Genomic DNA, 44,747 nt, shown 5'->3' on the forward strand with positions numbered 1-44,747 from the left:
GCCGGCAATTGAAGCAAGCTTCAATCCCGCTGCCCCTCGACTTGCATGTGTTAAGCCTGTAGCTAGCGTTCATCCTGAGCCAGGATCAAACTCTTCATTGTAAAATATCTTTTTACTCTTGCGAGTACTTTTTAATCTCTGTTCAGGAAACCGATTATTTCTTTACTTGATTAAAGTATTGACGGTTTTTGTTTTTCTGAAAAAATTCAGAACTTGTACTACATCTTGTTGTTTATTTAAAATCTTTCAAAGAACTTGTCTATTTTCATCCGAGAGGTTTATTTCTCGAAAGCGGGTGCAAAATTATGCCATTCACTGATAACTTCCAAATAATGCGATGAAAAAATTCAATAAAAAATTCAGATAAAATCATAGATTACTAATAAACAACGATTTACCACAGAAAATAAATTTTAGTCGTCCCAAACAGGTCATTTCCGTACACATTATTATAATATATTCTCAGATCATATCATTTTCACAACGACAGATAAAACAAAGAAACTTCTTACAAGCCACCCACGGTTTGTAAGAAGTTTGCCTCTCTCTACCTTTAAAACTATTCTTTCATCGACAAAACTATAAGAAACAGAAAAAGCAGTCAAGTTCACATAAGTTCATTTTACCCATTCGGCAATTATCCTTTCGACCGCCCCATTTCCCCATTATTCCACACCAGTTACCAATCTCCCCACCCAAAGACAATCCCGTAGTTCTCACCCTGCTGCCTACCTGTCAACATTCAGTTTCCTCAGCTTCATCTTCCCTTTTATCCGCATATTTCGAAGGAGAAACACCAAACATACCTGTAAAATGTTTCCGGAACGTAGGCAAATCATTAAAACCAACTCTCTCCGCCACCTCCGTCACAGACAAATCCGTTTCCATCAAAAGCAAAGCAGCCTGTGTCATACGCACATTACGGATCAGTTCCACTGCAGACAAGTCCGTATACTGCTTCAGTTTCCGATACAACGTAGCCTGACTCATGTTCAACAACCCGGCAAGCCCCTTCACATTGAAATCCGGATTGCCCGCATTTCCTTCGATACACTCCAGCACCTTTTGCATAAACTCACTCTGCCGCTGTTCTTTTCCATCCTTTTCCTGACCGGTTACATTCAGCATAGTTTTCGTGTAAATCTGCTTCAGCCTCCTCCGCATATCAAGCAACTGTGCCACTTTAGCCAACAACACCTCCGGATTAAAAGGCTTTCTGATATACTCATCCGCCCCCAGATAAGCAGCCTCCACACTATCCTTATCCTCCGCCTTTGCAGTCAGAATCAGAATAGGAATATGAGCCGTCTCTTTCCTTTTCCTCAACTCCGCACAACAGGCGAAACCGTCCATTACCGGCATCATCACATCCGAAATAATCAGATCGGGGGTATGCATGACTGCCATACGTATGCCCTCCTCTCCATTCTCAGCTTCGATAACCCGATAATCTTCCCGCATCAGTTCCCGCAGATATCCCCTCATATCCCGGTTGTCCTCAATTACCAGCACAAGTTGCCTTTCCTTTGTGCCCTCCTTTTTATCCTTAATTTCATCCGCCCCCTTAACCTCTGTATTTTCAGGCGTCAGATTCTCCTTTTTCCCTAATAAGCCAGGTCCCCAATCCACAGTTCTCCGGACTTCCGGTTCATTCTCCCACAAACAGTTATCCTCCTCAAAATGCTCCTTTCCCTCAGGAAGAAAAATACTGAACAAACTTCCCTTGCCCACTTTACTTTCCACCGTAATCCTTCCATGATGCATCTCTACCGTATGCTTCACAATCTTCAGTCCCAGTCCCATGCTCGAAGAATAAGCAGGCTTTTCCATCCCCTCCATAAACGGCTCAAACAAATGTTTCCGCAAATTCTCCTCAATTCCCTTTCCGGTATCCGCCACCGACAGACAGCAGAACATCCTGCCATCCACCTCTTTCCTTGATACAGCCAAGGAGATACATCCTCCCGCAGAAGTATACTTAAATGCATTGGATATCAGATTCTGCAAAGCCGAAGCCAACTTCTCCCGGTCGGCCCACACATACCACTCCATTTCCCGGGAAGGAAGCACATAGTCAATCCGACGTTCCTCTGCCAACGCCACAAAACCAGAAGCCACGTCATTCAGCAAATCCACTACATTGACATAAGAAAGGCGAAGCCGTACCATCCCGGCCTCCACCTTTTGCATATACAGCAAGCGGTCGGTAAGCGCATGCAGTTCCTCCGCATATTTATACATCATCACCAGCTTTCCGTGAGATGAATCCGAAACAGCAGACCGCGAAATCAACTCCTTCAAAGGTGCAAGAATCAACGTCAGAGGAGTCCTCAATTCATGAGCTGCCATTGCAAAAAACGTTTCCCTCTCCTTTCTCAGCTCCACCTCCTTGTTATGCTCCATCTGCATCGTAAACAATTCATGCTCCAGCCGCAGTTCATGCTGAATGCGTTTTCCTTTCAATTTCAGACGATGCACATATATCCCCACACTGCCCACCAGCACAGCCAGGACAATCAGCCGGAACCAAAGAGTCTCACTCCAGTGAGGATCCACCGTCACATACAGACTCGTAACCTCACCCTCACTCTGATCCTGGAAAATCGTCTTCACCTGGAATTCATACTCTCCAGGAGGCAAACGGTCATACAGAATCTTCTCTCCCTCATCCGCCATCATCCAGTCCGTCTGATAAGGATACAACCGGTACAGATATTTCTGTAAGTCAGAAAGATACAATAAATTAGTAAAAGAAAGCGCCAGATTGCGGTTTGCATTGTTCAACCGCACCCGGCCAGTATACGACAAAGCCTCCTGCAAAATGACCTGCCCATTGACTTCCTCCCCGATATTCACAGGCGAATGGTTCACCTCCAGTTCCGTGAGCACCACCCTTCCCCGCTCCTTCGGATAATTGAAGCGCAAAGCCGACGGAGCAAAATAAGTCAGCATACTATGATTCCCCCACCAAAGAAAATCTGCCGCAAACAACGAAGACCGGTTACTGCCCGACACATAAAAATTGTAGAACGACTGAAGGTGCCTGCTCAAACGGGAAATTCCCGAATTGGAGCCTACCCATACCGATCCCTCCCCATCCTGAGTAATCGTAGTCACGAAATTGCTGCACAATCCTTGTTCGGTAGTATATCGCTTCACAATACCTTTCTCCATCGGAGACCATACGGCCAGTCCACTTCCGCCATATCCTATCCACAGTTTCCGGTCATCGCCCCACAAAAGCGCACGTATTCCTCTTTCTTCCTTCAGCAGACCGATATGCTCCTCATATCCTGCCTCGGCCGAAAGAATATCGGTGCCGTTGACAGCAAGCACCACCAACCCCGCTTCCGTACCCAGGAACAAATAACGTCCCGTACGGTCAGCAGTCACCGCCCTTATCGAAACATTGTCAGGAACTTCACAACCGTTCCAGTGCATTCTGAGACATTTTCCAGTCCGCAAACTTCCCCAAAAAAGTCCTTTTTCGGTTCCCATCCAACATCCCTCTCCCGGAACCCCGCAAATACTCCACACCGGGAACTCCCTTTTCTGCATGTTCAAACGGAAAGACCTCCATTCCTTCTCTTTCGAACGATGAAGCACCTGTCCGTCCAAGCCTCCGCACCAGAATCCCCCTTGTCCATCAGGAGAAATGCACAACGCAGCATTCATCTCCCCCTTTTCCACAGCCGCCTGCCCGAAAGACAGAGGACACCCCGGATCAAAAGATGCTGCACTTTGCATCAGTCCCTTATGGTAAGTCGCCAGCCAGACAACCCGCTCATCATCCATGAATATGCCTCCAATCTCATTGGAGTTCTTCTGCACATAACGATAATAAAACGACTCCCTCAGATCGGCATACAACAGTCCGCCCCCTTCCGTACCGATCCACAGCCGACCTTCCGGATCGTAAAAACCCGCTATCATCCTCGTTTCGATATAACGGCTTCCTTTTCCACGGAATACGTGAAACGCCTGCAAGTCTACCGACCTGTCCTTGTTCAGGGAAATCAGCGTACATCCGTCCCAGGTGGTTGCCAGATAATGAGAATCCCCCACCGCAAATACATGGAAGACATCGTTGTGCGACAACTGATTCTCACCTTTCCCGTCCTCATACTTCCAGTGAAACATCTTCCGGTTTACCAGATCATACGCATACAGTCCCTCCTTGATGGTAGTAATCCACAGATACCCCTTGTCATTCAGCACCGACCTCACCTTTGCCGGCCGGTCGAATCCTCCGGTCACTACCGGCGTCACGGCCCCGCTCTTCCCATCGGCGTGCCAGATGTCTCCATCCTCACTCACCACATAAGCCCCTTCACCGTTCTCGCTCAAGCACGTCATTGCCAGGATGCTCCCCGGAAAATGCTTCTTCATCGATACAGCCACAAAGACCGTATCACCTTTTACGTCCGCATCCGAAAGATCAATCCTGTACAGTCCGTCTTCCCGAATTCCCCATCCTTGAGCAGGGGAAGCAAACGCCCAGTCTGTCAAATGCAGAGACCGTTTTTCGTTTTTTGCGCACACCACCACGAAACGTTCGTTCCGCTTATCAAACAACTTCAATCCCTCAGCCGACTGAAGAAGCAGGAAATCTTTATCTAAAGGATGTATTTTCTGTATGTGCTGGCGGGACGGCTCCGAACACCTGAACGATTTGAACATATGCCCGTCATAACGGTTGAGTCCATCACTGGTTCCGAACCACATGAAACCCGTCTCATCTTTTGAAATAAAATGAATGTTGTTGTCCGAAAGCCCGTCGTTCATGTTCAAGACCGACAGTTCACTTTCCCATGGATATTGTGCCCCCACAGCCCACAAAGCCCAGCACATGCATAGTATCACCAGCGTGTATTTTTTCATCGTGCAGATTTAAGGATATTCACTAAATATGCTGCAAAATAATAAAATTCTGAATTAAAACCGAAATGAGCCCTGCGAAAAACACCTGCAATTTCACAAAAACCGGGGGAATAAGAAGAATACCCACCATTTATGAATGATTCACCACCAGTGCGAACCGATTTATTTTCAGATATTTGCAGCACACGCTATTAAAAACACTTAATTATTCAACTTTAATTAACCTTTAAAAACTAGACCCAATGAAAACACAATTCATTTCCTTGCTCGTTGCGGTACTGCTAGGCTTTCTGCCGGTACACGCGCAACAAATGAGCATTACCGGAACGGTAAAGGACAAAAAACTGAATGATCCGGTCATCGGTGCTTCCATCGTCATCAAGGGAACCACCAACGGCAGCATTACGGATCTGGGCGGAAACTTCCAGCTCGACAATGTGAGTCCCGGAAGTACACTTGTCATTTCATACATCGGTTTCCAGACCGAAGAGATCCTGGTACAGGAAGGAAAGACCAACTATCAGGTCGGCCTCTCGGAAGACAACCGCACGCTGGATGAAGTAGTCGTTGTCGGTTTCGGAACCCAGAAGAAAGTCAACCTGACCGGAGCCGTTGCCACGGTCGATACCAAAGCACTGGAGTCGCGGCCGGTATCACAGGTGGGACAGGCATTGCAGGGAACCGTACCGGGACTGAACCTTTCGGCTTCCGACCTGGGAGGACAGCTCGGACAGTCCATGAAGGTCAACATCCGCGGAACAGGTACCATCGGTACCGGATCAAAAGGTGAGCCCCTTATCCTCATCGACGGAATGGAAGGAAACATGAACAACCTGAATCCGGATGACATCGAGAGTATCTCCGTACTGAAAGATGCGGCCTCTTCTTCCATTTACGGTTCACGGGCTGCCTTCGGAGTAATCCTGATTACTACCAAAAAAGGAAAAGCCGGAAAGATGACGGTCAACTACAACAACAGTTTCCGTTACTCAGGTCCGACGAATCTTCCCAGACAGCTGGACTCGTACCGCTTTGCCAATTATTTCAATGAAGCAGCGGTCAACCAGGGCGACAAAATCATTTTCAGCGACGAGACCTTGCAGCGTATCCAGGACTATATGGCCGGTACGCTGACCACGACTACCGTACCCAACGGCAACAACTGGCATTTTCACGAAAAGGCCAATGACAACGTAAACTGGTACAAGACGCATTTCGCATGGGCGTGGAGCAACGAACACAACCTCAGCATGAGTGGAGGTACTGAAAAACTGCAATATTATGTGTCGGGAAGCTACCTCAACCAGAACGGAAACCTGCGCTACGGAAACGATAACCTGAAGCGCTATAACCTGAGTGCGAAGATCAATACCAAAATCAACCGCATCGTAGAGTTTAACCTGAGTACCAAATTCATCCGCTCCGACCTCGACAACCCGGTCTATCTGGAAGAAGGAGGTTTGTTGTATCACGACATTGCCCGCATGTGGCCGATGATGCCTTTCCAGGACCCCAACGGACATTATATGCGCAACGGAAAACTGGCACAGCTCACCGACGGCGGCCGTGCGAAGACACATAACGATGACATCTACCTGCAGGGACAGCTTGTCCTTCATCCACTGAAAAACTGGAATATTTATGCAGAAGCCGGCATGCGTGTCATCAACCAGAACAAGCAGACCAATCTGAACAAGGTATACGAATACGACATCAACAACCGTCCCGTAGAACTGGCTTTCAGTGCCAACTATGCTCCAGGAGCCACGTTTGCCCGGATGAATTACCTGAACAGTAATTTCTATACTTCATCGGTATATACAGACTATACGATGGAGAAAGAAAACCACTACCTGAAAGTCATGCTGGGTATGAATACGGAAGAATACATTGTCCGCTCCCTCTCGGCACAGCGCAGCGACGTCATTACCAGCAGCATTCCGGAAATCAGTGCTTCGGTAGGAGCTGACAAGATCAACAATGACGGCAACAACCCCACACAGTACAAGAACTGGGCAACCGCAGGTTTCTTCGGCCGTATCAACTATACGTTCAAAGACCGTTACCTGCTGGAGGCCAACCTCCGTTACGACGGTTCTTCACGCTTTCTGCGCGACCAGCGCTGGAACCTGTTCCCTTCCTTCTCCTTGGGATGGAACATGGCATACGAAGAATTCTTCGCTCCGCTCAGTTCTGTGGTGAATACTTTCAAGCCCCGCCTTTCATGGGGTATGCTCGGCAACCAGAATACCGATGCGTTCTATCCGTTCTACCTCACACAGACCGTAATTGCCAATGGAGGAAGCTGGCTGATGGGCAATATCCGTCCTACAACGGCTGCCGTACCGGGACTGGTAAGCAGCAGTCTGACCTGGGAGAAGATTTATAACACCAATGTCGGTTTCGACTTCGGACTGTTCGACAACCGCCTGACCGGTTCGTTTGAATACTTTATCCGCCGCACCAAAGGAATGGTGGGACCTCCTGCAGAAATCGGTGCCGCTCTGGGAACGTCTCTTCCCAACACCAACAATGCGGAGCTCGAAAATAAAGGATGGGACCTGAATATTTCATGGAGAGACCGGATCGGGGAAGTCAATTACGACCTGGCATTCAACCTCTCTGACAACCACGTAAGGGTGAAAAAATATCCGAATGCCTCTAAAGCCATCTTCCAGTCCGACGGAACGACCTATGCTTATTACGACGGTAAGATACTTGGAGAAATCTGGGGATACGAGACCGAAGGCATCGCACAGAGCGAGCAGCAGATGCAAGGCTGGCTGGCAGCCAATGACCAGAGCAAGCTCGGTTCACAGTGGGGAGCCGGTGACATCATGTACCGCGACCTGAATCACGACGGAGTGGTAGACGACGGTGCCAAGACCGTAGACGATCACGGAGACCTGAAAGTAATCGGTAACAGTGAGCCCCGTTTCAATTTCGGCTTGCACCTGGGTGCAGATTGGAAGGGCATCGATGTTCAGATGTTTTTCCAGGGAGTATTGAAGCGCGACCTCTGGCTGAGCGGTCCGATGTTCTGGGGAGCCGACGGAGGCGAATGGCAGTCGGTCGGTTTTGAAGAGCACCTGGATTACTGGAGACCGGAGAACACCACCTCCATCTTCGGGGCAAATCCGAATGCATATTATCCCAAGGCTTACCTGGGCGACAAAGGCAACAAGAACAAGCTTGTCCAGACCGGATACCTGCAGAACGGTGCCTATGTCCGGATGAAGAATCTGCAGGTGGGATATACCTTGCCGAAAGCATGGACACAAAAAGCGCATATGGAAAAAATACGTTTGTATTTCAGTGCTGAGAACTTGTTTACCATCAGTGGAATCGCCGACATGTTCGATCCGGAAGCCATTGCATCCAACGGTTTCTCCGACGGAAAGACCTATCCGCTGTCTCAGACTTTCTCCTTTGGTATAAACGTAACACTTTAACTTTAAAACTGAAAAGACATGAAAAAACATATTTTATTCTATCTGGGGCTGGCAGTGCTGGCCAGCTCATGCAACGATTTTCTTGACAGGGAACCGATGGATGAAATCCCCACCAACCTGTACCTGCTCCATGAAAACGACCTGGCCGCATATACCGCAAAACTGTACGAGAGTCTCCCGTCTCACCAGCCGGGCAGCTACGACATCGGTGTCTTCGGCTTCGACAGCAACAGCGACAACCAGGCCGGCTCGAATCCGGAGAAAATCTTTGTCAAGGGTGAAAGCCGTGTCCCTCAATCGGGAGGCAGCTGGAACTTCAATGAAATACGTTCCACCAACTATTTCATCAACCGTGTCCGCGGCTTGCTTGAAAGCGGGGAACTGGGAGGCAGTGAGGCCAACAACAAGCATTATCTGGGAGAGGCTTATTTCTTCCGGGCCTATTTCTATGCCAACAAGCTGGATTCTTTGGGTGATTTTCCCATCATCAAACAGATCATTCCCGACAATTATGAGGCGGTAAAGCTCAACAGCAAGCGCCGTCCGCGCAACGAGGTTGCCCGGTTTATCATACAAGACCTTGATTCGGCCTATTATTTCATGTCGCCCACTCCACCGGTCAGCAACCGCCTGACCCGGGACTGTGCCGCCCTGCTCAAAAGTCGCGTAGCCCTGTTCGAAGGAACGTGGGAGAAATACCATAAAGGAACGGCCCGTGTGCCGGGCGGACCGGGATGGCCGGGAGCACAAAAAGATTACCTGAAGAATTTCAGCATCAATATCGACAATGAAATCCGTTATTTCCTGGAAGAGGCCAAGAAGGCTGCGCAACTGGTAGCCGACAATTACACGTTGCATAATGACTACCCGGCACTGTTCAACAGCAACTCCCTCGACGGAATCCCCGAGGTTCTTCTCTGGAGAGCCTATAATGCCGGCATCACTCCTGCAGTGAACCACTTCGTAGTGGGTTACCTGCAGCGCAACGGAGGCGGAAACAGCGGATACACCCGCAGCATGATAGACACGTACCTGATGAAGAACGGACTTCCTATCTATGCCTCCGGTTCGGAATACAAAGGCGACCGTACCTATCAGGATGTGGCAGACGGCAGAGACCCTCGCCTGGCATTCAATACCATGCTGCCGGGAGATATGCTGACCAAGCAGGCTGCAATGACGGAAGCCATCATTGACGGAGCCGGTTTCTATTACCGTGCGCCGATTACGGAAATGGCCGAGAATCGTTGTACTACTGGATATTCCATCAAGAAAGGACTGACTACCGACCCGTCGCAGGGCCCTACGCTTCCGTCGGTTACCGGATGTGTCATCTTCCGTGCCGCCGAGGCTTACCTCAACTACATGGAGGCCGACTATGAGCTGACGCATGCGCTGGATGCCAACAGCCAGAAATACTGGAAGGCACTGCGTGAACGTGCCGGAATGGATACTGATTATCAGAAAACCATCACGCACACGAATCTGGAGAAGGAGGTTGACTTTGCACGCTATTCGGGAAGTACGCTGGTAGACGCTACTCTCTACAATATCCGCCGTGAACGCCGCATCGAACTGGCAGCAGAAGGTTTCCGCATGCGCGACCTGAGACGCTGGTGCGCCCTCGACAAGATGCAGGATTATCAGGTAGAAGGCTTTAACCTGTGGGCAGAGAACTATAAGCGGTATACCACACCGGCTGCCGGACTCGACAAGAATTTTGACAAGCCTCTGGGAGTAATCGACTTGAAGGAGGCGGGTACAGAAGGAGCGAATGTATCGGCCCGTTCCGACGGGGAATACCTGAAGCCGTATCGCGTGATTGCTTCCAACATTGCATACAACGGATACAACTGGAATCCGAACCGATATCTGTATCCTATTGCTTTTGATCATTTCCGTCTTACTACGGAAACGGAAGGCTCAAGCGACTACAGTTCGTCTCCGATCTATCAGAATCCGGGATGGAAAATAGAGACCAACAGTCTCCCGGAAGGCGACTGATTTTCTTGAGTTTCCACTGACTGAGATAGAAGATTTTAAGATTATTTCAATTTCTTAATAATCTTAAAATCTTCTGCTTTTATTTAATTCTTTACCTTTACATCATTGTATATCTTTTTGAATAAAAATATCATAAATGAAATTTATACATCTATCTCTGTTTGCTTCCCTGCCCTGCCTGGCGGTTCCGGCGGTAACTTGTGCACAGTCGCCTCAACCGTCATCTGCCTGCCGGCCCAATCTGGTCTTTATCATGGCCGACCAGTTCCGGGGAGATGCCCTGGGGTGTATGCAGAAGGAACCTGTCCAAACCCCTCACCTGGACCGCCTGGCTTCGGAAGGAATCCTCTTTACCAATGCTGTCAGCAACTATCCGGTTTCTTCTCCGGCCCGGGCCATGTGGATGACGGGGATGTATCCCGCTTCCAACCGGGTTACGGGCAACTGCAATTCGGAGAACAGTCCTTACGGAGTGGAATTGCCTTCCGATGCTGTCTGCTGGAGTGACGTGTTGCAACAGGCAGGATATGCTACCGGATACATCGGGAAATGGCACCTGGATGCCCCTTATCCTCCTTATGTAAATACCTGCAACAATCAGGGAAAGGTAGCCTGGAACGAGTGGTGTCCCCCTGAACGGCGGCACGGTTTCGAGACCTGGATTGCCTACGGCACCTACGACAACCACCTGCATCCCATGTACTGGAACACGGCTGCCCCGAGGGACAGCTTTTATTATGTAGATCAGTGGGGACCGGAGTATGAGGCCGGACAGGCCATCGAGTTCATCCGCACGCACAGCCGCACACCGGATACCCCTTTTGCCCTGGTCGTGTCGATGAATCCCCCACATACGGGATATGAGCTGGTTCCCGATAACTACAAGCAGTTATATGCTCCGCTCGACGTAGAGAAGGTTGCCGCCTCCATGCCCTACATTCCTTCCGGCGGAACGGACAACGGAGATTATTTCCGCCGTCACATTGCCGACTACTACGCATGCATCACGGGAGTAGACGAGCAAGTGGGAAGGATCGTTCAGGCTCTGAAAGACTGCGGCCTGTATGAAAACACGATTGTCGTTTTCACCTCCGACCATGGAGTGTGCATGGGAGGCCACGAGATAGAAGGCAAGAACACCTTCTACGAAGAAGCCATGCACATTCCGATGATTGTCAGTTGGAAAGGCCAGCTCTCTCCCCGGAAAAGCCAGTTGCCCGTCGCCCTCGGCGACCTTTATCCCACCCTGCTTTCCATGATGGGAATGGGCAGCCGGATTCCCGGAAGCGTACAGACGTACAACTGGAGCGGGTATCTTTCGGAAGACCGTGTTCCCGAGAAGGAAGTTCCACAGCCTTATTACTACTGTGTTCCCTCCGACCCCAGTTCCGGGAAAAGAGGAGTACGCACCTCCCGCTACACGTATGTCGTAGAAGTCGAAAAGGGAACAAGGAAACAGGAATGGCTTTTCGACAGACTGGCAGACCCGGCTCAGATGCACAACCTCGCAAAGAAAGAGCCAGTCCGCTGCGACTCCCTGCAGACAGTGCTTAAGGACCTGCTGACTCAGACAAATGATTCATTTATCAAATATTTAATACCATGAAGAAAATAGCTATTGCATGCTTATTGATGTTACAATTGTTCCAAGGCGACCTGTACGCAAAGACCGGTGAGATACAAGGTCCGGTTCCGGCTCCGCACCAGATGAAATGGCACCAGGCGGAAATGGGAGTGGTTTTCCATTACGACCTCCACGTGTTCGACGGTGAGGTATACGGACAGGGGAACAACCGGATCAATCCGATAGAGGATTACAACATATTCAACCCGGAGCACCTCGATACCGACCAGTGGGTCCAGGCAGCCAAGGCGGCAGGCGCCAAGTTTGCCATTCTCACGGCTACCCATGAGACCGGATTCGGACTCTGGCAGAGTGATGTCAATCCGTACTGCCTGAAGGCAGTGAAATGGAGGGACGGAAAAGGCGACATCGTGCGTGACTTCGTCAACTCCTGCCGCAAATACGGCATACAGCCGGGTATCTACATCGGTATCCGCTGGAACTCCCTGCTGGGTATCCACAATTTCAAGGCCGAAGGAGAGGGAGAGTTTGCCCGCAACCGCCAGGCATGGTACAAACGCCTGTGCGAGAAAATGGTCACGGAACTCTGTACCCGTTATGGCGAGTTGTTCATGATCTGGTTCGACGGCGGAGCCGATGACCCCAAGGGAATGGGTCCCGATGTAGAACCGATTGTCAACAAATACCAGCCCAACTGTCTGTTTTACCACAATGTCAACCGTGCCGACCTGCGCTGGGGAGGTTCGGAAAGCGGTACCGTAGGCTATCCCTGCTGGTCCAGTTTCCCTTATCCGTACAGCCACAGCAACGCTACGGACGGAGTGACCGACCACAACCGGCTGCTGGCACACGGCGACCCCAACGGCAAATTCTGGGTACCTGCCATGGCGGATGCCCCGCTGAGAGGATACAACGGACGGCACGAATGGTTCTGGGAACCGGGAGACGACGACAAGGCGGTCTATCCTCTGAAGGAACTGGTAGACATGTACGAGAAATCGGTGGGAAGAAATGCGACCCTGATGCTCGGACTGACCCCTAATCCGGAGGGACTGATTCCGCAGGGAGATGTCAGCCGGCTGCAGGAACTGGGCAAGGAGATTGAGCGCCGTTTCGGTACGCCCCTGTTGCAGACCTCGGGAGAGGGAAAGAAGAAACTGACCCTGCCGGCTGGGAAAGAGGTGACGGCCAACTATTACCTCATCCAGGAAGACATTGCACACGGAGAAAGAATCCGTGCTTACCGCATCGAGGCACTGAGCGGAGGAAAGTGGAAAACCGTAGCCAGGGGAACGGCTGTGGGACACAAGCGCATTGAAAGTTTTCCGGCTACCGAGGCCAAGGCCTTCCGTCTGGTCATCGAACAGCAGACGGCGGATCCGATAATCACGAACTTCAGTATTTACCATATAAAACCTTAACCATGAACAAACTTCTATTCACTACATTGGGAGTGCTTCCTTTTGCCGGCATCACCGGACAGACCGTGGCGGACAACAGCACGCCTCAACGGCCGAACATTATTTTCTTCCTGGTCGATGACATGGGATGGCAGGACACTTCTGTTCCGTTCTGGACACAAAAAACAATGTACAACGAACGTTACGAGACTCCCAACATGGAGCGGCTTACACGTCAGGGAATGCTCTTTACGCAGGCCTATGCCTCCAGCATCAGTTCCCCTACCCGCTGCAGTCTGATGACGGGAGCCAATGCGGCGCGCCACCGGGTAACCAACTGGACGCTGCAGAAGGGCAAGACCACGGACATGCCGAGCGAGGTGCTGCAACTGCCCGACTGGAATTACAACGGTATCTCGCAGGTGCCCGGAACCGATCATACTTACGTGGCGACTTCCTTCGTACAGTTGCTGAAAAACAGCGGATACCATACCATCCACTGCGGCAAGGCGCATTGGGGTGCCATCGACACTCCGGGAGAAAATCCTTGTCATTTCGGATTCGAGACAAATATCTCGGGACACGCGGCCGGGGGACTGGCCACTTACCTGAGTGAACTGAATTACGGACACGACGAGAAGGGGAATCCGACATCCCTCATGTCGGTACCGGGACTTGAAAAATACTGGCAGACGGGCACTTTCATTACGGAAGCCTTGACACAGGAAGCCCTGCATGCCCTCGACAAGGCCAAGGCCTACAATCAGCCGTTCTATCTCTACATGTCGCATTATGCCATCCATATTCCGATAGACAAGGACGTACGTTTCTTTGAAAAATACAAACAAAAAGGAATGTCGGACAAGGAAGCAGCCTACGCTTCGCTGATTGAAGGAATGGACAAAAGTCTGGGTGACATCATGGACTGGCTGGAAAGAAACGGAGAGGCCGACAACACCATCATCCTGTTCTGCGGCGACAACGGAGGATATGCCACCGGTGCGGGATGGAGAGATGAACCGCTCTATACGCAAAACGCACCGCTGAATTGCGGAAAAGGATCGGCGTACGAAGGCGGCATCCGCGAACCGATGATTGTAAGCTGGCCCGGCGTCACGGCCCCCAACAGCCGCTGCGACAGCTATGTCATCATTGAAGATTATTTTCCCAGCATCCTGGAAATGGCAGGAATCACCGACTGGCAAGTGCCGCAAACCGTCGACGGGGTCAGCTTTGTTCCACTGCTGAAACAGACCGGAGATCCTTCGGAAGGCAGAAGTCTGTACTGGAACTGCCCCAACCTGTGGGGAGAGCAGGGTCCGGGTATCGGAGCTACCTGTACGGTCCGCCAGGGCAAATGGAAGCTCATCTATTTTTATGAGACCGGGAAAAAGGAACTCTACGACATTCCTTCCGATATCGGAGAGACACGCAACCTGGCAGGCAAATACCCGAAGGTGGTGAAACAGTTGTCGGAAAACCTCGGACAGTTCCTGCGGAGCTCGGGTGCACAACGGCCTTCTTTCAAGTCGACAGGAAAGCCTTGTCCCTGGCCCGATGAAATCTAGACAGCCCACTGCGAAAGACCTGCACAGTTATTCCGGCACATGTCGCTCATGACCCTATGAACGACAGAACACCCGCCGGACCTTGTACCGCAAATACCGCAACCTCCGTCAGGAGATCCATGCGGTACCCCCAAAAAGATGGCATATGAAATGACGATTGTCCGTCAGTCTCATATGCCATCTTTTTTGTCATCAACCTTATACCTTATATTAATCCTCACATGATTAATAATGTTCTGCTTTTCTTTTCCAGGGAATTTTCAACCCCCATACGGAGGTCATAAAACGTTCCTGCGGAGGTTACAGGACCTTCGTATCAGGGTCGTGCAACCTCCGCAGGAAAACCGGAGAAAAGAACAAGTTCGCACAGCGTTCTCTTCTTTACAGAAACAAAAACGCATCCTTATCCGGCCGACTTCTTCTTCAGCCAGTCGGTAGCCGCATGCGTGACTCCTCTCCACAAATAAAACGTCCAGTATGCCCACACCTCCTTCGGGAACAGCCGACTCATCTGTCTCAGGTGATGGACCGTTACCTTCAGCGAATGCAGTTTACCGGAAAGATACCCCTCCGGCCGCCCCTCACGCACGGGATTGAAGAAGCCGAAGTTGCCGTTGCGAAGCACCAGTTCCAACATTACTCCCGCACTCTCACGGACATCCTTGTCGTCCGCATAAAAAGGAAATTCCTCTTTCGGCATTTCCAGGTAATTCACCACCAGGTAACCCATGATCTGCCATCCCCGCATCAGTCCCATCTCATTCAGGTCCTTCTCCAGCAGGGAGCGGTCGACCTCACCGGCATAGGCATGCAGGAACATCATACAGTCGCAGAACTGCCTCAGTCCCACTCCCCCCGTAAGCAAGTGACGGTGCAGATGATAAAAAATAAACAGGGCATCAAAACGCACCGGAGGCAGGTACACCGTCTTTCCGCCGACCTCCATTGTCCGGCAGTCGGGTCCCTGCAGCAGCGCATCGCTCCACGCCCGAAAAGCCCGGTTTATCCGCCAGTGATACATCACCCCCGTAATGCGGTGAATCTCCAGCGTCACCGAACGGTACGTCAGATGCAGGTGCTGCATCGTTTCCGAAGCCTCCTCCGTCAGCATCCCCCAATCGGCCAGCAACCGGCAAACCCGGGGATAGTTCTCACTCCCCACATACAGGTCAATGTCACCGCACGCACGGCGAAGCGGCTCCGGATAATTGGCAGCCAGCCCCTGTCCCTTCAGCAGGACACAGTGAATCTGCTCACCCTCCAGGCGTCCGGCAATCTCCTTCCACACCTCATTCAGCAAATGATGACGCTGCACCGTCTGTACACACCACGAATGCAGTTTCAATATCAGCGCCCGCTCCGGCCGGTACTCCTGCGGAAGCTGCATGATACCCTCGTACAGCAGTCCCAGAACAGTCTGCCGGAAAGCCAGTGCCGATACGGCCTTCCAGTCGACCGCCCCCTTGAACAGCGACACATCCACCTCTTCCTTCCACAAGGCAGCGCGCAGCAAGGCAAAAAGTTGCAAGGCAGTAACCTCCATTCCTATTCCTCCGTCACTCCAATTTCCGTCCAGTCCTTCAGCAACTGACGCACGTCGGCCAGAGCCGTTTCCCGGTCGATATCGTATCTGTCGGTCAGCAGGTCCGTCAGTCGGTCTTCATCAAACTCACTGCCGTAAACCTCCTCCCACAAGTAAGCCGCAGTAGGATTCAGCGTAATCAACTTATTGAAATCCATCTGTTCCAGTCCTTCGGCAGACACTATTTTCTCTCCTGCTACATCGCGCAGTACAAATCCTTTCTTTAACTTCATGTCTCTTATTTCTCTCAGTTAACATCCAATTTCATTCAAACCTGTCAGGGCCTGCAGCCTCATCCTCCTTCCGTCCGCAGCACGGCCTTCCCTCACCGGATGCGGCGGTACACTCCCAGCAGGATCCGTCGGAACGGCAGCAGTTTCCGCCACCACCAGGCCCTGCAGCGCTCGCCATGTCCTTCGGGGTTCACTTCCTTCCCGTTGCGAACAATCACCTTCACCTTACCGCAGACCTCCGACAGCCGGCACACCTCCGTGCCCTTCACGTTCCCATCCCCCATCAGACGCACCTTGTCGTCCTTCAGGGCAATGATGCGGTGCAGGTAATACCGTCCCTCGCCCACCCGGGCCAGGACAATGTCACCCACCTTCAGGTCGCGGGGATTCTGCAGCACCACACTGTCGCGGTCGCCCACAATGAAAGGAAGCATGCTGCTCCCCTTTGTACGCAGCGTCACCGTCAGTCCTTCGGACAGCATCCGCTCCACCTCAGGCAACAGCACCTCGTTGGGCACCCTCCGTCTGACAATCATTCCGCGTTCCTCCCCACCGTATCATGACAAAGCAACGCCGCCTCCTTGTCCGGAAGGCACTGCAGATGATAGACCCCGCAGCGTCCTATCAGGTCGACCAGCGTGCGGTGCAGACCGTCGGCATACTCCCGCCTCCACTTCATGGCCGAGGCCGAAGGAGACACTGCCGCATAAGCCGCCACCCCCTTCAGCCGCTCGATTCGGTTGAACGGAGCCTGACTGAGCCGCACAATCGCCCCCAAAGCAGCCTTGCGGTTGCGGTAGCAAGGTGTCTTCCCGCTCCACGGGGTACCATAGACATACACCCCTTCCGGCAAGGTGCGGATGACCGGGTTGTCATCGTTCAGCAGTTCCGTTCCCTCGATGGCAGACAGCCACAGACGGCTGTGCGTACTCTTTCCGGTCCCGCTGCGTCCCAGGAACACATATCCCTTCCCTTCGCACACGGTTACAGAAGCATGCATCAGTAAAGTATTTTTACGTGCCGTACAAACCGCATACAGCAGCATCAGTGCATTATTCACTGCGAAAACAGCTTCCCGCCTTCCTACTGCCGGATGCAGGAACAGCACCGCTTCCCCGGTGGTCAGGTTCAATTCAAGTCCGCTCTGACGGTCACGGTTCACGCGGGCATCCGACATCCCAAACCGCAGTTCCTCCGCTCCCGACTCATACAGACAGATGTATGAGCCGTCGTCGTCGAACTCAGCTACCTGTTTCTGGGCACTGGGCCAGTTTTCGTCCGGCATGCAGACAATCTGCAGACGGAAGACCGTCTGCAGCCTCTCTGCCTCATCCTCCCCCTTCAGAGCAAGTTCAAAAGGCTCATAATTGGTCAGGTGCTGCCACAACTGCCAGTTCTCCTCCATCTCTACCGAGAAAAGATGTCCGGCCACATCAAATATTCTGGTTCTGATCATATCGTCTAACTTTTGTTTCATCCTATTCCGTCCGGAAAGACAACCGTCTGGTCCGGACCTCAATTTACAAACAAAGATAATTCTTTTTCAGCAACCGATAAAAGATTTTTTTAAACATTACTGCGTTTTCTCTTGCAAATTCGCTGCCAAATACCTATTTTTGTCGCATGAGGCATCCTGCCATGCAGGTGCTGCATTTTCAAAAAATATAAACAACAAATTCAATTCAAAGATGCTTAACGGATCGTTATTCATGTAAGTTAATTTTTCAAGCATTTCATTACATGTGTCGGTGTTGCCGCAGCAAAAAGGAGGCAGCAAGGGTTCGTTGTGTTCTTTGACATAGTAGTTCACTCCTCTCCTTCAACGGGGAAGAAGAGGATCTCTCTGACTGGCTGTATACTCACAGCCGCCACTTTATTCAAATGTTACTACCAACCTTTAAAAATTTGTTGTTTATGATGAAAGCTTATGTATTACGTGCTAAATGTGAAATCGACTCATCGGTACAGACACCCGAATATGCAGATAATCTGCTGCTCGTTGAGTTTACCTGTCATACCCCACTGATAGGAGTTTCGGAACTCACTGTCTGTGCCTATTCTTCCGACCTGCAACTGATTGCTTCCGACACCGTTTCTGTCGCTAACCGGAAAAGCATCCGGAAAGTATGCTTCCGCCTCTGTGACTCAAAGGAATGGAACGACAGACAAGGTTACCTTTACATTTTCAGCAACGGACATCCCCAGTGGTTCGTTCCGTTTGAAGCCCCGGTAGCTTATGCCACCTGGAAAAAATATCCGGTGGAAATGCTCTGCGACCATCCCAAGGAACTGTTTTTCATCACCGAACTCTGTCATCGGGAATGGTGGAACAGACTCCATATCTGCAAATTCAGTTCTTCGGTCATCCATCAGTTGCTGGACACCCTCTATCTCCAGCACCAGTCGGCTGCCCATACGCATCCGGCTCCCCATTTCCACATGCTGGTAAAAGGCGACCGCTTCTACACCCGGGTCTTCTCCTCACTGATTCTCTCCGCTCATTTCACGGAGGAAAACACCGAGACCCGCTATGCCTTTCCGGTAAAGGAATTCTTCAGCGGGGAACTGGGCTGGGAAGAACTCTCCCCCCAGCTGAAACAGAGCAAGGCGGTTACCGTCAACCTCCAGTCGTTTCCGGACAGTCCTGCGGCGGAATCACAGCTGAATATCCTGTACAACCTGATCGTACAGAATACCTTTCCGAATGCCACCTTCATTCTCCACGGCACAGAGGAAGACATTGAGCGTACGCATTCGCGATGTCCCCGACTGGTGCAGTTTTTCGGTCCGGAAAATACCTTTACCGTACACAAGCCCGCAGACGAGTCTTCCCATCCGGAAACGGAATTTCCGTACGAAGTCACACCGATGCACCTATCAGATGGTGAAGATACGGTTCATACCCAACCGTCCCCCTCCGAGGAAGAAAGCGCTTCCGCCGAGGAACAGCTGGACGAACTGGTGGGACTGCAACGGCTGAAGAAGGACATCCGTGAGGCGCGCCTGCTCACCTTATTCATTAAGGAACGCAAGATGATGCAACTGGAGACCTCGGACGACAACCGCCACCACATGCTGTTTCTCGGCAATCCCGGAACCGGAAAAACGACCGTGGCCAGAATCATCGGACAGATGTATCACGAAATGGGTATCCTTTCCAACGGAAACCTCATCGAGACCAACCGCACCAGCCTGGTAGGAGAATACATCGGACACACCGAGAAGAACATGAGGGAGACCATTGCCAACGCACGGGGCGGGGTATTGTTCGTAGACGAAGCCTACACCCTGATTACGCAGGAAGAAGACTCGAAAGATTTCGGGAAAGAGGTCATCAACGCCCTGTTGCCCGTATTGTCAGAACCCAATCCGGACATGATTGTCATCCTGGCAGGCTACAAGGACAAAATGCAGACCCTGCTGAACAGCAATCCGGGACTGAAAGACCGTTTTCCGCTCCATTTTCACTTCGAGGACTATACTCCGGAAGAACTGGCTGAAATGGCAAGGCGCATTCTGACCAAACGCAATTTCACCCTCACTCCCGAGGCGGAAGAGCGGCTGCGAAAGACCATTGAAAAAGCGGTCTCGGCACACGCCCCTCATTTCGGAAACGGAAGATGGGTCCACAACCTGATTGAGCAAGGCATCATTAAGAGTATGGCCAAACGGGTGATGTCGCAGTCCGGAAAGAGCAAAGGCTCCCGCCAGTTGTTCAGCCGGATAGAAGAAGAAGACATCATCGAGGCAGAGAAGAATTTCCTGGGTTGCAGGCAACTGAAAATCAGTGTTTCCCGTCCGATCGGATTCATAGCCTGACGGATGTACCGGAACTTACCGGACAGGGGTTGGGAAATCGTAAAAACCGAAAGACCCATACGCGGGGATACGGAAATAAACTGAAATACGTATTCCCGCATTTTTTAATGCAAAGGCTTACTTCTATTGACAAGGCATGATAAAATTATGTATGAACAAGCGTAATTTCAAACAAGAATCGTTATCTTTACCCGAAGAAAAATGCTTTTTCACATAAACCTTATATTATAATCATTCTTTTACAATGAAAAAACTGAATCTATTACTCACGTGTACGTGTGCCTTTCTTTCCTTATCGTTACAGGCACAAAAGAAATTTCTGCTGTCTTCGCCCGACGGCAAACTGACCTCCCGGATTGAGGTCGGAGACAGACTGACGTATGACATCTCTCACAGCGGGGAACAGGTATTGTCTCCTTCTCCTATCTCCATCAAGACCGACCAGGGAAAGACATGGGGAGAAAAGGCCCGGCTGTCGAAAGTGTCCCGCCGGAGCAACGACACTCAGGTAAACAGTCCGTTCTACCGTTCGTCGCAGGTCAGAGACTATTACAACGAAATTACCCTGCGTTTCAAAGGAGATTACAGCGTAGTATTCCGTGCCTACAATGACGGCATTGCCTATCGCTTCGAGAACCATTCTCCCAAGACATTCTGTATCCTCCACGAAGAGGCCAGCTATCAGTTTCCGACGGATGCGACTGCGACCGTACCTTACGTGTTCCGGGGTAAAGACGGCGATTTTAACGACCAGTTCTTCAGTTCCTTTGAAAACATCTATGCCACAGCTCCCATCTCACAGCTGAACAAGCAGCGGCTGATGTTCCTGCCGCTGGTGGTACAGGCAACTCCCAAGGTGAAGGTCTGCATCACCGAATCGGACCTGAACAATTATCCGGGTATGTATCTGAGCAATGCCGAGGGTAAGAACATGCTTTCGGCGGTCATGGCCCCTTATCCGAAGACACTGAAACAGGGCGGACACAACGAGCTGCAGATGCTGGTGGAAGACCGGGAAGACTTTATTGCGAAGGTGGACGGAAAAAGAACCTTCCCCTGGCGCATTGCCATCGTTACCGACAAGGATACCCAACTGGCTGCGTCCAACCTGAGTTACCTGCTGGGAGAACCCTCGAAGCTGACTGACACTTCATGGATCAAGCCGGGCAAGGTGGCATGGGAATGGTGGAACGACTGGAACCTGGACGGTGTGGACTTCAAGACCGGTGTCAACAATGCGACTTACAAGGCGTATATCGACTTTGCCGCCCAGCACGGTATTGAATATGTGATTCTGGACGAAGGATGGGCCGTCAACTTAAAGGCCGACCTGATGCAGGTGGTAAAAGACATCGACCTGAAGGAACTGACCGACTATGCGAAGGCGCGGAACGTGGGAATCATCCTCTGGGCCGGATATTATGCCTTTGAACGCGACATGGAGAATGTATGCCGCTACTTCTCGGAACTGGGAGTGAAAGGTTTCAAGGTGGACTTCATGGACAGGGACGACCAGATGATGACTGACTTCAACCACCGTGCGGCTGCAATGTGTGCGAAATACAAACTGGTTCTCGACCTGCACGGTACGCACAAGCCGGCGGGACTGAACCGTACTTATCCGAACGTACTGAACTTTGAAGGGGTACACGGCATGGAACAGATGAAGTGGAGACCGGCCGGTTTCGACCAGGTTACTTACGAGACCATGCTTCCGTTTATCCGACAGACATCGGGCCCGATGGACTATACACAGGGAGCCATGCGCAATGCTAACCGAAGCACTTATTACCCTTGCAACAGCGAGCCGATGAGTCAGGGAACCCGCAGCCGGCAGCTGGCACTGTATGTTATTCTGGAATCGCCGCTCAACATGATGTGCGACACACCGAGCAATTACCAGCGGGAACCGGAATGTACGGAAGCAATTTCGCAGATTCCTACCGTCTGGGACGAGACGATTGTGCTCGACGGAAAGATGGGAGAATATGTGGTAATGACAAGACGCAAAGGAGATTGCTGGTACGTCGGAGGAATTACCAACTGGGAAGCACGGACGGTGAATGTGGACCTGCCTTTCCTTCCGGAAGGCAGCCGGCAGGCAATGCTGTTCAAGGACGGAGTGAATGCAGACCGGATTGCCCGGGATTACAAACGGGAGAGTCTGACGGTCGGCAAACAACAGCCGCTGCAGATTCACCTGGCACCCGGAGGAGGTTTCCTGCTGAAGATTCAGTAACCCTGCGATATCACGGAGGATCTCACGGCACCGTCCTCCCATCAGAATACTAAAATTCCCCACAAGCTGTCTTCCGGAAGACAGTGTGGGGAATTACTATTTACGCCTACGTATGAGAAATACCCCTTGACCTCCTCAAATACAAATCATAAAAATCAAGTCAAAAAAAAACAGACAGATTGCCTGATAGATTTAAATCTGAGGAGCAAAAGTCAGAGATCTAATCCAGCACAACCTGTCTGTGGATTCAAAAAACTAATAAACATATTTATTTCATTTTCCAGGATACATATCCCAGGTATACGATGCAGACGAACAGAGGAAGCAGTCCCGCTACCTGTCCGAACGCATCGGAGCATGCCCCCATTACCGGCATCACCAGTGCGCCGCCCGAAACACCCATGATCATCAAGGCCGAAATTTCATTGGCCTGCCTGGGAGAATGCTGCAAAGCGTAGGAGAACAAAATCGAAAAGACATTCGAACAGGCCAGGCTGACCACCACTATCAGGACGGAAAGCAACCAGAGCTGTGTTACGGAGAGCAGTGCCACAAAGGCCACTGCCGCTACTGTCATACAGACCTTCATAAAAGTTTTGCCCGAGATTTTCACCAGCAGGAATGCCCCGATGAACGCACCTATCGTACGGGCAGCGAAATACAGACTGGTTCCCAGTCCGGCCTCGGCCAGGGATATGCCAGTCTGCTCCATCAGCAGCTTGGGAATGGCTGTATTCAAGCCCACATCAATGCCGACCACCGCCAGGATACCCACGAAGAGCATCCATATCGTACGGTCGGAAAACAGATGAAATGCAGAGCGGAAAGTCGTGACTTCCTCTTCCGAGCGGTCTGCCGGAACAGTCAGCAAGAGCCACGCCATCGACAGCAGCGTCACCACCATGAAAACGATGAAAATCATTTTCCACGACCCCAGATAAGCAGCTGCCGCACCGGCGATGATCGGTCCGAGGAAGGAGGATACCGCCTTGATAAACTGCCCCATCGTCAGCACACTGGCCAGACGATCGCCCCGCACAATGCCTGCCACCATCGGGTTCAACGAAACCTGCAGCAGGGTATTTCCGATTCCCAGCAAGGCAAAGGCAATCAGCAGGGGAACAAACTCATAGCCGCACATGGGTATCAGCATGGCTACTGCCGTGATACCCATGGAAACCAGCACCGTATTTCGTCGTCCGATGCGTCCCATCAGCATGCCGGCCGGTATGGCGCAGACCGCAAACCACAAAAACACCATCATGGGCAGCAGGTTGGCCAAGGTATCCGACAAGGCGAAATCCTTCTTTACGTAGTTGGTGGCAATGCCCACAACGTCTACGAAGCCCATGACAAAAAATCCGAACAGCACCGGCAGAATGACTGCCGACTTTCCGCCGGTGGCTGTTTGACTGTTGTTCAGTTCTTTATTTTTCATAGCAATTCTCCGGATTAATATTGATCTTTCGGCTGTTTACCCATCTGAATGTCCAGACTGCCGCCCTTCACAATATCGGCGAACGGGATACGCGTCGCATGCAACGGTTGTCCGTTCAGCAGATACTGCTGTACATACGTATCCGATCCGGTATTGTCAGAAACCGTAATGACGAATTCCTTGCCCGGATAATACTCTTCATTCAGTTTGATGGTAATTTTATCAAACAAAGGAACACCCAGTCCGAACGAAGGCTGCGGATCGGTCAGTCCCTTTACGTCAAACAGACCCAGGGAAGAAATCACGTACCAGGCGCCCAACTGTCCCTGGTCTTCGTCCTGTCCGTAACCATATCCGTGGATGCCGTCGGTGCCGTAGAATTCATTCAGGATGGCACGCACCCACTTCTGAGTCAACGACGGACGTCCCGCCTCGTTAAACAACCATGAAGTATGCAGACAAGGCTGGTTTCCCTGATTGTACAATGTCTGCAATCCGGCAAAGGCTCCCACTTCCGTACCTCCGCTGAAAATCTTCTTCTGCGAGATAGAGAAGATACTGTCCAGACGGGCATTGAATTCGTCGGCACCCATCTTTTCCACCAGTCCCTTTACATCGTGAGGCACATAGAAGGTATACTGCCAGGCATTTCCTTCCTGGAATCCTCTCCATACCTGCATCGGATCGAAGTCGGCTATAAAACTGCCGTCTGCTTTCTTCGGACGGATGAAATTGCACGACGTGTCGTACAGTCTCTCCCAGCCCTTCGACAGGTCCATCAGCTGATTGTAGTGCGCCGTATCACCCAACTGTTCGGCCCACTGAGCCACCACCCATGCACTGTAAGAATATTCCAACGTATGCGAAGCCGAGAACATGAAGGTCTCATGATATCCCTCTCCTTCATCCTGATGCGGCACATAACCGTATTTTACAAATTCCGCCGTATTCACCTTGCCGGCCCCGAAAGGTCTGTCCTTTCCGTCCAGTTCGTTTTTCAGGCAGGCCTCATAAGCCGTCTTCGTATCAAAATCGCGGATACCGCATTCATAGGCTCCGGCAATGATGGTACTCAGCAGGTTCGTACCGACACCCGACACATACCGGTTGTTGGCCAGTCCGTCGGCCAGCCAGCCCGCATCCTTATACGCCTGCAGGTGACTGCTGATGTATTCGGACATGTATTCCGGATAAGCCAGTGTCCACAGCTGCGACAGGTTCCACTGCGCTCCCCAGGCAGCATCCGTATTGTACACATTGTATACAGGGGCACCGTCCTTCATCGGCAACTGTCCCACTGTACCGTCATTTTTCGGATACGCTCCGTTGGCATCACTCGCCAGTCCGCGGCCCAGCAGCGCATGATACAGTCCGGTATAGAATTTCACCTTATCTTCCTTGCGGTCAGTTTCCACGCGGATACGTCCCAGGTAATCCTCCCAGGTAGCCTGTGCCTCTTCCCTGGCCTCATCAAATTCCAGGTCGGCAGCCTCCTGATACAGGTTCAGCCGGGCATTCTCCACTGAGGTATACGACAGACCGATCTTCGCCGTCACCACCTCCTGGTTTTCAGGAGCAAACGAGAAATACATTCCGGCTCCTACTCCCTTCGACTCACGTACACCCGCCTGCTGTCGGTCGCCGTGATAGGCCCCATAACCCACGGGTTCCTTGTCCAGTACGGCCGAGAAATACAGCGGCACCACTGCCCCGGGCTGATATTTCTTTACATATTCCGGTTCGGTAATGACCCATCCCTCGATCCGGCCATCAGAAGTGTACGTCACATAGGCATCCTTCACGGCACCACTCTCTCCCTGGCGGTTGCCGATATTGAACAGGATATGCTTTTCCTGTCCCTTCGGGAAAGAATAACGCTGGAAAGCCACACGCGGAGTCGCCGTCAGTTCGGCCTGTATCTGATAATCTTCGAGCAGCACGGAGTAATATCCCGGCTTCACCACTTCCTTCTCGTGACTGTAGGCCGAGCGGTAACCCGTCTTCACGCTGTCGGTAGGCAGTCCGGGCACCGTCACCAGCGGACCGCAGGTAGGCATCAGTGCAATACCTCCCACCTGAAACTCGTGCAGGCAGGGGAAGCCCTCTATCGTCAGCTCACGGTAATCGTATCCCGTAGCCTCCCATCCCGACTTGTTGCCCAGGCTACCGTTGGTAGAAGGGGCCGGCTTGGCCATACCGAAGGGCATGGCTCCCGGAGCAAAATGGAACCAGCGGCAGTGTGCCGTACCGATACGAGGTTCCACATACTGTGACAGGTTTTCCAAGGCAACCACCTCCTTGCCTTCCTGACAGGCAGACAAAGACGCTGCCAGCAGTCCCGTCCATAAAATATTTCTAAAAACTACATTCATGTGTCATTCATTTTATTAAATCCAACTGACTGATTGCAAACCAATAGGCCCCCAATGCGATGGAGCGGTTGGCTCCCAGGCGCGACAAGGCAATGCCTATCTTGCGGTCCGTCTCATAAATCGTACTCCGGTCAGAGAAAGGTACCGTCACCCGTACGGCCTTGTCTTTCAGGAAAGCCTCCCTCTCCTTCGGATCCTCCAGGTAATACGGTGTCATCTGCAGACGGGGGAATACCGTACCGTCCCATTTGCCCGTCGTAGCCCGCAACTCCTTCATCAATGCCGGCATGATGTATTTCGATGCACCGGCCAGTCCCCCGCCGATGACCACCAGTCCGTCTATCAGCGTAACGGCCGTCGAAATGGCATGTCCGGCCACCTCTCCCAGTTCGGCAAATGCCTGACGCGCTGCCTGCGCATCACCGGGCAGATTACCTTCGGCAATGTCGAAAATCGCTTTGGGAGTCCGCTCTTCCCTATCTCCCGACAAGTCGGCATACACCCGCTTCACGGCACGTACCCCCACGTTCTCCTCTGCAATCAGGTCAGGATACCGCTTGTTCGGCAGGCACCACAGATATCCTCCCGTCTGGTTGTCACCCAGCAGCACCTTGCCGTCGATTACTACACCACCGCCAAATCCGGTTCCGAAAGTCACCCCAAGCAGGTTACGGTAACGCTTCGGATTGCCGCAAGCCTCCAGCATGCCGTTTATCTCCGGCAAAGCCCCTGCCAGGGCCTCGCCATAGGCAAACAGGTTGCCGTCGTTATTGATGAAGACCGGAAGATGAAAATGCCCTTTCAGGAAATCTCCCAAAGCTACCCCACCCCGGAAAGCCGGAAAGTTGGGCAGGTCTCCGATCACCCCGTGTACATAGTCGGCCGGTCCTGGAAACGCAAAACTGATGGCCGAAGGTGCAGCCGGCAACCGGCGCATGACTTCCTCAAAGCCGCTGACCAGTACCCGGAGACAGCGGTCCAGATCGTTCACCTCCGAAGGCAGGGTAACAGGAGTCACCACCTCCCTGCCGTCCTGAATGGCAGAAAACACCAGGTTCGTACCTCCCGCATCCAGGGTCATCACAATCCGGTTATCCGATTTCATGTTCATAGATAGTATCTTTTAAGTTTAACATTCCGAAAACACCTCACCGTCCGGCATCAGAAGCGGACATACGCTTTCACTGTCACACATTCCTTGCCTTCGGAAAGTCCATAAGGACGGATGGTATAGTCGCCCACACAGGCCGGAATGATGAAAGTCTCTGCATAATGTACTACAAACGGTTCGAAAGCATGAGTCGGACTTTCCACGATGGCTTCGTCTCCTTCCAGCAGGTTGAACACGTTCACGCTGTTGTTCGTATGGTGCAATACCGGTACTGAGAAGCGGTGACGGCGGGTCTCAATGAATTCATTGTCGTGCAAGCCCGTGCGTTCCTCTGTCCAGCCTTCTCCTTCTCCCATCAGAGTAACGTGGTTACGCAACTTCTCGTATACATAATCCGTATTCCGTCCCCAGTCGATGACACATTTTCCACGTTCCACATTGATCGGGCGCGGTTTTCCGTCCAGACCCAGACGCTGCCAGTCCCACAACTTGAAAGTAAACAGATTCGGAGTCGAACTGATTTCAAGTACCATGCTGTTCGAACTCGAACAGTGAACGGTTCCTCCCGGAATCAGGAAATGATCGTGCTTCTTCGCCGGAATCTTGTTGACATATTTTTCCGCATCAAACACAATCTCCCCTTTCTGTGCCCTGCGCAGGCCCTCGATCATTGCCTCACGGTCCACTCCGTTCTTCACACCCAGATAAACCACTGCATCCTCTTCGGCATCCAGCAGGTAATAACTTTCATCCTGAGTGTAGTACATGCCAAACTGTTCGCGGATGAACTGAGTGGTAGGATGTACCTGCAGACTCAAGTTGCCGCCACCGATCGTATCCAGGAAGTCGAAGCGGATCGGGAAATCCTTACCGAAACGGGCTTCCACCGGTTCACCCAGCAACTGACGGCTCTTCAGCAGCACCAGGTCGACTGAAGGCAGTTCAAAACGTACGCCGTTTACCTCGAAATAAAGACTGTTCTCTTCGGGCACACAGTCGAAGCACCATCCGTAATTCTGCTTCTCGCGGTCCAGGTCGCATACCTGCTTCATCCACTGTCCTCCCCAGGGAGCCGGGTCGAAGAAAGGAACCACACGGAAAGGCTTGGAAGCCGTTTTCTCAATTCCCTTAAAGAAGGTCTTACGGTCAATCATCTTCGGCTGTCCGGCAATGTGCGTATCCAGCCAGAAATCCACCTTCTCAAACAAGGTATCCTTGTAACGGTCGCATACCCGCCAGTCATTGAAGTATCCCCGCTTGTACTGGACAGACACCGCATCCTCACGGTTGTCGATACCCAGGGCACGTACCTCATGACGACGGAAACGCTGCTGGATTTCCCAGCGGGCCATGTCTACATAAACCAATGCAGCCTCAGGAGCCACCTTTTGCGCACCCGTACCCAGTACAATCACCGGATCCGTACTTTCACTGATCTCGCGACGCATTGCCGCCAGTTTCTCTTCCTCAAAATAATCATCCAGCGTAAGGTTGGTCACATAACCGAAGAGCACATCATCCGTCATGAAACGCTCTGTCATCTGACGTACACATTCCTCACTCTTGTAACAAGCATTTACGGACAATACCCGTGCGCCCAGGGCAGACAGCTCGCGGAGCAGTTCCTCTTCGTATACCCCGGTATAGCAGTCGACTGCCAGTACCCGATTGTGCAACAATACTTCTTTCAATGCCTGACGCACTTCGTCCCAACCCAAAAACAAAGTTCCTGAAATAGCCGTAGCCGGAAACTTATCGTAATTTGATTTTCTCATATAACTAAAAGATATTTGTTTATACATATTATCTTCTTGTGCAAATATATGAATAATATTTTATCTTACACAAATCTTTGTCTCAAAAAAAATTCTATTATATTTGCAAAAGAATGACTAATACGCAAAAGATATGGAATTAGACCACAATAGCAGCAAACCCTTGCACGTTCAGGCCGAAGAATTGCTCCGAAACCTGATTGACTCAGAAGAATATAAATCCGGAAAATACCTGCCCAATGAGGTGGAACTCTCACAAAGGTTGAACATTTCACGCAATACCCTCCGCCAGGCCATCAACAAACTGGTGTTCGAAGGACTGCTCATCCGTAAGAAAGGAGTAGGTACAAAGGTGGTACAGAAAGGCATTGTCAGCGGTGTCAAGAACTGGCTGAGTTTTTCTCAGGAAATGAAAATGCTGGGTATCGAAATCCGCAACTTCGAACTCCACATCAGCTGGAAGAGACCCAATGACGAAATCTGCAATTTCTTCAACCTCGACAAGGAGAACCCTACCAAGTGCATCGTACTGGAAAGGGTGCGCGGAAAGAAAGAGTATCCGTTCGTATACTTTATTTCTTATTTTAATCCGAACATCCCGCTCACCGGCGAGGAGGACTTTACCCGACCGCTGTATGAGCTGCTGGAAAACGACTATCAGATTACCGTCAAGACCAGTAAAGAGAAGATTTCCGCACGACTGGCGGGTGAACTGATTGCCGAGAAACTGGACATCAAGGCCGGCGACCCGATTCTGATCCGCGAACGCTTTGTGTACGACACCCAGCAGGTCCCCATTGAATACAACATCGGCTATTACCGTGCCGACAGTTTTACCTATACCATCGAAGCCGAACGATAAGCGGAATATCACGTGCGTAAAGGAAAGAAAATCCCGCGCCGAAGGAGAAAAGGAAATCTCCCTTTATCGGTGTGAAAAAACATAAAGAAAGAGGAAGAAAAACCTCGCGGTCTTTTGCAGAAAAGGTCGCCATCTTTTCGGGAAAGATGGCGACCTTTTTGTATACACACTTCGTTGCGTTTTCCTGCACATAATGATGCAGGCGCAACACTTACTTCATGTTCACCAGCAGCTGCATCAAGGAGTCGCGCACCACCACGTACTCAGCCATGTGCTGCTCACTGATCGGCTTCTTGGGCTGCGACTTGATAGTCAGCGGATTGATCGGCCTGCCGTTCTCATAAACCCGGAAATCCAGGTGCGGACCGGTAGAGAGTCCCGTAGAGCCTACGTAACCGACCACCTCTTTCTGCTTGACCGAACTGCCAACCTGAATGCCCTTGGCAAAGCGGGAAAGATGCATATAGGAAGTCACGTACGAACCGCTATGTTTGATCTTCAGGTAATTGCCGCCGCCGCCTGCCTGATAGCCCTTCGCGATGACCTTTCCATCTCCGATGGCATAAACCGGAGTACCCGTAGGAGCCGCATAGTCCACTCCGTGATGGGCACGATAACGCTTCAGCACCGGATGGAAACGGCTGTTGGTAAAGCGGGAAGAAATCCGGTAAAAATCCAGCGGCGCCTTCAGGAAGGCTCCTTCCAGACTGTTGCCCTTCTCATTATAATAGAGCTCCTCTCCATCCTGCACAAAGGGGATGGCATAATACAGGCTGTCGGACGCACGGAAGGAAGCAGCCAGCACATGGAAGTTGGCCAGTGCCTCACCCTCCACATATTCCTGGTCGTAAATGACCCGGAACTCATCCTGCTCCTGCAGGCCGAAAAAGTCGATTGTCCAGCCGAAAATCTGGGAAAGTACCATGGCCAGCAACGGCGAGGTATCCTGTTCTTCCATGGCCACCCACAAGGAAGAAGCCACCTGTCCCTTCACCTGCTTTCTTTTCCATTCGGCAGGCTTCTCGCCGCGGTACACCCGGTAAGGAGGCCGCAGGTCGAACACGATGTAATTCTTCGCATCCTCCTCGTAAACGAAATAATGCGGTGTCTGCAGCGTATCGCCGGTAGCATACACCGCATACTTCTGCCCGCTTCTCACCTTACGGACGTCGAAGACCCCTTCCGTCTTCAGGTTCAGTTCATGAATCTCATTCGGCTGAAGTCCCTGTTCCGAAAGAATCAAAGAGAGATTCTCTCCGGACTTCACCTCCCCGTACGAAATCCGGTACGCCTCGTCGGGGATATTGTACTTGTAGACCTTCGGGGCCGCCTTTACGGTATCCGCCGCAACGGCCTGCTGCAGCTCCGCCTCCTGTTGCTGCTGCTTCCGGAGGCAGTAGGTGCCTCCTCCCACAGCCAGCAGGCAGATTCCGGCCACGATTCCGGTGATTATTTTCTTTTTCTTATCCATAACTGTCACAATTCATAAGGGTTCCTAAAACAGTTTTCCCGGATTCTTCTCTGCCTGCCATTGTTCGATGGACATGCTGTACAACCAGGAAGTCTTTTCTTCCTTACGCTCTACAAAGTACACGTAAGAGATATCGTTCTCCACAATGTGGATGTTGTCGTTCGGAGTCACCACCAGCAACTGCAGGTGCAACTGTTTGCAAAGGTCGATCAGGTAACGCGCCTTGTCCTCGTCCTGCGCCTTGAAGGCCTCGTCGATGGCAATGAAACGGAAAGAATTCTCCTGCATGCCGCTCTTGGTCAGCCCGAACTGGTAGGCAATGGCCGAGCCCAGGATGGTGTATGTCAACTGGGCCTTCTCTCCACCCGACAGGTGTCCCATGTTCTCATACGTCGTTTCCTTCGCCTCTGTCTCACGGTTGAATTCCTCGGCCTTGTAAGAGAACCAGGCACGCACATCGGTCACCCGCTTTCTCCATTCCTCGTCTTCCAGGCGCCGCATGAAAGGTTCGATATGGTCACGGAAGTGGATCTTTCTGCCGTCTACCGAAGCATTGACCACCTGCACGTTCGGCATGGCCTCATCCATGAGGCGGCGGAATTCCTTCACCTCTTCGTTGGCACGCGGCTGGGCAACCAGCTGAATGTAGGTCACCGGACGACGGCGGTAATCGATACCGTACAGCGACTCGTTCAGCATCTTCACGTTCTCGTGGATGGCATCCTTCCAGTGCATGAAGAACATACGGAACTCACCCACCTTGTCGGTCAGGGTCTTCTGCAGGTAATTGTCGAACTGCTTTTCGTACTTAGGCAGATTTTCCTTCTCCAGGCGGGCCAGCAGGTGCGTATATTCTCCGATGAGTTCGATATGGTCCGAATCGGGCAGGGCATCCACGTCCGAGCGCCAGTCCTTGAACTTCTCGGTGATGTATTCCGAAGGACGCTTGAACTCACTGATCAGTTTCTTGGCCTTGTCTTCCAGCGTACGGCGCTTGTTCAGGATCTTGCCGCACTCGCTGTTGTTGCGGTCCTTGAACGAACTGTACTTCTTCTTCAGGTCTTCGTAGGTACAATCCTTCAGGTCCTCATACGCCTGCTCAAAATCCGTCAGCAGCACGGAACGCAGGGAAGTAATCTTATGCTGGCATTCCTCCATCTCCGCCTGTGTCTCACCGATTTTGTGCTCTACCGCATAAATCTCCTTCAGTTTTCCGGCAATGGATTCCTTTGAAATCTTCTGCAGTTCATGACGCACCTTCTCCAACTGCTTCTGCAGGGTCTGGATCGTATTGCTGTTCTGCTCCAGCTCGGCCTTGTTGGCCTGCTTCTCCTGCAGACGCAACGCATACTCCTTCCAGTCGAGCACCTCATAATCGGTAAAGGTATCGACCAGGGCCTTGCTCAGGTCGCGGCGGTGCTGAATCTTCTGACGCTGCGCCCCCATCTCGTTCAGGCGTCCCATCAGGTCCAGGTCTTTCTGCTGCAGGGTCTTGATTTCCCGCTGCAGGTAACTGATTTTCTCCTGGTTGTCCCAGCCCAGAATGTAATTCTCTTTTCTGACAATGTGCGGACGGTCGTCCTTCTCATGCCGCTCGTTCGAGAACTTCACCAGTCCCTCACAGGTTACGGCCTTTTCCTGGTAGCGTTCGAATTCTTCGAGCGAATCCACACAGGCATAATTATAGCGTTCGAAGATGGTATCTCTAATCCATTCCTCATACACTGAATCCGGACGAATCTCAATCTTGTCGAGAATACGGTTCTCCGTATCGGTAAACTGCTCCAGTCCCGCCAGGGAATTGTACTTCCGGTAGCGGTAGTAGGTAATTCGTCCCTTCAGGTCGGTACCGTTGATGAACTGATTCACCTCGTGATAATACTCGTCGGGAACCAGCAGGTGCAAGGCAAAGTTATGGAGGATTTTCTCTACGGCACCCTCCCACTCCTGCTCGGCCGGATTCACGCGGATCAGCTCACCCACGAAAGGAATCTCTTCCTTGGTGGCTCCGGTATGCTCCAGAATCATGTCCCTGATTTCCGACTCCCGCACAGGCATGTTGTTCTTGTTCTTCTTCAACGAGTCGATGGTCGACAGATACTCCTGGATGGTTCCGGCAATTTCCTTCTGTTCGTTCTCCGTGGCCACGGTCTCACGGATGCGCTGTTCAATCTCGGCATTCAACTGCTCCAGCGAGGCTTTCACCGTTTCCCGCTGCTTGAGGAAGGTATCCCGCTCGGGATCGACGGTGAGCGACAACTGCGAAGCGACTTCATTATATTCGTTCATTCTGGCCAGGCGCTCGTCACGCTGTTCCGCCAGCCGCTTCATTTCCTGTTCGATTTCCCGGATCTTCCGTCCCGCCTCGTCGTTTTCGATGGCCAGTGCGATGGAACGTTCGTCCTCCTTCATCTTCTCCTCATCCTCGCGCAACTTGTCCTCTTCGCGGCGCAGACGCTTCAGTTCCTGTTCCGCATTGTCCACCCGCTCCTTACCCAGTTCGATGGTCTTGCGGGCAAACCAGTATTCAATCGTCTCACTGTCGACCTTCAACTGCTTCAGGCGGTCGGCCGATTCCTCGATCTGACGGGCAAGATCGGCTATCGGAGTCAGCATCCGGATCTGCTCGCCGGCCTTCTCGATGTTCACCTTCGCATCCATCAGTGTCTTGAAACTGTCTTTCAGCATAATGAACTGCGACTCGGCATCCTGCTCCTCGAGCATGTTCGTACGGATAAAGTCGTCGAGGTCATCGAGCACCTTCACTCCCACAATCTGGTTGAAGAGCCCCAGCGCCTTCACCGAGCGCATGCCGAAGAGCTGTGTCATACGGTCGGCATAACCCACCGGTCCCTCGAAAAACTCCACCATGTTGCGCGAACCCTTATACGTACTCTCTAGCCTGCGCCGCCACATTCCCTTGCCGTCGAACGGCTGGAAATCACGCTGAATCTCCAGCGCACAGTGCGCCAGTCCGAAGGTACGCCTCAGTTCCCCGCCCGAGAACCACCGCACCTGAAAAATCGTCACGGTACGCTGGTCGGTATTCGTAAACGTAGCCAGCAGCACCGAATACGCCGACTGGTCGCGCAAGGCCTGGGTTACCGTACCCTTCTCCCCGTCACGCTGGATATTGCCGTAATGTCCCAGCACATAGGTTTCCTCCGTACGGTTACCCTTCTTCTCCACTCCCGACGACTGGTTATAGAACCGGTCCTTCTTGGCAGGCACCATCAGTGTCAGCAGCGCATCGATGATGGTACTCTTTCCCGACGCATTCGCTCCGGTGAGCAACGCATTGTTTCCCTGCGGTTCCATTCTGAAAATCTTTTCATGAAACGTACCCCAGTTGTATATCTCCATATATTGCAAACGGAATCCCGACGTATCGGCTCCCGTACTAAACAGACTCCACATATTCCTGCAGTTTATTCTTAAAATCTTGTAATTGGTCCAATGTCACCTTCTCCTTGATTACCCGATGAATCTGATAGAGGTTGACGTTATCACGCTTCACCACCTTCAGAAAGCCCAGGTTGACGATACGGTTGAGATACGCATCAATCTCGTTCAGCAGCTTCACCCGGTTGAAACGCTCCGGCAGAAACAGCTCGATCCGCTCCTTCAGCTCATCCGCACTCACGAAACGCTCCGTAGCATAAAGTTCGTCGAGGTTGCTGTCGAACTCCTCCAGCATCTGGCGCAGGATGATCAGTATCACCGAAATCTCAAAGCCCAGCTGCTGGCGGGGCACCAGACCGATGGTCTTCCCCTCGTCGTCGACCAGCTGCTTCACGTAGGCAAAGCCCTCATCCCGCTTCACGATCAGTTCCAGACCGATGTGTGACAAATATTTTTGAATATCCGACTGATAATTCAGGATCGCCTCCCAAATCTTGGTATCCGTATGTTCCACAGGCCCCTTCAGCAGTCGGACCACCGCATAGCCATATGGCGCTATTACATTCTCTAAATTCATTTCAGTACAATAATTTCAGGTATGTTGATTGATTTGCGCAACTCGCTGTTGAACTCCACCAGCTGCATGCGCTCCGGATTCACCGTATGACGGAAATTACGGATGACACTGATGTATCCGAACAATTCGGAAAGTCCCTTCTCCAGTCCTCCGTTTTCCTCTATCACCTCGGGCAGAGACACCTGCTTGCGCCTTGTCAGTGCCAGGGAAATCCTCCGCTTCAGTACCTCACGGTCAACCCCATGACTCACAAACAGACGGTCCACCCCGGTCGCGTCAGAGATATCCGCATCAGCCATCTCCAGCACCTGGTCGTAGGTAATGTCGGCACTGCGTTCCAGCGTCAGTTTCCGCTCCAGCGGCATGAAAATCTCCGGCTGTGTCTCCACTTCCAGTGAAATCTCCGGCTTGATATTCTGTCCGGCCAGTTGCAGCAGCAGGGCCTGAATGTCCTGTATCAGCCGCTGCGAAGCCAAGGTCTGCGAAGAACCGTTCTCACAGATAATCCGGCTCAGTTTGTCCGCCATCTTGTCGTTGGCCTGATACACCTTCTTCCCGCTGTTGTACAGGTAACCCTTCATGTTGCGCAGGAACATATCGTCCTGCTTCATCTGCTTGGCATCCAGTGAACTGTACAGATCGCTTACCATCTTGTCCCAGGTATCCTGCATGGACGGCGTCATCAGGAAGTCCCAGAAAGCATAGAAACTCTTTCCCTGCGAACTGGTCTGCAGTTTTTCAAGGGCATCGAAGGTAAATCCCAGAATGTCTCCCTTGGAAATCTCCCCTTCGGCATGCTTCTGGTAAATCGACTTGGTAATCGACTTGAAATTGTCTTCCACTTCCTTGAAGTCGGACAGCAGTTCCTTCGCCGTACGGGTGATGTCACGGAAACGCGGAAGCACCTGGTACTCCTCGTACACCACCGCACTCTCACCTGCCTGCAGGCTCTGGATCTGGTGTTCAATCTCCATCTTCTTCTGTTCCAGCATCCGGATACGCTCCGAAGCATCTTCGTTGGTAAACTCCACCAGTTCCTTGATCTGGCCGAAAAGATTCATGAATTTCGATTCCGTACCCACAAACTCCTCGCGCTTCAGACTAATGAGCCAGTCGATGGCCTTACTGGCATACGAAGACAGTTCGTAGAACACCTCTCCGCTCTCCTCCTGGTAGTTGCGCAGAAACCCCTTGTCGGTCCACCGCTGGATGTATTTATAGGCCTTCTCATCGTACGAATCGAAGCTGGTGATATCGTTTTCCTCATCATTCTCCAGGTGAATCGAACTCAGGTAATCGGTCAGCCTCATGCGCAACGCCTCGTAAGCGACCGGTTCACGGTGACGGTAAAAAGTTTTATATAAAAAAAGAATGATAATCTCCCGGTTACGCAGCCTCAGCAGCTCCACACTCGGAGAATTATTCAGTATATCAGACAACAGATTTTCTTCAGACATCATAACGCTATTCAAAATCGGGCGTGAAGATAATGATTTTTCGCCAAAACTCCCCCATCTCACCCCGGAAGAATCCTGCGGAAAAGGATGAAATCTGAATCCTTTTCCCTGAGGATATTCCGCAGACAGGCATCCGGCCGTACCTGCCTCAGACAAAGTACGGCCGGATGCGATAATTCTGTTTATTTCAAATCCAGTACGAAGGTGCAGGCGTCTCCGGCATCATCAACGACAGGAAACAGCCCACACATCACACTCAATAAATTTAACAAAATTCCATATGACAATCATTCAAAAAACAGAGTAAGGAACTTCTCCCGTCCAGGAAGAAGGAGCGGCAACCTGAAAGAGATAAAGTACGGTAGCGGCAGTGTTGACCGTGTTGTTCGGTTCTTCCAATTTCATGCCGGATTTGATACCCGGACCGGTAATACCCCAGGGTACAATCATTTCATCTTCCGACAGGCCTCCGTGTCCGTATTCAATGCCTCCGTGGTCGGACAGGAACAGGAAATGAGTGTCTTCGTACAGACCGGCCTTTTTCAACCGCCCGATGAAATCCCCGATTTGCCGGTCGGCTTCTTCTATCGAACGGATATACTCGGGAGACATCCACTTATGGTTGTGACCGGCGTGGTCGGTATGTACCGAATACAGGAACACCAGTACCGGCTCTTCCTGATGACGGACAATAAAATCATAAGCCTTCTGATAATTAGGTACATACCCATCGTTCTCCAAGAAGCCGGCTTCATCGAAGTATTTCTGGTTGTACGGATAAATCAGATTGGCCCAGTTGTAGTAAAACGCAGTACGGCATCCAGGCAAGGCTTCTTTCAGCACCTGAAATACGGAAGGATAAGATCCATCGGCATCGACAGCTACCGGAGGCAACTGCCTTTTATTGATCTGCCAGTCATTATCGGCCACTCCGTGCTGTTCCGGACCGCTCCCGGTCAGGTGACTGGTCCAGTTGGGTAAAGTCACCGAAGGCATGACGACCCGTGTTTCCAGCGACAATGCCCCCTGAGACAGCAACTCATCCAGACACGGAGTCCTGGCCGTTTTAAAGCCATTGACAGAAATCCCGTCGAGGGCAATCAATACCACCCTTTTGGCTTTCGGACGACCGGCGGATACCGCATGCGATACCACAGTAAATAAAGACAACAAAATAAGCAAATAAATTCGAAAGTTTTTCATAAGTCAACAAATTTAAGATCATTCCATTTCAATAGCGTGAAGAAGTTCCATTCTTTCCGGCAGCCCCGATCCCTCGGAACCGGACTCTCTGTACCTCCTCATGCTTTCCTCTCTTTTCATCCCTGAAAAAGCCGGGACTATCCGCTTCTCCCGATGAAAGAAACAAGCAGCCCGACGACTGGAAAAAAGATATCTATCGTCACGCATCACACAATATGTACCTTTTAAAGAGAAAATGTAAGTACTAATGTATGAAATAATTTTTAAGAGAGAAATTCAACAGCGGCTAATTTCAAAGAAAGACAGCAAAATCAGGATAGCTGCTAAAACTTCCATGAAAATTACACGATGCGCTTTTTTTACTGTCATTCCGCAGAAACTCTTTCAAATAATGCCGCGGAAACATTTTTTTTCTTACCTTTGCTTCCGGTAAAAGTAAAACAAAGGGGTGCCCTACCCGACGGGCTGAGATCATACCCTATGAACCTGATGCGGTTAGTACCGACGAAGGGATTGTTATTTTGCATCATATGTTATTTTCCCTCCCGCTCTGCCGGAAAACTCTTTGGATTACTTTCAACAGGACAAATTCATTGTATAATGCGCTTGTGCCCTGCACCTGTATGGAACAAGCCCAACAAATAATCGTACGTTATGAAAGTATTGGTAAACAACAAGGAGACGGAACTGAACGGCAGCACCGTGGCCGACTTGGTCAGGGAACTGGCGTTGCCGGAAAAAGGAGTAGCCATCGCACTGCAGAACCGCATTGTGCCCCGCACGCAGTGGGAGCAGCAGCCGCTGCAGGAAGGAGATTCACTGGTAATCATTAAAGCGGCTTGTGGAGGATAAGGCATGGAACTGCAATTCATTACTCATTTCACTGAAAAATATTCTTATTTCGACGCTGCGCATCTGGCACTCGAAGGAGGCTGCCGCTGGATTCAGTTGCGCATGAAAGAGGCACCGGAAGCTGAAGTAGAGGCAGAAGCCATACGTGTACGCGACCTGTGCCGGAAGTACGGAGCGACTTTCATCATCGATGACCATGTGGCACTGGCAAAAAAGGTACAGGCCGACGGAGTGCATCTGGGAAAGAACGACATGCCCATCGAGGAGGCACGACGGATACTGGGAGATGCGTTCATCATCGGGGGTACAGCCAATACGTTCGAGGATGTGAAACGCCACTGGCAGGCAGGGGCAAACTACATCGGTTGCGGTCCCTTCCGCTTTACGACGACCAAGAAAAACCTCAGTCCGATTCTGGGTCTGGAGGGATATCGTCAGATCCTGCAGCAGATGAAGGCAGCAGGCATTACCCTTCCGGTAGTAGCCATCGGCGGAATTACCTATGAGGACATTCCGGACATCCTGCAGACGGGAGTAAGCGGTATCGCACTGAGCGGAAGTATCCTGCGCGCGGAAAATCCGGTGGAGGAAGTCCGCCGGATACTGAGCCTCGGATAAGGCGGAACCACCAGGGGGCTGTGTATCCGCATGCATCCCCATCGAAGGCTTCATGCGGCTGATACTGCGTTGGAACATCGTATGGTGGAAACTCAACCTGACATAGTGAAGATTCCACTGGCAGACTCATCACCTGCAGGGACGTCACGAGTGAAGCCGGATTTTATTGAATCAGTATTGTATTATCAAATTCATTATCACCGAATATGGAAAAATTAGTCATTGCCGGACGGGAATTCAACTCCCGCCTGTTTCTGGGAACCGGAAAATTTAATTCAAATGCCGTAATGGAAGAAGCCATCCTGGCTTCGGGTACGGAAATGGTTACGGTAGCCATGAAGCGTATCGAACTGGAAGACAAGAACGACGACATGCTGCACCACATACAGCATCCGCATATCCAATTGTTGCCGAACACCTCGGGGGTACGTACAGCTGAGGAAGCGGTATTTGCGGCCCAAATGGCACGTGAGGCTTTCGGAACCAACTGGCTGAAACTGGAGATCCACCCGGATCCGCGATACCTGCTGCCGGATTCTACCGAAACCCTGAAGGCTACTGAAGAGTTGGTAAAACTGGGATTCGTTGTGTTGCCTTACTGCCAGGCCGACCCGACGCTTTGCAAGCGGCTGGAAGAGGCTGGTGCGGCTACAGTCATGCCATTGGCTGCCCCCATCGGTACCAACAAGGGATTGCAGACACGCGACTTCCTGCGCATCATCATCGAACAAAGCAATGTACCGGTAGTCGTTGACGCGGGAATCGGAGCCCCCAGCCACGCTGCGGAAGCCATGGAAATGGGAGCTGCTGCCTGTCTGGTCAATACCGCGATTGCCGTAGCCGGAAACCCGGTGGAAATGGCCCGTGCCTTCAGCGAAGCGGTAGTCGCCGGACGCCGTGCCTACGAGGCAGGTCTGGGAATGCAGAGTGTGGACATGACGGCTTCGGCTTCTTCTCCGCTGACTGCTTTCTTGAATGAATAAAAAATTTAATTAACCCATTCACATTACGAATTTATGGACAAGAACCAAGATAAAAAGGCGTATGCACACGCCGAGAAGGCTTATATGCAGGGAACCCTCTTCCCGTTCATCAAAGTAGGTATGCAGAAGGTCAACCTTACTCCGACAGTTACCGTAGTGGACGGTCAGAAAACAATAACCCCGAACGAGCCTGTTTATGTATATGACACCAGCGGTCCGTTCAGTGACCCTTCGGTGACCATCGACCTCAAGAAGGGATTGCCGCGCATGCGTGAAAACTGGATCCTGGAACGTGGCGATGTGGAACAGTTGCCTTCCATCACCTCGGAATACGGAAAGATGCGCCGCGACGACCACTCGCTCGATCACCTGCGCTTTGAGCACATCGCACTGCCCTACCGTGCCAAGGCAGGAAAATGCTGTACGCAGATGTATTATGCCAAGCAGGGCATCGTGACACCGGAAATGGAATATGTAGCCATCCGCGAGAACATGAACTGCAAGGAACTCGGCATCGAGACGTATATCACTCCGGAGTTTGTGCGCGACGAGATTGCTGCCGGACGTGCCGTACTGCCGGCCAACATCAATCACCCGGAATCAGAACCGATGATCATCGGACGTAATTTCCTGGTGAAAATCAATACCAACATCGGTAATTCAGCTACCACTTCCAGCATTGACGAAGAGGTGGACAAGGCCGTATGGAGCTGCAAGTGGGGAGGCGATACGCTGATGGACCTGTCTACGGGCGACAACATCCACGAAACGCGTGAATGGATTGTGCGCAACTGTCCGGTACCGGTGGGTACGGTGCCTATTTATCAGGCCCTGGAAAAGGTCAACGGAAAAGTAGAAGACCTCAGTTGGGAGATTTACAAAGACACCCTGATTGAACAGTGCGAGCAGGGAGTGGATTATTTCACCATCCACGCAGGTATCCGCCTTCACAACGTACACCTGGCCGACAAGCGTCTGTGCGGTATCGTATCACGGGGAGGAAGTATCATGAGCAAATGGTGCATGGTACACAACCGCGAGTCGTTCCTGTACGAGCATTTTGATGAAATCTGCGATATCCTGGCCCAGTATGACGTAGCGGTATCCCTGGGAGACGGTCTCCGTCCGGGCTGTATCGCAGATGCGAACGACGAAGCGCAGTTTGCGGAACTGGATACCCTGGGAGAACTCGTACTGCGTGCATGGGACAAGAACGTGCAGGCTTTCATCGAAGGACCGGGACACGTGCCCTTGCATAAGATTCAGGAGAATATGGAGCGTCAGATCAAGCACTGTCACAACGCACCGTTCTATACGCTGGGCCCGCTGGTAACCGACATTGCTCCGGGATACGACCACATTACTTCGGCTATCGGAGCCGCACAGATCGGATGGCTGGGAACTGCGATGTTGTGTTACGTGACTCCGAAAGAACACCTGGGTCTGCCCAACCGCGAAGACGTACGCACAGGGGTCATCACGTATAAGATTGCCGCACACGCTGCCGACCTGGCCAAGGGACATCCGGGTGCACAGATCCGTGACAACGCACTGAGCAAGGCCCGTTATGAGTTCCGCTGGCGCGACCAGTTCCACCTGTCGCTCGATCCGGACCGGGCACTGGAGTATTTCAACGAGGGACGTCATACCGACGGGGAATATTGTACGATGTGCGGACCTAATTTCTGTGCAATGAAACTGAGCCGCGACTTGAAGGAAATTAAATAATCTATTAAATTGGACAAACGAAATGTTTAGTGAAGAACTTGAGAAAATCAGTTGGGAGGAAACCACCCGAAAGATTTATGCCAAGACCGAAGCCGATGTGCTCCGTGCCCTGAGCAAGAGCCGTTGTGACGTGGAGGATTTCATGGCACTCATCTCACCGGCCGCAGAGAAATTTCTGGAACCGATGGCACGGTTGAGCCGCAAATATACGGAAGAGCGTTTCGGGAAAACCATGTCGATGTTTATCCCGCTGTACATTACCAATTCGTGTACCAACTCGTGTGTATATTGTGGCTTCCACATCAGCAACCCGATGGCCCGTACCATTCTGACACCGGAAGAAATCGAAAATGAATACAAGGCCATCAAGAAGCTGGGCCCGTTCGAGAACCTGCTGATTGTCACCGGTGAGAATCCGGCAAAGGCGGGAGTTCCGTATATCGCTAAGGCACTCGACCTGGCAAAGCCGTATTTCTCCAACCTGAAGATTGAGGTAATGCCCCTGAAGGCGGAAGAATATGCCGAACTGGTACAGCACGGCCTGAACGGGGTCATCTGTTTCCAGGAGACATACAACAAGGCACGGTACAATGTGTATCATCCCCGGGGCATGAAGTCGAAGTTCGAATGGCGTGTCAACGGATTTGACCGTATGGGACAGGCGGGTGTTCACTCCATCGGCATGGGCGTACTGATCGGTCTGGAAGACTGGCGTACGGACGTTACGATGATGGCCTACCACTTGCGTTACCTGCAGAAGAAATACTGGAAGACAAAATACAGTGTGAACTTCCCGCGCATGCGCCCGGCAGAAAACGAAGGTTTCCAGCCGAATGTCATCATGAGCGACAAAGAACTGGCACAGGTGACTTTTGCCATGCGTATTTTCGACCATGATGTGGACATTTCTTACTCTACCCGCGAACCGGCACACATCCGTGACAACATGGCTACACTGGGCGTCACCACTATGAGTGCGGAGAGCAAGACAGAACCGGGAGGATACTATACCTATCCTCAGGCACTGGAACAGTTCCATATCAGCGATGACCGTACGGCCGTAGAAGTAGAAAAAGCCCTGAAGGCCTTGGGTCGCGAACCGGTATGGAAGGACTGGGACGCTTCGTTCGACTGTTGCCATACGGAGAAGGTCGGATGAGCGGAAACGGAGAGTAAGTACCGGAAAAGCGGAAAAGAGTTGAATCAATCAGAAAAACGATTTTAAACAGTTTTATGGAGAGATATAGCAGACAGATGATGCTGCCGGAGATCGGTGAAGCCGGTCAGGAAAAGCTGAGAAACGCAAAGGTATTGATCGTGGGTGTAGGCGGACTGGGTTCGCCCATTGCCCTGTATCTGGCCGGAGCGGGGGTAGGAACCCTTGGAGTGATTGATGAGGATGTGGTGAGTGAGAGCAATCTCCAACGGCAAGTACTTTACACGGAAGCAGAGGTAGGATTGCCCAAGGCGATTCAGGCCAAGCAGCGCCTTGAGGCGTTGAACCGGGATATCTGTGTGCAGGCGTATCCGGTACGGCTGACTTCCGAAAATGCGGCTGACATCCTTTCGGAATATGACATTGTGGTGGACGGATGTGACAACTTCCAGACGCGGTATCTGATCAATGATACTTGCCTGCGGCTGAATAAAGTATATGTTTACGGAGCCATCCGTGCTTTCGACGGACAGGTATCGGTTTTCAATTACAAGAAAGGAAAGAACTACCGCGACCTGTTTCCGGATGAAGCCGGGATGTACGATATGCCGGCTCCTCCGAAAGGAGTACTGGGAGTCACTCCGGGACTGGTAGGCTGTGCCGAAGCCAACGAAGTCATCAAGATAATCTGCGGCTACGGAGAGGTGCTGGACGGACGGTTGCTGCAGATTGACCTGGGCACCATGCAGAGTTTCATACTGGAGTTTTGACGGCGGGCACCTGCACCGGGAGTCAAGAACAAAGGAGGCCGTCTCAGGCAATGATGTCTGAGGCGGCCTTCATCTTTTCATGGGCACTATAAAATATTTTGTGTAAATGGAAAATACGGGATTCAAGTTTGAGTCGCGTATTTTTTATTTTATAGATTTGCAAAATGAAGAAGATTATGAAAGAAAAGAATCAAGTAGTGCCTGATGAG

28 protein-coding genes, 1 rRNA gene and 1 riboswitch are annotated in these 44,747 nt (G+C 51.5%); of the genes, 14 read left to right on the forward strand and 15 right to left on the reverse strand.

Annotation, left to right across the window (positions count from 1 at the left end; translation table 11 throughout):
- Together H3001_RS10640 and H3001_RS10645 are read right to left on the reverse strand one after the other, a co-directional pair.
- Window positions 1–101: ribosomal RNA gene (locus H3001_RS10640) — 16S ribosomal RNA — on the reverse strand; the annotation flags it as partial.
- 634 nt (window positions 102–735) lie between these two features.
- Window positions 736–4,881 carry a hybrid sensor histidine kinase/response regulator transcription factor gene (locus H3001_RS10645; RefSeq protein ID WP_181214901.1) on the reverse strand — a complete coding sequence of 1,382 codons (4,146 nt, stop codon included), beginning with the start codon at window positions 4,879–4,881 and terminating at the stop codon, window positions 736–738.
- 242 nt (window positions 4,882–5,123) lie between these two features.
- Between H3001_RS10645 and H3001_RS10650 the strand changes: the two genes are divergently transcribed.
- From H3001_RS10650 to H3001_RS10670, 5 genes are all read left to right on the forward strand, one after another.
- Window positions 5,124–8,333 carry a SusC/RagA family TonB-linked outer membrane protein gene (locus tag H3001_RS10650; RefSeq protein WP_178244595.1) on the forward strand — a complete coding sequence of 1,070 codons (3,210 nt, stop codon included), beginning with the start codon at window positions 5,124–5,126 and terminating at the stop codon, window positions 8,331–8,333.
- 18 nt (window positions 8,334–8,351) lie between these two features.
- Complete coding sequence (locus H3001_RS10655) at window positions 8,352–10,337, forward strand: RagB/SusD family nutrient uptake outer membrane protein (protein ID WP_178244594.1); 1,986 nt, start codon at window positions 8,352–8,354, stop codon at window positions 10,335–10,337.
- Between the two features lie 136 nt (window positions 10,338–10,473).
- A complete protein-coding gene (locus H3001_RS10660) occupies window positions 10,474–11,943 on the forward strand; it encodes a sulfatase family protein (RefSeq protein WP_181214902.1) in 1,470 nt (489 codons plus the stop codon).
- Between the two features lie 26 nt (window positions 11,944–11,969).
- Window positions 11,970–13,343 carry an alpha-L-fucosidase gene (locus tag H3001_RS10665; protein WP_246368557.1) on the forward strand — a complete coding sequence of 458 codons (1,374 nt, stop codon included), beginning with the start codon at window positions 11,970–11,972 and terminating at the stop codon, window positions 13,341–13,343.
- 2 nt (window positions 13,344–13,345) lie between these two features.
- Window positions 13,346–14,890, forward strand: a complete 1,545-nt coding sequence (locus H3001_RS10670; protein ID WP_181214904.1) for a sulfatase — start codon at window positions 13,346–13,348, stop codon at window positions 14,888–14,890.
- 403 nt (window positions 14,891–15,293) lie between these two features.
- On the opposite strand, the gene H3001_RS10675 is transcribed toward H3001_RS10670, so the two are convergent.
- From H3001_RS10675 to H3001_RS10690, 4 genes are all read right to left on the reverse strand, one after another.
- A complete protein-coding gene (locus H3001_RS10675) occupies window positions 15,294–16,433 on the reverse strand; it encodes a nucleotidyltransferase domain-containing protein (protein WP_181214905.1) in 1,140 nt (379 codons plus the stop codon).
- Between the two features lie 2 nt (window positions 16,434–16,435).
- Window positions 16,436–16,705, reverse strand: coding sequence for a PqqD family protein (locus H3001_RS10680; protein WP_181214906.1), 270 nt, complete (start codon window positions 16,703–16,705; stop codon window positions 16,436–16,438).
- Between the two features lie 92 nt (window positions 16,706–16,797).
- The gene (locus H3001_RS10685) at window positions 16,798–17,241 is read right to left on the reverse strand and encodes a S24/S26 family peptidase (RefSeq protein WP_181214907.1); all 444 of its coding nucleotides are present in this window, start codon (window positions 17,239–17,241) and stop codon (window positions 16,798–16,800) included.
- The gene (locus H3001_RS10690; protein WP_181214908.1) at window positions 17,238–18,161 is read right to left on the reverse strand and encodes a hypothetical protein; all 924 of its coding nucleotides are present in this window, start codon (window positions 18,159–18,161) and stop codon (window positions 17,238–17,240) included. The genes H3001_RS10685 and H3001_RS10690 overlap by 4 nt, the downstream gene beginning before the upstream one ends.
- 458 nt (window positions 18,162–18,619) lie before the next feature.
- Between H3001_RS10690 and H3001_RS10695 the strand changes: the two genes are divergently transcribed.
- Window positions 18,620–20,524, forward strand: coding sequence for an AAA family ATPase (locus H3001_RS10695; RefSeq protein WP_181214909.1), 1,905 nt, complete (start codon window positions 18,620–18,622; stop codon window positions 20,522–20,524).
- 244 nt (window positions 20,525–20,768) lie between these two features.
- Window positions 20,769–22,763, forward strand: coding sequence for a glycoside hydrolase family 97 protein (locus tag H3001_RS10700; protein WP_181214910.1), 1,995 nt, complete (start codon window positions 20,769–20,771; stop codon window positions 22,761–22,763).
- Window positions 22,764–23,031: 268 nt separating this feature from the next.
- Here the strand turns inward: H3001_RS10700 and H3001_RS10705 are convergent, their stop codons facing one another.
- From H3001_RS10705 to H3001_RS10720, 4 genes are read right to left on the reverse strand one after another with little or no spacing between them, the layout of a single operon-like run.
- Window positions 23,032–24,201 carry an MFS transporter gene (locus tag H3001_RS10705; protein WP_219915870.1) on the reverse strand — a complete coding sequence of 390 codons (1,170 nt, stop codon included), beginning with the start codon at window positions 24,199–24,201 and terminating at the stop codon, window positions 23,032–23,034.
- Window positions 24,202–24,215: 14 nt separating this feature from the next.
- On the reverse strand, window positions 24,216–26,573 hold the full coding sequence (locus H3001_RS10710; protein WP_181214911.1) for a GH92 family glycosyl hydrolase: 2,358 nt from the start codon (window positions 26,571–26,573) through the stop codon (window positions 24,216–24,218).
- Window positions 26,574–26,580: 7 nt separating this feature from the next.
- Window positions 26,581–27,684, reverse strand: coding sequence for an ROK family protein (locus H3001_RS10715; RefSeq protein WP_181214912.1), 1,104 nt, complete (start codon window positions 27,682–27,684; stop codon window positions 26,581–26,583).
- Between the two features lie 50 nt (window positions 27,685–27,734).
- Window positions 27,735–29,486 (reverse strand): class I mannose-6-phosphate isomerase, encoded by a 1,752-nt coding sequence (locus H3001_RS10720; protein WP_394367807.1) that lies wholly within the window; start codon window positions 29,484–29,486, stop codon window positions 27,735–27,737.
- Between the two features lie 106 nt (window positions 29,487–29,592).
- Between H3001_RS10720 and H3001_RS10725 the strand changes: the two genes are divergently transcribed.
- On the forward strand, window positions 29,593–30,321 hold the full coding sequence (locus tag H3001_RS10725; protein WP_181214914.1) for a GntR family transcriptional regulator: 729 nt from the start codon (window positions 29,593–29,595) through the stop codon (window positions 30,319–30,321).
- Between the two features lie 211 nt (window positions 30,322–30,532).
- Here H3001_RS10725 and H3001_RS10730 read toward each other — a convergent pair whose 3' ends face one another.
- From H3001_RS10730 to H3001_RS10750, 5 genes are all read right to left on the reverse strand, one after another.
- Entirely contained in the window at window positions 30,533–31,792 is a 1,260-nt protein-coding gene (locus H3001_RS10730) for a M23 family metallopeptidase (RefSeq protein WP_181214915.1), read from the reverse strand.
- Between the two features lie 24 nt (window positions 31,793–31,816).
- Window positions 31,817–35,209 carry an ATP-binding protein gene (locus H3001_RS10735; protein ID WP_178244579.1) on the reverse strand — a complete coding sequence of 1,131 codons (3,393 nt, stop codon included), beginning with the start codon at window positions 35,207–35,209 and terminating at the stop codon, window positions 31,817–31,819.
- Window positions 35,193–35,771, reverse strand: a complete 579-nt coding sequence (locus H3001_RS10740) for a DUF4194 domain-containing protein (protein WP_178244578.1) — start codon at window positions 35,769–35,771, stop codon at window positions 35,193–35,195. Before H3001_RS10740 ends, H3001_RS10735 begins: the two co-directional genes overlap by 17 nt.
- On the reverse strand, window positions 35,768–37,231 hold the full coding sequence (locus H3001_RS10745) for a DUF3375 domain-containing protein (protein ID WP_181214916.1): 1,464 nt from the start codon (window positions 37,229–37,231) through the stop codon (window positions 35,768–35,770). Before H3001_RS10745 ends, H3001_RS10740 begins: the two co-directional genes overlap by 4 nt.
- A gap of 288 nt (window positions 37,232–37,519) precedes the next feature.
- Window positions 37,520–38,431, reverse strand: coding sequence for an alkaline phosphatase family protein (locus H3001_RS10750; protein WP_181214917.1), 912 nt, complete (start codon window positions 38,429–38,431; stop codon window positions 37,520–37,522).
- Between the two features lie 434 nt (window positions 38,432–38,865).
- Window positions 38,866–38,961: riboswitch (TPP riboswitch) on the forward strand.
- Between the two features lie 124 nt (window positions 38,962–39,085).
- Here H3001_RS10750 and thiS point away from each other — a divergent pair.
- The 6 genes from thiS to H3001_RS10780 all read left to right on the forward strand — a co-directional run bounded on the left by thiS (window position 39,086) and on the right by H3001_RS10780 (window position 44,538).
- A complete protein-coding gene (thiS, locus tag H3001_RS10755) occupies window positions 39,086–39,283 on the forward strand; it encodes a sulfur carrier protein ThiS (protein WP_178244575.1) in 198 nt (65 codons plus the stop codon).
- Between the two features lie 3 nt (window positions 39,284–39,286).
- A complete protein-coding gene (locus tag H3001_RS10760; RefSeq protein WP_181214918.1) occupies window positions 39,287–39,901 on the forward strand; it encodes a thiamine phosphate synthase in 615 nt (204 codons plus the stop codon).
- A 206-nt stretch (window positions 39,902–40,107) separates the two neighbouring features.
- The gene (locus H3001_RS10765) at window positions 40,108–40,884 is read left to right on the forward strand and encodes a thiazole synthase (protein WP_178244573.1); all 777 of its coding nucleotides are present in this window, start codon (window positions 40,108–40,110) and stop codon (window positions 40,882–40,884) included.
- 33 nt (window positions 40,885–40,917) lie between these two features.
- A complete protein-coding gene (gene thiC, locus H3001_RS10770) occupies window positions 40,918–42,612 on the forward strand; it encodes a phosphomethylpyrimidine synthase ThiC (RefSeq protein WP_181214919.1) in 1,695 nt (564 codons plus the stop codon).
- 22 nt (window positions 42,613–42,634) lie between these two features.
- Window positions 42,635–43,771, forward strand: a complete 1,137-nt coding sequence (thiH, locus tag H3001_RS10775; RefSeq protein WP_181214920.1) for a 2-iminoacetate synthase ThiH — start codon at window positions 42,635–42,637, stop codon at window positions 43,769–43,771.
- Window positions 43,772–43,845: 74 nt separating this feature from the next.
- Window positions 43,846–44,538: a HesA/MoeB/ThiF family protein gene (locus H3001_RS10780; protein WP_181214921.1), complete on the forward strand. Its 693-nt coding sequence runs from the start codon at window positions 43,846–43,848 to the stop codon at window positions 44,536–44,538.
- Window positions 44,539–44,747 lie beyond the last annotated feature (209 nt).

The organism is Phocaeicola faecicola (assembly GCF_013618865.1).
Lineage (GTDB): Bacteria > Bacteroidota > Bacteroidia > Bacteroidales > Bacteroidaceae > Phocaeicola > Phocaeicola faecicola.

Excerpts from the sequence above, each read along its gene's own strand:
- H3001_RS10645 (WP_181214901.1), bottom strand. The coding sequence starts at position 4,881 with ATGAAAAAATACACGCTGGTGATACTATGCATGTGCTGGGCTTTGTGG.
- H3001_RS10650 (WP_178244595.1), top strand. The coding sequence starts at position 5,124 with ATGAAAACACAATTCATTTCCTTGCTCGTTGCGGTACTGCTAGGCTTT.
- H3001_RS10655 (WP_178244594.1), top strand. The coding sequence starts at position 8,352 with ATGAAAAAACATATTTTATTCTATCTGGGGCTGGCAGTGCTGGCCAGC.
- H3001_RS10660 (WP_181214902.1), top strand. The coding sequence starts at position 10,474 with ATGAAATTTATACATCTATCTCTGTTTGCTTCCCTGCCCTGCCTGGCG.
- H3001_RS10665 (WP_246368557.1), top strand. The coding sequence starts at position 11,970 with ATGTTACAATTGTTCCAAGGCGACCTGTACGCAAAGACCGGTGAGATA.
- H3001_RS10670 (WP_181214904.1), top strand. The coding sequence starts at position 13,346 with ATGAACAAACTTCTATTCACTACATTGGGAGTGCTTCCTTTTGCCGGC.
- H3001_RS10675 (WP_181214905.1), bottom strand. The coding sequence starts at position 16,433 with ATGGAGGTTACTGCCTTGCAACTTTTTGCCTTGCTGCGCGCTGCCTTG.
- H3001_RS10680 (WP_181214906.1), bottom strand. The coding sequence starts at position 16,705 with ATGAAGTTAAAGAAAGGATTTGTACTGCGCGATGTAGCAGGAGAGAAA.
- H3001_RS10685 (WP_181214907.1), bottom strand. The coding sequence starts at position 17,241 with ATGATTGTCAGACGGAGGGTGCCCAACGAGGTGCTGTTGCCTGAGGTG.
- H3001_RS10690 (WP_181214908.1), bottom strand. The coding sequence starts at position 18,161 with ATGATCAGAACCAGAATATTTGATGTGGCCGGACATCTTTTCTCGGTA.
- H3001_RS10695 (WP_181214909.1), top strand. The coding sequence starts at position 18,620 with ATGATGAAAGCTTATGTATTACGTGCTAAATGTGAAATCGACTCATCG.
- H3001_RS10700 (WP_181214910.1), top strand. The coding sequence starts at position 20,769 with ATGAAAAAACTGAATCTATTACTCACGTGTACGTGTGCCTTTCTTTCC.
- H3001_RS10705 (WP_219915870.1), bottom strand. The coding sequence starts at position 24,201 with ATGAAAAATAAAGAACTGAACAACAGTCAAACAGCCACCGGCGGAAAG.
- H3001_RS10710 (WP_181214911.1), bottom strand. The coding sequence starts at position 26,573 with ATGAATGTAGTTTTTAGAAATATTTTATGGACGGGACTGCTGGCAGCG.
- H3001_RS10715 (WP_181214912.1), bottom strand. The coding sequence starts at position 27,684 with ATGAACATGAAATCGGATAACCGGATTGTGATGACCCTGGATGCGGGA.
- H3001_RS10720 (WP_394367807.1), bottom strand. The coding sequence starts at position 29,486 with ATGTATAAACAAATATCTTTTAGTTATATGAGAAAATCAAATTACGAT.
- H3001_RS10725 (WP_181214914.1), top strand. The coding sequence starts at position 29,593 with ATGGAATTAGACCACAATAGCAGCAAACCCTTGCACGTTCAGGCCGAA.
- H3001_RS10730 (WP_181214915.1), bottom strand. The coding sequence starts at position 31,792 with ATGGATAAGAAAAAGAAAATAATCACCGGAATCGTGGCCGGAATCTGC.
- H3001_RS10735 (WP_178244579.1), bottom strand. The coding sequence starts at position 35,209 with ATGTGGAGTCTGTTTAGTACGGGAGCCGATACGTCGGGATTCCGTTTG.
- H3001_RS10740 (WP_178244578.1), bottom strand. The coding sequence starts at position 35,771 with ATGAATTTAGAGAATGTAATAGCGCCATATGGCTATGCGGTGGTCCGA.
- H3001_RS10745 (WP_181214916.1), bottom strand. The coding sequence starts at position 37,231 with ATGATGTCTGAAGAAAATCTGTTGTCTGATATACTGAATAATTCTCCG.
- H3001_RS10750 (WP_181214917.1), bottom strand. The coding sequence starts at position 38,431 with ATGAAAAACTTTCGAATTTATTTGCTTATTTTGTTGTCTTTATTTACT.
- thiS (WP_178244575.1), top strand. The coding sequence starts at position 39,086 with ATGAAAGTATTGGTAAACAACAAGGAGACGGAACTGAACGGCAGCACC.
- H3001_RS10760 (WP_181214918.1), top strand. The coding sequence starts at position 39,287 with ATGGAACTGCAATTCATTACTCATTTCACTGAAAAATATTCTTATTTC.
- H3001_RS10765 (WP_178244573.1), top strand. The coding sequence starts at position 40,108 with ATGGAAAAATTAGTCATTGCCGGACGGGAATTCAACTCCCGCCTGTTT.
- thiC (WP_181214919.1), top strand. The coding sequence starts at position 40,918 with ATGGACAAGAACCAAGATAAAAAGGCGTATGCACACGCCGAGAAGGCT.
- thiH (WP_181214920.1), top strand. The coding sequence starts at position 42,635 with ATGTTTAGTGAAGAACTTGAGAAAATCAGTTGGGAGGAAACCACCCGA.
- H3001_RS10780 (WP_181214921.1), top strand. The coding sequence starts at position 43,846 with ATGGAGAGATATAGCAGACAGATGATGCTGCCGGAGATCGGTGAAGCC.